We start from the raw sequence: 49,987 nt of genomic DNA, 5'->3' as shown, positions 1-49,987 counted from the left end.
GCCGCCGAGGAACTCGCGAGCTCCGTCGCCGAGATCGGCCGCCAGGTCGAGGAATCCGCCCGCATGGCCCGCGAGGCCGCCGACCATGCCGGCGACACCGCCGCCAAGATGCAGACCCTCTCCGCCGCCGCCGGCGACATCGGCGCCGTCGTCGATCTCATCAGCGCCATCGCCCAGCAGACCAACCTGCTCGCCCTCAACGCCACCATCGAGGCGGCGCGGGCCGGCGATGCCGGCAAGGGGTTCGCCGTGGTCGCCGCCGAGGTCAAGAGCCTCGCCGAGCAGACCGGAAAGGCCACCCAGCAGATCGCCGGCCAGATCGCCCGCATCCAGGCCTCCACCGGCGAATCCGTCGACGCCATGGCCGCCATCAACCGCCGCATCGACGACATCAACGGCGTCACCACGCTGATCGCCGCCGCCGTCGAGCAGCAGATGGCCACCACCGCCGAGATCGCCGGCAACGTCCAGCAGGCCGCCCTCGGCACCCGACAGGTCACCCACAACATCGAGGGCGTCGCCACCGCCGCCGACGAATCCGGTGCCGCCGCCGCCGAAGTCCTCGCCTCCGCGGGCGAACTCTCCAAACAGTCCGAGCGCCTCTCCCACGAGGTCGCGACCTTCCTCTCCACAATCAGAGCCGCATGAGCGGGGGCGACGAGGACCTGAAACGAAAAGGCCCCGCGATGTCGCCATCGCGGGGCCTTTCGATCGTGCCTTGGCACGCAGTGCCGGTGCGCGGTCCCGGAGACCGGCCGCGGCTGTGCAGGCTCAGGCCCGATGCGCCTCGGCGGCGAGCACGCTCTCGATCGCCTCGCCTTTCGGCCGGTCGTCGCGCGGGATCTCGCCGGTGACGCGATAGAGCACGTATTCGGCGATGTTGGTGGTGTGGTCGCCGATGCGTTCCACGCTCTTGGCAACGTGCAGCAGGTGCACGCAGCTCGAGATATTGCGCGGGTCTTCCATCATGTAGGTGAGGATCTGACGGAAGCAGGCGGTGTAGTGGGTGTCGAGCGCGGCGTCGGCGTTGCGGACGGACGTCGCCTTCGCCGCATCGTTCTCGACATAGGCGTCGAGCACCGTCTTCAGCTGATTGCGGGCGAAGTTCGCCATGTCGCTGATGGCCGCCCGGGCCGAACGCACCACGCGGTCGTCGCCGAGCAGCACGGCGCGCTTGGCGATCGTCTTGCCGAGGTCGCCGATGCGCTCCAGTTCGCTCGCGATCTTCACCGCGGAGAACAGGTCGCGGAGGTCGGTCGCGACCGGCTGGCGGCGGGCGATCACCAGGATCGCCTCGTCCTCGATCGCCGCCTCCAGGCGGTCGATATCGGCATCCTCGGCGATCAGCGACGCGGCGCGGTCGGTCGCCCCGGAGAGCAGGGCGTCGACGGAGGCGGAGAACAGCCATTCGACGCGACCGCCCATCTGGATGATCTTGCTGATCACCGTCTGGAGCTCGTCGTCGAACGCCTTTACGACATGAGTGCTGGGCATCGGGGTCAGTCCCTTCAGGTCGCGGGCGTCAGCCGAAGCGGCCGGTGATGTATTCCTCGGTCTTCTTGTGCGTCGGCGCCGTGAAGATCTTGTCGGTCAGATTGAACTCGATCAGTTCACCGAGATACATGAAGGCGGTGTATTTCGAGACGCGCGCGGCCTGCTGCATGTTGTGCGTCACGATCGCGATGGTGTAGTCGACCTTCAGTTCGTCGATCAGTTCCTCGATCTTGCCGGTGGAGATCGGGTCGAGCGCCGAGCACGGCTCGTCGAACAGGATCACCTCGGGCTTCACCGCGACCGAGCGGGCAATGCAGAGGCGCTGCTGCTGGCCGCCGGAAAGGCCCATGCCGCTCTTGTGCAGCTTGTCCTTCACCTCGTCCCACAGCGCCGCCTTGCGCAGCGCATATTCGATGCGGCCTTCGAGCTCCGACTGGGGCAGGCGCTCGTAGAGACGGATGCCGAACGCGATGTTGTCCCAGATCGTCATCGGGAACGGCGTCGGCTTCTGGAACACCATGCCGATCTTGGCGCGCAGGAGGTTCAGGTCCTGGCGTGGGTCGAGCACGTTCTCCCCGTCCAGCAGCACCTCGCCCTCGGCGTGCTGCTTCGGGTAGAGTTCGTAGATGCGGTTCAGGATGCGCAGCAGCGTGGACTTGCCGCAGCCCGACGGGCCGATGAAGGCCGTGACCGTGCGGTCGTAGAGCGGCAGGTTGATGCTCTTCAGGGCCTTGGTCTCGCCGTAGAAGAACGACAGGTTGCGGATCGAGACCTTTTCGCGCTGCCCCGCAGCGGTAGTGGCGTCGATCGCGGCGATGTTGGTCGGTCGATCGTTCATCGGTCGGTCCTGGAATTGGTCAGCGAACGGGCCAGAATGCTGAGCGCGAGCACTGCGAAGGTGATGATGAGGGCACCGGTCCAAGCGAGGCGCTGCCAGTCCTCATAGGGACTGAGAGCGAACTGGAAGATGACTTGCGGCAGGCTGGCCATCGGCGCGTTCAGGTCGGTCGACCAGAACTGGTTGCCGAGGGCGGTGAACAGCAGCGGCGCCGTTTCGCCGGAGATGCGCGCGACGGCGAGCAGGACGCCGGTGACGATGCCGGCCTTCGCCGCCTTGTAGGCCACCTTGGAGATGACGAACCACTGCGGCGCGCCGAGCGCGGAGGCCGCCTCGCGCAGCTGGTTCGGCACCAGGATGAGCATGTTCTCGGTGGTGCGCACCACGACCGGGACCACGATCACCGCGAGCGCCATGGAACCGGCGATCGCGGAGAAGTGGCCCATCGGCGCGACCATGATCTCGTAGATGAACAGGCCGATCACGATGGAGGGCGCCGACAGCAGGATGTCGTTGATGAAGCGCACCACCGTCGCCAGCCGCGAGTGCCGGCCGTATTCGGCGAGATAGGTGCCGGCCAGAATGCCGATCGGCGTCCCGACGATGACGGCGATCACCGACATCACCAGGCTGCCGACGATGGCATTGAGCAGGCCGCCTTCGCTGCCGGGCGGCGGCGTCATCTCGGTGAACACCGAAAGGCCGAGGCCGCTGAAGCCTTCGATCAGGAGACCGGCGAGGATCATCACCAGCCAGACGAGGCCGATGCCGGCCGCGGCAGCCGAGAGACTCATGAAGATCGCGTTGCGGAGCTTTCTGCGGGCATACATGGGGGCGCCCTCCTCAGCCGAGCCGCTTCTCGATCCGCAGCAGCATGTAGCGGGCCGCGGCGAGGACGATCAGCGTGATCACGAACAGGATGAGACCGAGGGCGAGCAGCGAGGCGGTGTAGAGTTCGCCGTCCGCTTCGGTGAATTCGTTGGCGATGGTCGCCGAGATGGTCGTGCCCGGCGCCAGGATCGAGGCCGAGATGCGGTGGGCGTTGCCGATGACGAAGGTCACGGCCATGGTCTCGCCGAGGGCACGGCCGAGCGCCAGCATCACGCCGCCGATCACGCCGACGCGGGTGAAGGGCAGCACCACCTTCATGATCACTTCCCAGGTCGTGCAGCCGAGGCCGTAGGCCGATTCCTTGAGCATCGGCGGCACGGTCTCGAACACGTCGCGGGTGATCGAGGAGATGAAGGGCAGCACCATGATCGCCAGGATCAGCGAGGCGGTGAAGACACCGATGCCGTAGGGCGGGCCGGCGAACAGGTCGCGCAGCAGCGGCACGTCGGCGAACGTCGCGATCAGCGCCGGCTGGACCCAGTGCTGCATGAACGGCGCGAACACGAACAGACCCCAGATGCCGTAGATGATCGAGGGGATGCCGGCGAGAAGCTCGATGGCGATCGCGATCGGCCGGCGCAGCGGCCGCGGGCAGATCTCGGTGAGGAAGATGGCGATGCCGATGCCCACCGGAACCGCGATGAGCATCGCGATGGCGGAGGTGACGAGCGTGCCGTAGATCGGGCCGAGCGCACCGAACTGCTCCGAAACCGGGTTCCAGACCTCCGTCGTGACGAAGGAGGCACCGAAGGCCTTCCACGCCGGCCAGGAGCCGAGCACGAGCGCGACGAGCACGCCGCCCATCACCGCGAGCACGAGAACCGCCGCAGCCAGCGTCAGCGCGCGGAAGGTGGCGTCCGTCGTCGCAAACCGCTTGAGCGTACCTGTGGTCGGGCCGGAACCCGCGTGATTGAGGACAGTCATTTCAGCCATGTCGCGCTCAATTTCATCTCGCTCGACTGTGCACCGGCGGGCCGCCGAACGGGAGCCGGCCGAGGTGGAGAAGTCACGTCGCCTTTGGGCCGGCGCACTGCTCCGGACACCGAAACCGCCGCCGGACGAAAGGTCCGGCGGCGGAAGCGTCAGGGAGCAACCGGGACGAGTGGCGGCGTGTCAGGCACTTCGCGGTGCCCGGCCAACGAGACCGGAAGGTCCATGGCCGGAAGCCGCATCCCGGGCCCTCCCGGTCTTACTTCGTGTAGACCGGCTTGCCGTCGGCCTGGATCTGCGACCAGGAGGCCTCGACCAGCGAGACCAGGCTGTCCGGCAGCGGCACATAGGCGAGGTCGGCAGCCATCGTGTCGCCGTCCTTGTAGGCCCACGAGAAGAACTTCAGGGCTTCGGCGACGGCCGCCGGGTCCTTCGGGTTCTTGTGGACGAGGATGAAGGTGGCGGCGGAGATCGGCCAAGTGGTGTCGCCCGGCTCGTTGGTGAGGATGACGTAGAAGTCCTTCACCGAATTCCAGTCGACGTTGGCAGCCGCATCCTGGAACGCCTTGGCGGTCGGCTCGACGGTCTTGCCGGCGGCGTTGATCAGGCTGGCGTAGGTGATGTTGTTCTGCTTGGCGTAGGCGTACTCGACATAGCCGATCGAACCGGCGGTCTGGGTCACGTTGGCGGCGACGCCTTCGTTACCCTTGGCGCCGATGCCCACCGGCCACTGCAGCGAGGTATTGGCGCCGACGCCGCTCTTCCACGAGTCGCTGACCTGGGAGAGGTAGCTCGAGAACACGAACGTGGTGCCCGATCCGTCCGAACGGTGCACGATCGCGATGGCGGTCGAGGGCAGCGTGACGTTCGGGTTCAGCTTGGCGATCGCCGGGTCGTTCCACGCGGAGATGTTGCCCTGGAAGATGTCGGCCAGGGTCTTGCCGTCGAGCACGAGCTCGCCCGGCTTGATACCCGGCAGGTTGACGATCGGAACCACGCCGCCGATCACGGTCGGGAACTGGACGAGGCCGGCTTCCTGCAGGTCTTCCGGCTTCAGCGGCATGTCGGAGGCACCGAACGTCACGGTGCCGGCCTTGATCTGCTTGATGCCGCCGCCGGAGCCGATCGACTGATAGTTCAGGCCGTTGCCGGTGGCGTTCTTGTAGGCTTCGGCCCACTTGGCATAGATCGGATAGGGGAAGGTCGCGCCGGCGCCAGAAATGTCGGCCGCGTCGGCGACGCCGTAGACCGCAAGGGCAGCGGCCATCACGGTGCCGGCGATCATGCCGCCGAGGCGGGTTCTGGTGAAGAAGGTCATCTCAACCTCATGTCGATTGCGATCCTGACGGATCCGGGGAGGACAGTCCGCGCGGCCGGAGACATGGAACGTTGGCATACGCAGCTTCTCGAACCCGCCTTTAGGCCCGTTCCATGACAGTGCAATGAACCTCGGCCCCGATCGCCACGCCGGTTGCCAAGTCGATTGCCAAGTCGGTCGCCACGCGATGCCCATACCGGACGCGGGCGGATTTCTGCGCTATAGTGCGGCGCTCGATCCCGCGGGGGCGTTGCGCCGGTGCACGCGATTGTGACGGCCCCGGTTCATGACGGTCCATTCATGACACATCCCGGTCTGGCGCTGCGCCGCATGCGGGCGCTGCGCGGCATGAAGCAATCCCACCTCGCCGAGGTCCTCGGCGTGACCCAGGCGACGGTGTCGCGCTGGGAGCGGGGGATCGGCGGACCGGAAGGCGCGCAGGCCGAAGCGCTGGAACGGATGCTCGCCGCACCGACCGCGCCGGGCAGCGACGCCGCCCTCAAGCGCCTCGTGACGCGTTCGCCGGACCCGGTGCATCTCGTCTGCGACCTGACCCATCGCCTGCTCGCCGCCTCCCCCGCCCGCACGGCCGAATGGCTGGCTCCGGCCGAGGATTTCATCGGCGAGCGGCTGTTCCGCTTCGCATCCGACGAGATCCGCGCCTGGGAGGCGCGCCTGCCGGATCTCGGCTGGTACGACCTCGCCGCGCCGCGCGTGGTGTTCCATACCGGCGCCAACCGCGATCCCGAGTTGCGCATCCTGCCGGGCTGGATGGCCTGGGAGCGTATCCGGCTCGAAGACGGCAGCCTCGCCCGCCTCGTCAGCCCGGCCGATCCCCGTCCGGGTGCGGACGCCCACGACGGGGACAGCGCCCGTGAGGCCTGCATATTTTAGTCGTGGGCGCACCCGGCCAGACGCTGTAAGCCTCGCGCCATCAGCGCAGCGCGGGTTGAGGCGATGGACGGCCGGCACGAACGGGACGAAGGCGACGCCGCCGCTCGTCCAGACTTGAACGGGCGGGAAAGCACAGGAAGCCACCGCGCGGGCGCGGCAGGCCAGACGCCTGCGTTCAAGGACGCCCGGACAGGCGGCGTCGCCGCAGTTGCTATGGCCGCGGATGCTGTACCATGGGGCCGTATCGTCTTCGTCTATGCCATCGGCGTGCTGGCAGCGGCGACGCTCGGCCGCTTCGCCGGGCTCATTCCCCTGCTGCAGCGCGATCTCGGACTTTCGCTCACGGTCGCGGCGGGACTGACATCCCTGATCGAAGTCTCCGGCGCGCTGTTCGGCTTCGTCGCCGGGATGGCGGTCGGCCGGGTCGGCGCCCGCATCAGCCTCGTCGTCGGTGCAACGGTGCTGGCGGTCGCGGGCATCGGCGAGGCCGTGGCTCCGAGCGCGGCCGTCCTGGTCGTCTGGCGGGCGGCGGAAAGCCTCGGCTATCTCGCGATCACCGTCGCGGCGCCGACCCTGATCGTCCATCTCGCCGGCCGGCAGGGCCGCGACGCGGCGATGGCGCTCTGGAGCACCTTCGTGCCGGTCGGTCTTGCAATCGGCACCGCGATCGCCGCGCCGGTCGCGGAGCTTTTGAGCTGGCGCGCCGTGCCGGCGATGGGCGGCATCGCCGCCGCGCTGTTGGCGGCCGCGGCCTGGTTACGGCTGCCGCGGGCCGCTGCGGGCGCTGCTCCGGCAGGCGGGCTAGAGCGTAACCCGTTCAGATCGAACCGGCCTGAGCGACAGGGACTTGCTCAAGATTTTGAATCTAAAGCGATTTCTGGTCGCTTGGAGGATTCCGTCCGATCGGGAAGCGCTCTGACCGCTGCGCCGGGCGGGCGTGATCGGCCCGACGCACGCATGTGGCTGGTCGCCCTCGGTTTCGGGCTCTATGCAATGACGAGCGTCGGCATCCTCGCGCTCACGCCGACCTTCCTGGTCGATCGCTTCGGGCTCGCGCCGACTGCCGCCGGCCTGATCGCCGGCCTCGCCTCGCTCGCGAACATCCTCGGCAGCATCGCCGCCGCGCGCGCCGCCGCTCTTGGCGTGCGGCCACGCACCGTCGCCCTCGCGGGTCTCGGAATTCCCGTGCTGATCATGCCGGTTCCCTTCGTGATGGCGGTGGACTGGGTCGTCGCCTCGGCGGCCATCGTCGCGATCAACGCCGTCGGCGGCATGGTGGCGGCGGTGCTGTTCGCGCGCGTCGCCACCTTCGCCCGGACGCCGCGTGCCGTCGCCATGGGCAACGGCCTCGTCGCCCAGTTCGGCGCCTCCGGGTCCATGATCGGCCCCCCACTGATCGCAGCCTGCGTCAGCGCCGCCGGCTGGCCGGTCGCGGCCGTGCTCGGCATCGCGCTCAGCGCCTTCGCCAGCGCCGCCATCGCCATTGCGGAATCGCGGCGGCGCTGACCGCCGGTCACCAGCCTCCCCCGCCGGAGGAGCCACCGCCCCCGCCGGAGAAGCCGCCGCCGAACGAAGCACCGACGCCCGTCGATTTCGCCTTCGCTGCCGCGATCGCCTGCATCCCCTTCTGCACGGAAGACGTGACGGAGTTCGTCAGCCCTCCGCCGAGATTGCTCCAGCCGCCTTCGTTCCAGTGCGAGCCGGAATACCAGTCCGGCTGGGGCAGGGTGGCGGCGATGCCGGCGGCCGCGGAGGCGGCGAGCGCCGCCTTGAACTGGTCGGTCCAGGCGGTCTCGACCCCGAGCGCGATCGCGTAGGGCAGCATCTCCTCGAAATGCGCCGGCGTGCGGTCGGGCGGATTGTGGAACTTCAGCCGGTCCGCTTCAGCGACCGTCAGATAGAGCCGCGTGCCGGCGATCTCGTCGAGCGCTTTGCGGCCGGCGGCGGTGGGCCGCTTCAGAAGGTGGAAGAACAGCACGTTGAGCCCGGTGCCGGCGATCAGCACCAGGGCGGCGGCAAGGCCGAGATCGACCATCAGCGACAGCGCCGTGACCAACCAGCCCACGGTTCCGAAGATGACGAACACCGTCCAGACCAGCACGCCCGGCAGCGCGATCCACCGTCCCCGCAGCATGTCGCGCCATTGCGAAACCGCGCTCGTGCCGATGCCGAGCACGAGAATGGTCGCGAGCGCGGCCCCGACAGCCTCGCCGGCGACCGTTCCCGGATCGCTCACCGTGAACCCGGCCCCGATCCAGCTCGCGAGCGTGATGATGGCGCCGACGGCGAACCAGCCGCGGTTCTGGGCGATGTAGTCGCGCAGGAACCGCCCCTTCAGGAAGGAAGCGAACTTCCGGCTGGTCTCGGCAACACGGACGCTATGCTCGCCGAAATCGGTGAACGCGCCCTCCTCCGGTCCCGGAAAGAGGTGCTTGAGGACCACCTCCTCACCGGCGCTCGGCGGCCGCCGGCCGGTGGCCTGCCGGGTGAGGGAGGCATCCTTGCGGTCGCGCTCGTCGATCCGGATGTAGCCCTTCACGGCGAGGTCGATCACGGCGGCCGCGAGACAGACGGGATCGTAGCCCACGCGCTCGATGAACCGCATGGCGTAGGGCGGCAGTTCCGGCCGGTAGACCGGGATCACCGGCCCCGGAACCGGATCGCGGCCGACCCGGCGCCAGGCCCACAGATAATAGAGCAGGGCGACCACGAATCCGGCACCGGCGACCAGCGCCGGCATCATCGCATCCATCGCCTGTTCAAGGCCGGTCGGCTCAGGCACAAAGCCCTTCGGCCAGGCGACCGCCACCGTCAGTCCCTCGCCGGGCTGCAGCGGCGCGGTCGTGGTGAACACCGGATCGCCCTCGGCATTGCGGGTGGTGCGCACCGCGCCGCCCTTGTCGCCGTAGGCGCCGGTATAGGCATCGACCGACTTCACCGGCGCGCCCGGAGGCGGCGATACCGTGGCGCGTGCCATCTCGATGGGCAGGGTCCAGCCATTTCCGGTGACGTTCAGATAGATCTCGTCATAGTCCGGATAGAAGGCGATCTCGTTTCCGAGCCTGTAGGTCACCTGATAGATGTGGGTGCCGTCAGATACGAAGCTGTCGGCATCGCCGATATAGAGCCGCCGCCCGTCCGTGATCGACCCGGTGTGATAGTCCACCGGCTCGCCGTCGAGCATGACCGAGAGGATATCGAGGCTCGTCCGCGAGCGGCCATAGCCGCTGGCGTGCACGAGGTTGAAATCCTTGTAGATGCCGTGCCGGATCTGATCGCCGCGGGCGACCACCGTCAGCGTCTCCTCGACCTCGATGTCGCCGTTCGACTCGACGGCGATCGCCGAGATGTAGCTGAGGATGCGCTCGGGCCCGCCCGGATCGGCGACCTGTGCCGCGGCGGGTGCTGCGAGCAGGATCGCGAGGACCGCGAGCAGCGCGGCGACGACGCGCGCCGGACGGCCCGCCGACCCCTGCGTGCGCCCTCGCGCCGCCGGCCGGCGATCTCCCTCGCCTCTCACGAAAACGACACCTTGACCGGCTGCGAGGCCGCCTCGCGTTCGCTGTCGTCGAGTTCGAAGAACTGGGCCTCCTGGAAACCGAACGCGCGGGCGATCAGCATGGGCGGGAAGGTGCGGATGCTCACGTTCAGGTCGCGCACCGAACCGTTGTAGAACCGCCGCGCGCCGTTGATATGGGCCTCGATCTCCTCGAGGCTCTGCTGGAGCGCCAGGAAGTTCTGGTTCGCCTTCAGGTCGGGATAGGCCTCGGCGAGCGCGATCACCTTGCCGAGGGCACCGAGGAAAGTGCGCTCCGCCGCCGCCTGCGCCTCCGGGCCGCCGTTCGCGGAGGCTGCGGCATTGCGCGCGGCGACAACGGCCTCAAGCGTGCCGCGCTCGTGACCCGCGTAGCCTTTCACCGTCTCCACGAGGTTCGGAACCAGATCGTAGCGGCGCTTCATCTGCACCTGGATGTCGGACCACGCCTCCTCGACGCGCGCCTTCTGCCCGACCAGCCGGTTGTAGACGCTCACGCCGTAGAGCGCGACGATCACCACCGCCGCCACCAGTACCCAGAGTTCCATCGCCCGCCTCGCGTTCGCGCGGCGTCCCTTCGCGCCGCAACGACGCGACGATACGATGCCGGCCGCCGCCGCGGCAGTCCCTTTTCGCGGCGCCGAGGCACATTCGCCGGACGCTTTGCCGCCCCTTGCGACGGCCGCCGGAATTCCGGGCCTTTTCTCCGAACTCTGGAAGCGCTAAAGACCACGCCGGAAGCCCGCGCTGCTTCTTCAAGCGGCGGGTTGTCTTTCCTATATGGACGGATCGACCGCGACCGGCGGAACAGTCTCGTTCCGCCCGTTGCCAATGTAAGGAGGCGCGCAATGGCCAAGGCCCGTACCCTGTACGACAAGATCTGGGACGATCACGTCGTCGACATTCAGCAGGACGGCACCGCGCTTCTTTATATCGACCGTCACCTCGTGCACGAAGTGACGAGCCCGCAGGCGTTCGAAGGCCTGCGGATGACCGGCCGCAAGGTGCGCGCCCCCGGCCGCACGCTGGCCGTCGTCGACCACAACGTGCCGACCACCGACCGCACCAAGGGCATCGACGATCCCGAGGCGGCCCTGCAGATCGCCACGCTGGGGCGCAACGCGGCCGAGTTCGGCATCGAATATTACGATCCGTTCGACCGCCGCCAGGGTGTGGTGCACATCGTCGGCCCCGAGCAGGGCTTCACCCTGCCCGGCATGACGATCGTCTGCGGCGACAGCCACACCTCCACCCATGGCGCGTTCGGCGCGCTGGCCCATGGCATCGGCACGTCCGAGGTCGAGCACGTTCTGGCGACGCAGACGCTGATCCAGAAGAAGGCCAAGAACATGCGCGTGACCGTCGACGGCAAGCTGCCGGACGGCGTCGGCGCCAAGGACATCGTGCTCGCCATCATCGGCAAGATCGGCACCGCCGGCGGCACCGGCTACGTCATCGAATATGCCGGCGAGGCGATCCGTTCGCTGTCGATGGAAGGCCGCATGACGGTCTGCAACATGTCGATCGAAGGCGGCGCCCGCGCCGGCCTGATCGCGCCGGACGAGACCACCTTCGCCTACATCAAGGGCAAGCCCAAGGCCCCGACCGGCGAGGCGTGGGACCGCGCGGTGGAATACTGGAAGACGCTCGTCACCGACGATGGAGCCGTGTTCGACGCCGAGATCCATCTCGACGCCGCGGCGCTGCCGCCGATCGTGACCTGGGGCACGAGCCCCGAGGACGTGGTTTCGGTCGAGGGGGTGGTGCCGAATCCCGACGAGATCGCCGACGAGAACCGCCGCGCGGCCAAGAAGCGCGCGCTCGAGTATATGGGCCTGCAGCCGGGCACGCGGATGACGGACATCGCCATCAACCGCGCCTTCATCGGCTCCTGCACCAACGGCCGCATCGAGGATCTGCGCGCGGCGGCCGCAATGGTCGCCGGCAAGCACGTCAACCCGGCCGTGAACGCGATCGTCGTGCCCGGCTCCGGCCTCGTCAAGGCGCAGGCGGAAGCCGAGGGTCTCGACAAGATCTTCATCGAGGCCGGCTTCGAGTGGCGCGAGCCCGGATGCTCCATGTGTCTGGCGATGAACGCGGATCGGCTTTCGCCCGGCGACCGCTGCGCCTCCACCTCGAACCGCAATTTCGAGGGGCGGCAGGGCTTCCGCGGCCGTACCCACCTCGTCTCGCCGGCGATGGCGGCAGCGGCGGCGATCGCCGGCCACTTCGTCGACATCCGCGACTGGAAGTAACGCGGGAAACGCCGGCCGGTCTTCGGTCGACGGCCTGGAAATGGGAACGGCCCGGCATCACGCGATGCCGGGCCGTTCTCGTTTGCAGGGATGGCGCAACCTGGCGGTCGCCCTGCGACAGGCTCACCAGGCCGGGCGGCAGAACCGGACCGGCTGATAGCGCACCACCGGCGGGCGATAGGGACGGCGGACCACGACGCGTTCGTAGCGGGTGCGGCAGACCTCGCCGCGGCGGGGACCGCGGCCCCAGCCCTCGTGCCTGCCGTTGTTCCAGCCGTTGTTCCAGCCGGGCCCGCGATTCGGCTGGGCCTGCGGCGGCGGATAGCCCGGGCCCCAGCCGCCGTTCGGCGACCACTGCACCGGCGTCGCGACGGGAACGGACGGGCCGGCTTCGGCCGGGGCGAGGCCGGCAGCAAGCCCGCCGCCGAGAACCAGCGCGGCGAGAAGCACCTTCAGCCGCGCGGCCACGCCACCGGTGTGCGGACGGTTTGCGGAAGCAGATGAAGAAACCTGGACCATGACCTGAACTCCTCGGCTCGTGGCGACCTGGGTCGCCGCTGATGAGGTCAGGATCGCTCCGGCGGCCTGAACGCAGCCTGAGCCGGCCGTTCAGCGGGCGTTCATCGCGGTAAACGCGGATTTCGCGCGGTTCCTGCGCGCTTCAAGCGCGGTCTCTGCGCACCTCGCGCGCGGCGTTGCGCGGCTCAGGGACCGATGACGCGGTCGAGCAGTTCGGTCACCACCACGCTCGACAGCATCTCGAACGCGACCAGACCGGCGGCGAGGCCGATGGGCGCGCCGAGTGCGGCGCGGGCGACCTGGAAGCGGTAATAGACCACGATCAGGAAGGCGACGAGGGTCGCGGCGAGCCAGACGTCGCCGCCGATCACCCCGAACGAGAACAGCACCTCCGGCACGGCATAGATCGCCGCCGCCACCACGTTCGCCCAGTTGCGGACGATCATGTAGGGCACATAGCGCGCGGCGATGCCGAGCGGGCGGGCGAGGATCGCCATGACGACGGGGAAGAACACCCAGTCGACCACGAGTTCCACCGCCCGGGCGGCGAACAGCGCGCCCCAGGGGAACGCATCCTCCGGCCACAGCCCGAGCCCGATGCCGAGGCGGGCCTCCGACAGGGTCGAGATCACGAACGGCGGCACGAGCAGCACGATGGCGGCGAACGACAGCCAGAACCCGGCGATGGTGAACTCGAACCCGGCGAGCGCCTTCGGCCGCGCGAACAGGAGATCGATCGCGCCTTCGAGCGCGCGCTTGGCATGGAGGATGATGGCGACGGCGCCGGGTTCCGCCATCGCTCAGGCCGGAAAGAAGCGGTCGAGGAAGGCGCGGTAGATCGCGGCGAGCGCATCGAGCTCTGCCACCGGCACGCACTCGTCCACCTTGTGCATGGAGGTGCCGACCGGGCCGAACTCGACCACCGGGCAATAATCCTTGATGAAGCGGGCGTCCGAGGTGCCGCCGCCGGTCGACAGCGCCGGGGAGAGCCCCGTGACCGCCTCGATCGCCGCGCCGAGCGCGCTGACGAGCGGCCCGGGCGCGGTCAGGAACACGTCGCCGGAGCCGCGCTCGAACACGATTTCGGGCGCGGGCTCGCCACGCGCGGCGGCGGCCCCGGCAAGGCGCCGCTCGATCTCCGCCTTCAGCGCCGGGCGGGTCCACAGGTCGTTGTAGCGCACGTTGAAGCGCAGCCGCGCCTCCGCCGGGATGACGTTCCACGACGGGTTGCCGACATCGACCGAGACGATCTCGAGGTTCGAAGGGGCGAAATGGGTGTTGCCGGCATCGAGCGGCGGATCGATCAGCGCGGGCGCGAGCGCGAGCAGCGCCGGCACCGGATTGCGGGCACGCTCGGGATAGGCGACGTGGCCCTGGGTGCCGCGCACGATCACCGTGCCGGACATCGAGCCGCGCCGGCCGATCTTGATGGTGTCGCCGAGCGCGGCGGTGCAGGTCGGCTCGCCCACGAGGGCGGCATCGAAATGCTCGCCCCGCGCCGCGCACCACTGCATCAGCTTCACGGTGCCGTTGATCGAGGGGCCTTCCTCGTCGCCGGTGATGAGGAACGAGATCGAACCCCTGAAGCCGTCGCCGCGGGCGGCGAGGAAATCGAGCGCGGCGGCGAGGAAGGCGGCGACCCCGCCTTTCATGTCGACGGCGCCGCGGCCGTAGAGCACGCCGTCGTGCACCACGGCGCCGAACGGATCGTGCCGCCAGGCGGCTTCATCCCCCGGGGGCACCACGTCGACATGGCCGGCGAAGGCGAGGTGCGGCTCGCCGCGCCCGAACCGGGCGTAGAGATTTTCGACCGGCGCGGTGCCGGCCTCCTCGAACACCGGGCGCAGCACGGCGAAGCCGGCCGGCGCCAGCGCCGCCTCGACCGCGTCGAGCGCCGCGCCCGCGTCCGGCGTCACGCTCGGGCACGCGATCAGGCGGCGGGCGAAATCGAGCGGCGCGCGCCCATCCGTCCACCGCGATGCGGCCTTGTCGCCGTCCTCAGCCATCCGGCGCCCCGTTACCGCTCGATGCCCTTGCTTCGGGCGGCGAGCAGACGCAGGCGCAGCGCATTGAGCCTGATGAAGCCGGCGGCGTCCTTCTGGTCGTAGGCGCCGGCATCGTCCTCGAACGTCACCATCTTGGTCGAGTAGAGCGAGTTCGGGCTGGAACGGCCGATCACGATGGTGTTGCCCTTGTAGAGCTTCAGCCGCACCGTGCCCTCGACAGCCTCCTGGCTCTTGTCGATCAGCGCCTGGAGCATCTCGCGCTCCGGCGAGAACCAGAAGCCGTTATAGATCAGCTCCGCGTAGCGCGGCATCAGCTCGTCCTTGAGGTGGCCGGCGCCGCGGTCGAGCGTGATCGATTCGATCGCCCGGTGGGCGACGTGCAGGATGGTGCCGCCCGGCGTCTCGTAAATGCCGCGCGACTTCATGCCCACGAAGCGGTTCTCGACGAGGTCGAGGCGGCCGATGCCGTTTGCCTTGCCGAGATCGTTGAGGCGGGCGAGCAGGGTCGCGGGCGACAGCTCGACGCCATCGATGGAGACCGCGTCGCCGTTGCGGAAGCCGATCTCGATGATGGTCGGGCTATCCGGCGCCTCCTCGGGCGAGAGCGTGCGCTGGAACACGTAGGCCGGCGGCTCTTCCGCCGGATCTTCCAGCACCTTGCCCTCGGAGGAGGAGTGCAGCAGGTTCGCGTCGACGGAGAACGGCGCCTCGCCGCGCTTGTCCTTGGCGACGGGGATCTGGTTCTGCTCGGCGAACTCGATCAGGTCGGTGCGCGACTTGAAATCCCAGATGCGCCAGGGCGCGATCACCTGAAGCTTCGGATCGAGCGCGGCGACCGCCAGCTCGAAGCGGACCTGATCGTTGCCCTTGCCGGTGGCGCCGTGGGCGATGGCGTCGGCGCCCGTCTCATGGGCGATCTCGACGAGGCGCTTGGCGATCAGCGGCCGGGCGATCGAGGTGCCGAGCAGATAGGTGCCCTCGTAGACCGCATTGGCGCGGAACATCGGGAAGACGAAGTCGCGGACGAATTCCTCGCGCAGATCATCGATATAGATCTGCTTCACGCCCATCATCTCGGCCTTCTTGCGGGCCGGCTCGAGCTCCTCGCCCTGACCGAGATCAGCCGTGAAGGTGATGATCTCGGCCTGGTACTGCTGCTGCAGCCACTTGAGGATGATCGACGTATCGAGCCCGCCGGAATAGGAGAGCACGATCTTCTTGATGTCGGACATGGGAGGCCGCTTCCGGTCGAAGATGACGAATGCGCGGCTTATAAACCGCGCCATTCCGCCCGGCAACCGCGGCTCGGCCCATTCCGGGCTTCTCGCCCGGGTTCTCGCCCCGCTTCCCGAGCGGCTTTCCGCCCGGGCTCGCCGGTTTCTTCTCCGCCCCGTCCCTGCCCTCAGGGGCAGGGATTGGCGCGCAGCCGGTGCAGATTGTCGATGCGGGCGAGGAGTTCGGGCGGCAGCGTCACGCCGGCGGCGGCGATGTCGGTTTCGAGCTGGTCGAGGCTGGTCGCGCCGATGATGACGGAGGTTGTGAACGGCTGGCGGAGCACGAAGGCGAGCGCCATCTGCGCCGGATCGAGGCCGAACTCGGCGGCGAGATCGACATAGCCGCCGATCGCCTCCTCCGCGCCCGGTCCCTCGTAGCGCTGCAGCCGGTCGAACAGCGTCTTGCGGGCGCCGGCGGGGCGGGCACCGTTGCGGTACTTGCCGGTGAGATAGCCCTGCGCCAGCGAGGAATAGGCGAGCAGGCCGACATCCTCGCGCAGCGCCACCTCCGCGAGCCCGCCTTCGAAGGTGCGGTTGACGAGCGAATAGGCGTTCTGCACCGACTGCACCCGCGGCAGGCCCAGCGCTTCCGCCGCCGCCACCGCCTTCATGACGCCCCACGGGCTTTCGTTGGACAGCCCGACATGGCGGATCTTGCCGGCCTTGACCGCATCGGCGAGCACGGACAACGTCTCGGCGATCGGGGTCTCGTCGGCGACGGGTTCCGGGCTCTTCCAGACGACGGGGTTGGAGCCGAAGCCGGAGACCGGCCTGTCCGGCCAGTGGAGCTGGTAGAGGTCGATATAATCGGTGCCGAGGCGCTTCAGGCTCTTGTCGAGCGCCTCCTCGATCTGGCGCCGGTCGAGCCGGCCCTCGGAGCCGTCGTCGCGGAACCACGTCATATCGGTGCGGCCGACCACCTTGGTGGCGAGCACGACCTTGTCGCGGGTGCCCCGCGCCTTGAACCACGAGCCGATGTGAAGCTCGGTCCTGCCTTGCGTCTCCGCCTTGGGCGGGATCGGATAAAGCTCCGCCGTATCGAAGAAATTCACGCCGTGTTCCAGCGCGCGATCCATCTGCGCATGGGCCTCGGCCTCGGTGTTCTGCTGACCCCAGGTCATGGTGCCGAGACAGATGGCGCTGACCTTCAGGCCGGACCGGCCGAGCGGGCGGTATTCCATGGGGGGGTGACTCCGGGAGGGGGAAAACCAAGCACGGGTCGCTAACTAGATTCAACACGCACAGCATGCAACTATTAACTGCTGGCTTTCGACCTCGCAGGAACTAGCTAGCCGGCGACGCAGCCGCAATTGTGCTGCATCCGAATTGATTTTATTGCCGGAGGTGTAATCGTGGATATTCACGCATCTGATATAGATAAACTCGATTCTTACGTTTCTAAGCTGTCTTATAAATTCTATCTTAGACGCTTAAAAATGTTAAATGTAAGAAGTTTTGAGAATCAAATAATATCATTTGATTTTCCTGTGACTGCTATCATTGGAACAAATGGCGGAGGAAAATCAACAGTCCTTGGCGCCGCCGCTATTGCCTACAAATCAGTTAGGCCCGGAGATTTCTTTCCTAAATCGAATATCGGCGATAATAGTATGTCTAATTGGAGAATAGAATATGATATTATAGATAGACATGTAAATAACTCTGGAATATTTAATAGAAATGCTAGATTTATATCTGCTAAATGGCGCAGAGACAACATACCGGGACGAGACATTATTATTATACCGATACAGAGAACAGTTCCAGCCAACGAGCAGGCCAGATTCAGGCAATTTATTGGCTTAGCTCAAAAGAAAAATATCGTGACAACACCAATTTCTCCTGAGGTAATTTCCCATGTCGGACGCATTCTTGGGAAAGATGCATCTGGTTATTCAAGAATTTCTCTTAATAATGAAACGGGAAAGTCTATTCTGGTTGGAATAAAAAATAAAAATGATTATTCGCAATTTCATTTCGGCGCCGGAGAAGCATCAATAATAGAGATGGTCACGAGGATCGAAGAAGCAAGTGCAAACGCCCTCATCCTAATCGAAGAAATTGAGAATGGACTACACCCTCTTGCTACAAAGAAAATGGTGGAGTACCTTCTTTATACCGCTGTAGAAAAGAAAGTACAAGTTATATTTACAACCCACTCAGAATACGCACTCCAATTACTTCCACCGAAGGCAATATGGGGTTGCATTGATGGAATCGCCTACCAAGGAAAATTAAACATTGAAAGTTTAAAGGCCCTAAATGGCGTCGTCGCGAAAGATCGAGCCATATTTGTTGAAGATGAATTTGCCGAGGATCTTTGTGGTGAAATCATTCGTCAATACGCGCCAGAACTTTTGGACAGGGTGGAAATACATAAGGCCGGCGGATTTCCGTTTGTTGTGGATGTCCTAAAACATCATAACGCAAATCCTACTATCAAAAATAAGGCAATAGCAATAATAGATGGCGACAATCCGCCTTTAAAGGAGAAAAATGACCACGTATTATGCTTACCGGATGGAGCGCCTGAGAGTATTGTATATAATTATATACAAGAAAATGCGGATTTTGTTTCAAGTCTTGTTCAACAAAGATGTCAGTGCCCGGCCGTATCTCAAGACGACATAGTTAGGGCCATACGACATGTGTCAATAGATACAACAGATCATCACCTATATTTTAGAAAACTAGGGGAAAGACTTGGTTTCATATCGGAGATAGTTGTCAGGCGCGGCCTTTGCTCAATATACGTTCAGAATTCAAAGGAAATTTTGTCAGGATTAATTTCAAATATACGAGAGATATTTAACAGTTGATATGTATTAAAACTATGAAATCCATCATTACCCTCGATCTATATTCTTTGCAAGCTTCTCCACCAGCGGCAAAATCCCCTGCACGATCTTCTCCACGCCGGCTTCGGTCGGGTGGAGGCCGTCGGGGAGGTTGAGGGCGGGGTCGGCGGCGACGCCTTCGAGGAAGAAGGGGTAGTAGAGCGCGCCGTGGGCGTTCGCGACCTCGGCGAAGATGGGGTTGAAGGCGGCGGCGTAGGCCGGGCCGAGATTGGGCGGAGCCAGCATGCCGGCGACGAGCACGGGGAGCTTGCGCTCGCCGAGCCGCGTGAGGATGGCGTCGAGATTGCGGCGGGTGCCGGCGGGATCCTGGGCGCGCAGGGCATCGTTGGCGCCGAGTTCCACGATCACCGCGTCGGCATCGTCCGGCACCGACCAGTCGAGCCGCGCGAGGCCGCCCGCCGTGGTATCGCCGGAGACGCCGGCATCGACCACGGTGACGTCGTGGCCCTTCGCCCTGAGCGCGGCTTCGAGCTGCGCCGGAAAGCCCTTGCCGGGCGGCAGGCCGTAGCCCGCCGTGAGGCTGTCGCCGAGGGCGACGATGGTGAGGGGCGCGGCCGAGGCGACATTGGCGACCAGCGAGCCCGCCAGCACCAGCGCGACGGCCGAGAGAAACGACGAAAGCACCTGCATCTTCTCACATCCCGCAATCGCCTTCCCCGCCCCGCCGGAGAAGGCGCCCTGCCACGCGACACTAGAGCGCTTTCCGATCTGATGGAATCATCAGATCGACAAGAAATCGCTCCAGATTCAAAGGCTTGAACATATCCTTGTCGTTCAGATCGGTTCGATCTGAACGGGATATGTTCTCGCCGGAGCGCCATCCGGACCGACAACGCGCCGGACCGACAACGCACCGGAGCGGCGAACCCGCCGCCGGCGCAACGCCTCCGTGCCCGGACCTTCGGAAGCTGGGCATCACCGCTTCATCCCGCAACCGGCGCCGGCATGTGGAGCCGAGATGTGGGGACCAGCATGTGGGGGGCCAGCGTGCGGGCCGCCGTTGCCGGCGTTCCGATGCGGGCGCCCCGAACCCTGCTTCCAGCCGCAAGTTTCGCCGGGGAGCGTGGCGCAATCAGGGCTTCGAGGCCGTTTCCGGAGCGGAGGGCCTCCGGGGCGGGTCTGGAACGAGGCCTGACGGTGGGCCTGATTCGAGGCATGATTCGAGACACGGTCCAGGCTTGGCGGGAGGTTTCGGAGAGGGCTTGGCGGGAGGTTTGGCACCGGCGGCCCACGCATCACATTGCCGTGCGCGGCCCCGACCGGCCGTTGCTCGACAGGTTGTGATCGCGAGTGGGCCGCATTGCGGGCCGCACGTTCGAGGCGGCCCTTGGCCGATCCCGCGCCCACGCCCATATCAGGCCGACGTTCTTGTTCGCAGACTTGCCTGTTCGCGGACTTGCCTGTTCGCCGGCGGCCTCGTCACCGACGCGCCTGTCCGGGTCGTGCCTTCCCGGTTCGGGGGCGGTGCCGGCCCGGACGCGCACCGGCCGGTGGCCCCGGCCTGCACGTCGCCTTCCCGCACGGCCTTCCCGGCTTTCTCCCGAGCCGCGAGGGGCCGACCCGAGTTCCAAGTCCCCGCTTCCGAGTCCCCGCGCGAAAGAGCCCGCATGCCGGCCTCCCCAAGCCCCGTCGCCACCCCCGCAGCCGCTTCCTCCGCAGCCGCGTCCCCGGCCCCGCTCGCGGTGGAGATCGGCGGCGTCCACCTCGCGCTCGGGCGCGGCGCCGCCGCCGTCGACGTGCTGCGCGGCGTCGACCTCGCGGTCGCCCCCGGCGAGACCGTCGGCATCGTCGGCCCCTCCGGCTCCGGCAAGTCGACGCTGCTGATGGTGATCGGCGGGCTGGAGCGGCCGGACCGGGGCACGGTGCGGGTGGCGGGGCAGGACCTGACCGGGCTCGACGAGGACGCGCTCGCCCGGTTCCGCGGCCGCCATGTCGGCATCGTGTTCCAGTCGTTCCACCTGATCCCGACCATGACGGCGCTGGAAAACGTCGCCGTGCCGCTGGAACTCGCCGGGCGGGCCGACGCCTTCGCCCGCGCGGAGGCGGAGCTTGCCGCCGTCGGGCTTTCCGGGCGGCTGAACCATCTGCCGAAGGAGATGTCCGGCGGCGAGCAGCAGCGCGTGGCCATCGCCCGCGCGCTGGCGCCGGAACCCGCGCTGATCATCGCCGACGAGCCGACCGGAAACCTCGATGCCGCGACGGGGGCCGCCATCGTCGACCTGATGTTCCGCGCCCAGGCCGAACGCGGCACGACGCTGGTGCTCGTCACCCACGATGCCGCGCTCGCCGCGCGCTGCGGCCGCACGGTGCGGGTGCGCTCCGGCGTGATCGAGCCGGAGGCCCCGGCGCGGGTGGCGGCCTCGTGAGCGGGGCCGGCGCCATCGCCCCGGCCGCGACCGGCGCGCGTGCGGGAGCCGGGACCGGCGGGCGGCTGGCGCGGCTTCGCCTCGCGCTCGGCTTCGCCCGGCGCGACCTGCGCGGTAGCCTTTCCGGCGGCACGCTGGCCGGATTCCGCGTGTTCGTCGCCTGCATCGCGCTCGGCGTCGCCACCATCGGCGGGGTCGGCTCGCTCGCCGGCGCCCTCACCGCCTCCGTGGCGGACCAGGGCCGCGCCATCCTCGGCGGCGACCTCGACGCGGCGCTGGTCCACCGCGCGGCGAGCCCCGACGAGCACGCCGCGCTCGCCGCGCTCGGGCCGACCTCGACGGTGGCGACGCTGCGTTCCATGGCGCGCAACCCCGCCACCGGCGACCAGATCCTGGTCGAGCTGAAGGCGGTCGACGACGCCTATCCGCTGGTCGGATCGCTCGACATCGAAGGCGGCGGCGACCTCCACGCGATGATCGGGCGGAAGCCGCAGGCGACCGATGGCGCGCCTGTCTGGGGCGCGGTGGCCGACAAGGCGCTGCTCGACCGGCTCGGCCTCAAAATCGGCGACCGCATCGGCCTCGGCACCACCGAAGTGGTGCTCGAGGGCGTGATCGCCCGCGAGCCGGACAAGCTCGCCGGCGGGTTCGATTTCGGCCCGCGGCTGATGATCTCGGCCCGCGCGCTCGATTCGACGGGGCTCGTGGTGCCGGGCAGCCTGGTCACCTGGCACGAGCGCGTCACCCTGCCGCCGGGCGCGGGCGACGCCGCGGTGAAGGCGGCGAAGGACCGGCTGGAAGCGACCTTCCCCGATGCCGGCTGGCGGCTGCGCGACCGCAACGCCGCCGCGCCGGGCTTCGTCGACAACATCGCCCGGTTCGCGCAATACCTGACCGTGGTCGGGCTTTCCGCGCTCGTGGTCGGCGGCGTCGGGGTCGCCAACGCGGTGTCGGCGTTCGTGGAGCGCAAGCGGGCGAGCATCGCGGCGCTGCGCGCGCTCGGCGCCTCCGGCACGTTCGTGTTCTTCATGGCGCTCGCCGAGGTGATGGCGATCGCCGCGCTCGGCATCGCCATCGGCCTCGTCCTCGCCGCGGCCATCCCGCCGCTCGCCGGGGTCGCGCTCGCCGGCGTGCTGCCGGTCGATGCGGTCGGCGGGCTCTATCCCGGCGCCCTCGGCCTCGCGGCGCTCTACGGCGTGCTCACAGCGCTCGCGTTCTCGCTGTGGCCGCTCGGCCGCGTCCACGACGTGTCGCCCACGGTGCTGTTCCGCGACGCCGACGGCGAGGCGCGCCGGCCGCGGCGGCGGTACGTGATCGCGACGGCCGCGGTGGCGGCGGCGCTCGCCGCGATCGCCATCGGGCTCGCCGACGACCGCCGCATCGCCGTGGTGTTCGTCGCCGGCACCATCGGCGCCTTCGTCGTGCTGCGGGCGGTCGCGGCCGGGCTGAGAGCCCTCGCCGCCCGCGCGCCGCGCGCCCGCTCGGTCACGCTGCGCCTCGCGCTCGGCAACATCCGCCGGCCCGGCGCGCTGACGCCGGTGGTGGTGCTCTCCCTCGGGCTCGGGCTGACGCTGCTCGTCACCCTCGCGCTGATCGACGGCAACATGCGCCGGGAACTCACGGGACGGATGCCGGCGGTGGCGCCGAGCTTCTTCTTCCTCGACGTCGCCAGCACCGAGATCGACCCATTCCGGGCGTTCCTCGCCCGCGAGGCGCCGGGCGCGACCGTGGCGGCGACGCCGATGCTGCGCGGCCGGCTGGTGTCGCTGAAGGGCATCCCCGCCGCGGACTATCCCGCCCCCGCCAGCGCGGCCTGGGTGCTGAAAGGCGACCGCGGCATCACCTTCGCCGCGACGCCGCCGGCGAACGGGCGCGTGAGCGAGGGCGAATGGTGGCCGGCGGACTATGCCGGCAAGCCGCTGGTGTCGTTTTCCGCCGACGTCGCCCGCGATCTCGGGCTGAAGATCGGCGATCCGGTCACGGTCAACGTGCTCGGCCGGCCGGTGACGGCGACCATTGCCAACCTGCGCACGACGGAATGGGATTCGCTGTCCATCAACTTCGTCATGGTGTTCTCGCCGAACACCTTCGCCGGGGCACCCTATGGCGTGCTCGCCACGCTGGCCTATCCGGGCGGCGGCTCCCCGGAGGCGGAGACGGCGCTGATGCGCGCCATCGGCCGCGACTTCCCGACGGTGACGGCGGTGCGGGTGAAGGACGCGCTCGACACCATCAACGACCTCGTGTCGCAGCTCGCGCTGGCGATCCGCGCCGCCGCCTCCATCGCGCTCGCGGCGAGCGTGCTGGTGCTGGCGGGTGCTCTCGCGGCAAGCCACGCGAGCCGCATCCACGATGCCGTCGTGCTCAAGACGCTGGGGGCGACCCGGCGCCGGCTCATCGCCGCCTTCGCGCTCGAATACGCGCTTCTCGGCGGCGCGACGGCGGTGTTCGCCGTCGCCGCCGGCTCGGCGGCGGCCTATGCGGTGATCGCCGGCGTGATGCGGATTCCGTTCGCGTTCGACGCGGCGACCGCCATCGGCGCCGTCGCCGTGGCGCTCGTCGTGACGGTCGGTCTCGGCCTCGTCGGCACGTGGCGGGTGCTCGGCCACAAGGCGGGCCCGGTGCTCCGCGATTTGTGACCGGGTGTGAGCCTTCCGGCCCGCGAAAGCCGCCGATTCCGCGCCTGCGCGCTTGTACGCCGCGGGCGGAAAGACCATATTCGAGAGGGAAATCGCCGTGGGGACTGACGCGGCGGCCGACGTGCGGCGGTATTCGGCCCGCGACAGGGTCCGGTCCCGCCGATGTTCGGTTTCAGGTTTCTGGCGCGTGGTGCGCCGGGGGCAAATGTTCAAGTCTGTAAGACTGTGAGAGGAAATTCTCGATGTCGACGTTCGACCGCAACCCTTCCACGCGCTTCGGAGGCGTCAATGCTTCCGCGCGGGCACAGGCCGGCGTCTTCGATGCGGGCCTGCGCGCGTACATGCTTCAGGTCTACAACTACATGGCGATCGGCCTCGTCATCACCGGCCTCGCCGCCATCGGCGCGTTCTCGCTGTCCGTGACCGATCCGGGCTCCGCCGCCGCTGTGGCGACCGTCGGTAACGGCATGGCGCTGACCCAGATCGGCTACGCGCTGTTCGTCAGCCCGCTGAAGTGGGTGGTCATCCTCGCGCCGCTCGCCATGGTGTTCCTCGTGATGCCGCGCATCGGCTCGATGAGCGTGCCGTCGGCCCAGATCGCGTTCTGGGTGTTCGCCGCGCTGATGGGCCTGTCGCTCAGCTCCATCTTCCTAGTCTATACCCACGCCTCGATCGCCCGGGTGTTCTTCATCACGGCCGCATCGTTCGGCGCGCTCAGCCTCTACGGCTACACCACCTCGCGCTCGCTGTCGGGCATGGGCTCGTTCCTGTTCATGGGCCTGATCGGCATCATCATCGCCTCGCTGGTGAACCTGTTCCTCCAGTCGTCGGCGCTGCAGTTCGCCGTGTCCGTGATCGGCGTGCTGGTGTTCGCGGGCCTGACCGCCTACGACACCCAGCAGATCAAGGAGATGTATTACGCGGGCGACGACAGCGCCACGATCGGCCGCAAGGCGATCCTCGGTGCGCTTCGTCTGTACCTCGACTTCATCAACCTGTTCACGATGCTGCTGCAGCTGTTCGGCAACCGCAACTGATCGGGACGCACAAATTCGGAAGATCGGGCGCGGCCTTCGGGCCGCGCCTTTTTTTATGGCCTGGAGCCTTCCGGGAAACCGGCCGCGCTCAGGAAGACCGGGGCACCTGCGGCTCCCGCCAGCCCGGGGAGAGGCCGAACGCGGCCTCGAAGCCGCGCTCTCCCGCCCGGGTGATGGCGAGCGCCCGGCCGTCCGGCACCCGCGCCACCCAGCCGAGTTCCAGCACCCTGTCGAGCAGCGCGGCGCCGAGCCGCCCGGCGATGTGCGGGCGGCGCTCGCTCCAGTCGAGGCAGGCACGGCACAGCGCCCGGCGGGACGGACCCGCTCCCTCGATCTCAAGCCCGAAATCGCAGAAGAACCGACGGCCTTCGTCGGTGACGAGGGCAGCGCCCTCCGAAAGCGCGACGTGGCCGCGCGCCTGCAGCGCATCCGCCACCGCGACGGCGAGCCGCCCGGCCATGTGGTCGTAGCAGGTGCGCGCGAGCCGCAGCGCCGCGTCGCGCGGGCCCGGCGGGCGATGCCGCGCCGGACCGGCCGCCGCCACCGACATCAGCGCGTGCAGCACATCGGCGATCTCCGGCGAGGCGAGCCGGTAGTAGCGATGGCGCCCCTGCTTCTCGACCGCGACGAGGCGGACGTCGACGAGCTTGGCGAGGTGGCCGCTGGCGGTCTGCGCCGTGATGCCGGCGCGCAACGCCAGTTCGCCCGCCGCCAGCGCCTGCCCGCCCATCAGGGCGAGAAGCATGTTGGCGCGCGCGGCGTCCCCGATCAGGCGGGCGACTTCGGCGACGGTGTTTGCGGAAGCGATGCCGGTCATGGCACGGGATGATACAGGACGGCCGCCGCCGCTCTAAGCGCGGACGCTTCGGCGCGCACCGAAACATCCGGGCGGCCGCAGCCGGTAGAAGAGACCCCGCTTATCCGCCGAATCGGAACCGGAGACCATGGCCGAACACCCTGACCGGACGCGGGAGCTGGCGCTCCTTCTCGTGCTGTCCACCCTGTGGGGCGCTTCCTACACCTTCATCAAGATCGGCGTCGAAACCATTCCGCCGGTGACCCTGATCGCGGCGAGAACGCTGATCGCCGGCCTGGTGCTGGCGGCCGTGATCCGAGGACGCGGCCTGCGCCTGCCGCGCGACCGGGCGACATGGGTCCGCTTCCTGATCCAGGCCTGCCTCAACAGCGCCGTTCCGTTCACGCTGATCGCCTGGGCGGAACAGACCGCCGATGCCGGCCTCGCGGCGATCCTCAACGCGACGACGCCGGTGTTCGCCTTCCTGATGACGGCGGCGATCACGCGGCACGAACCGGTGACGACCCGCAAGATGTTCGGCGTCGCCGCCGGGCTCGCCGGCATCTGCCTGATCGTCGGGTTTCAGGCGCTCGCCGGCCTCGGCAAGGAGGTGGCATCGCAGCTCGCCATCGTCGCCGCCTCGGTCTGCTATGCGGGCGCGGCGATCTTCGGCAAGAGCTTCAAGGGGCTCGATCCGATGATGCCGGCGGCGGGTTCCCTGCTCTGCGGCGCCGCGATCCTCGTTCCGCTCAGCCTCGTCGTCGACCGGCCGTGGACGCTCGCCCCCGCCGCGTCGTCCCTGCTGGCGCTCGCCGCGCTGTCGGTGTTCTCGACCGCTCTCGCCTTCGTGATCTATTTCCGCCTGGTGCAGACGCTCGGCTCGGTCGGCACCACCGCCCAGGCCTATCTGCGCGTGCCCATCGGCGTCGCGATCGGCTGCGCCTTTCTCGGCGAACAGCCGACGCCGACCGCGTGGATCGGCCTCGGCTGCGTCGTGGCCGGCGTCGCCGCCATGACCCTGCCGGGCCGCAAGGCGGCGCGGCCGGCGGCAAACCCAAGCTGAATCAGATCGGAAAGCGCTCTGGCGGGCTTTCCCGGTCAGGCCGGCGGCTGGCAGTTGAACGTGCCGCCGCAGCGCACCTCCAGCGTTTCCAGCACGCCGGCCATGTAGGCGACCCAGCCGACGCCGAGCAGCACGGCGAAGACGAGCCTGAACCGGCGGTAGCGGCGCAGCGCCAGCACCGCGATCACCGCCATGGCGATGGAGACCGCCGGCAGCGCGAGGATGCCGGCGACGAGAAACCCCATGATCGGGTTTTCCATCGAGCCCGGCGCATCGAACAGGAAGGGAATGCCGATCCAGAACACCGGGCTCGCCAGCAGGCCGAGAAAGGCCACGGCGATCGCGAGCCATAGCACGACGGCGGCGGCAAGCGGCGGCTTCGGTCGTGAGGGCCGGCCGGCGGATGGATCCGGGGTTTTCATCGGTCCGTCCCGTTCTTGGGTCTGGGAGGGGTCATCGGTCTGGGAGGGATCATGGGAACGCCCTTTCGAAGGGGCCGCCCGACGGATCACCAGGCACCCTCGCGCCGGGCGACGCGCCCAACCTGCACAGCCGCAATCATGCCCCAAGACCGCGCCCGGACGCCATTCCGGACGCACGTCTCCGCCGGGCCGTGGATGCCCGGCAGGCAAGATCGCGGGACTTTCGCTGCGGTTCGCGAGGCGACGGCCGGGCCGGGCCGGCGTCTCGGGCAAGGCTGCGCGACCGTTCTCAACCGGCCTTTTCGACCCATGCCGTCGCGAGGGGCTTGCCAACGGCGGCCCATGCCCGTTCACAATGGGGCATTCGGATCGAATCACCGGACGGAGCGCTGCCCATGCCACGGCTCTTCACGGGTCTCGAGATCCCCGCCGTCGTCGGCACCCAGGTCGGCCTGCTCCGGGGCGGCCTCAGGAACGCGCGCTGGATCGATCCGGAGAACTACCACATCACCCTGCGCTTCATCGGCGACATCGACGACCGCACCGCCGACGAGATCGCCGACGCGCTGATGCGGGTTCGAAGGGCGTCGGTGCGGGTGCACATCTCCGGTCTCGGCAGCTTCGGCGGCGACAAGCCGCATACCTTGTTCGCCCGCGTCGCGCCCAGCACCGCTCTCGGCGAGCTTCAGGCCGAGCACGAGCGCATTCTCCAGCGCCTCGGCCTGCCGCCGGAAGGGCGCAAGTTCACGCCCCACATCACCCTCGCGCGGCTGCGCGGCACCTCGCCGCGCGAAGTCGCGGACTGGCTGGCGCTGCGCGGCGGCTTCGAGGTGCCGCCGTTCATCGCGCCGCGCTTCGTGCTGTTCTCCGCCCGCGCCAGCGTCGGCGGCGGGCCCTATCTGGTGGAAGAGGCGTTTCCGCTCGCGGTCTGAGCGGGCTGCCGCCCGCGCCCGACTTTTCTTTCGGGCTGCCGCCCGGACCCACTTGGGGCCGGAGGCCCCAAACCCCGTCAATCGGACCGAAACGGCCTTCGTCAGGCCGCGTCCGAGGCCGGGTTGGCCGGAGCGGCGTCCTTGCCGCCGCCGAACCGGCGCTCGATATAGTCCTCGACCAGCGCCTTGAACTCGGCGGCGATGTTGGGCCCGCGCAGCGTCAGCGCCTTGGCGCCGTCGATGAACACCGGCGCCGAGGGGGATTCGCCCGTTCCCGGCAGCGAGATGCCGATATCGGCGTGCTTCGATTCGCCCGGACCGTTGACGATGCAGCCCATCACCGCGACCTTGAGCTTCTCCACGCCCGGATAGGTCTCGCGCCACACCGGCATCCGCTCGCCGATATGCGCCTCGATGGATTTCGCCAGCTCCTGGAACACCGTGGACGTGGTGCGGCCGCAGCCCGGGCAGGCCGCCACCACCGGCAGGAAGGTGCGGAAACCCATGGTCTGCAGGATCTCCTGCGCGACCTTCACCTCCAGCGTGCGGTCGCCGCCCGGTTCCGGCGTGAGCGAGATGCGGATGGTGTCGCCGATGCCTTCCTGCAGCAGCACCGACAGCGCCGCCGACGATGCCACGATGCCCTTGGAACCCATGCCCGCCTCGGTGAGGCCGAGGTGAAGCGCGTAGTCGCAGCGCCGCGCGAGGTCGCGGTAGACCGCGATCAGGTCCTGCACCTGGGAGACCTTGGCCGACAGGATGATGCGGTCGCGCCCGAGGCCGATCTCCTCCGCGCGCTCCGCCGACAGGATCGCCGAGCGGATGATCGCTTCGCGCAGGATCGCCGCCGCCGTGCGCGGCCGCGCGCTCGCCGCGTTCTCGTCCATCAGCGCGGTCAGGAGTTCCTGGTCGAGCGAGCCCCAGTTGACCCCGATGCGCACCGCCTTGCCGTGGCGGGCCGCGAGTTCGACGATGGCGCCGAACTGCTTGTCGCGCTTGTCCTTGAAGCCGACATTGCCGGGATTGATGCGGTATTTCGCCAGCGCCTCGGCACAGGCCGGATGATCGGCGAGGAGCTTGTGGCCGATATAGTGGAAATCGCCCACGAGCGGTACGCGGATGCCGCGCCGCTCCAGCCGCTCGCGGATGTGCGGCACCGCCGCCGCGGCCTCCGGACGGTCGACCGTGATGCGCACGATCTCCGACCCGGCCCGCGCCAGCGCCGCGACCTGCGCGACGGTCGAATCCACGTCGGCGGTGTCGGTGTTGGTCATGGACTGAACGACGATCGGGGCGTCGCCGCCGACCTTCACGCCGTCGACGTCGACCTGCACCGTCCGCTTGCGCGGCAGGGGACCCGCCTCGCCGGAACCGTCGCCGAAGGCCGCTTCGGGCGCCAGTGTCGCTGCATCCATGGTGCTTTCCCCGGAAAGGGCGCGCCCGTGCACGGAAAAATCCGCGGGGCCGGCGCCCGGAAATCTGTCGCCCGGCGGCGGCACGCCGCGCCGGACGGTCGCCCGGTGGTGCCAGAGCCCGCCGGGGCCGTCAATCTCACGCCGCGGCCGCCCCGGCGCAATGGCTGCACAGCCCGCTGATCTCGATCGCCGCCGTATGGGGCACGAAGCCGGTCTTAGCGGACAGCCCGGCGAGGTCGATGCCGATCTCGGCCGCCGCGATCTCCGCCACCTGCCCGCAGGTCTCGCAGATCAGGAAGACAACCGGCCGTGCGGCATCATGATGGCCGTCGCAGGCCACGAACGCGTTGAGCCGCTCGATGCGGTGGGCGAGGCCGTTTTCGGTCAGGAAGCCGAGCGCCCGGTAGACCGAGATCGGCGCCGGCGGCGGGCCGCCCGCCCCGAGGCGCTCGATGATGTCGTAGGCGCCGGCGGGCTTGTGGTTGGCGACCAGCGCCTCCAGCACCGCGCGGCGCTGCGTGGTGAGCTTCACGCCGCGCTCGCGGCACACCTTCTCCGCCCGCTCGATGACGCTGCCGGCACAGGGGCCGTGGTCGTGATCGGGCGTCAGGAAGGCCTCGCTGTCATGATCGTGGTGATGGGTTTCCAAATCCGCGATCTCCCGGCCGCGATCCCCGCGCGCCCCCGCCGTTTCCGGCCGGGCCGTCGTTCCGGGCCTGCGCGACATCGTCCCGTTGATCCGTCATACGAAAAATATAGCATGGAGACCGCCTGCCGCCGAGGGGGTGCGGGTGAATGTCTCCCCCTTTGACGCCGCATCGCTCACGGCGGAACGGCAGGGTATTCTCGCATTTCCAGGCGTTGTTTCCGAAACCGCATTCAGGAAGATATATCCATGTTGAAGGGCAAGACCGCCGTCGTCACCGGTTCCACCTCCGGTATCGGCCTCGAATATGCGAAGATCTTCGCCGCCAACGGAGCCAACGTCGTCATCAACGGCTTCGGCCCGGCGGACGCGATCGAGGCCACCCGGGCCGCGCTCGAAAAGGACTACGGCGTGAAGGCGCTCTACGACGCCGCCGACATGACGAAGCCCGACCAGATCGCCAAGATGATCTCGACCGCCGAGGAGACGTTCGGCGGCATCGACATCCTCGTCAACAATGCCGGCATCCAGTTCGTCTCGCCGATCGAGGATTTCCCGATCGAGAAGTGGGACGCGATCATCGCGATCAACCTGACCTCGGCGTTCCACACCATCCGCGCCGCCGTGCCGGGCATGAAGAAGCGCAAGTGGGGCCGCATCATCAACACCGCCTCGGCCCACGCGCTGGTCGCCTCGCCGTTCAAGTCGGCCTATGTCTCGGCCAAGCACGGCATCGCCGGCCTCACCAAGACCGTGGCGCTGGAGACGGCGACCTTCGGCATCACCTGCAACGCGATCTGCCCGGGCTATGTCTGGACCCCGCTGGTCGAGAAGCAGATCCCAGATACCGCCAAGGCCCGCGGCATCAGCGAGGAGGAAGTGAAGAAGTTCCTTCTCAGCGAGCAGCCGACCCAGGAATTCGTCACCGTCGAGCAGGTCGCTTCGCTCGCGCTGTTCCTGGCCAGCGACGGCGCGGCGTCCATCACCGGCGCCATCATGCCGATCGACGGCGGCTGGACCGCCCAGTAACCGGCCTCTCCTCCCGGCCCTGAACGGCTCCCCCGGGCGAATCCCGGGGGAGCGGTTCTTCCGGAACACCCGATACCCGGCCTTCCTATCCCTGGCTCACGATATCCGGCATCCATGGCGACAACGGCCGATCGGACCCTCCTGAAAAGCCACGCCTGGCAGGCCGCGTCGTTCGCGGGGGATTGTCTCTATTCCCTCAAGACCTTCGCCGCCGCGATGCTGGCGCTCTATCTCTCGTTCGCGTTCGGCCTCAGCAAGCCGGCGTGGGCGATGGGGTCGGTCTATCTGGTGTCGCAGCCGCTCGCCGGCGCCACCGGCTCCAAGGCGATCTTCCGCATGCTCGGCACGCTGCTCGGCGCGACGGCGGCGGTCGTGCTGGTGCCGAACCTCGTCGACGCGCCGCTGATCCTGTCGGCTGCGCTGGCGGCGTGGACCGGCATCTGCCTCTATCTCTCGCTGCTCGACCGCACCCCGCGGTCCTACGTCTTCCTGCTCGCGGGCTACACCGCCGCGATCATCGGCTTTCCGAGCGTCGGCGATCCCGCCTCGATCTTCATGGTGGCCGTCGCCCGCGTGGAGGAGATCGGCCTCGCCATCGTCTGCGCCACGGTGATCGGCCTCATCGTGCTGCCGCGCGATACCGGCCCGCAGGTCGCCGAGCGGCTGCGGACATGGATGATGGCGGCCGACCGGCTGGCGGTGGATTCGCTCGCCGCCGACACGAAGGGCGTCGAGATCGCCCGGATGAGGCGCCGGCTCGCGGCAGACGCCGCGGACCTTCAGGGCGTGATGCTGTTCCTGAACTACGACCCTTCCGCCCACAGCGGCATCGCGCGGCGGCTGAAGGCGGTCCACGACCGCATGATCCTGATGCTGCCGACGCTCTCGGCGATCCGCGACCGGTTCCAGTTCCTGCGCGGCGAAGGCACCCTGCCGGCCGGTTTCGAGGCCCTCGCCGCCAAGCTCGTGGCCTGGATCGGACAGGGCGTGGACGCGCCGCCCGCGCTCGCCCGCGAGATCCGCGACGACATCGCCCGGCTGGAGCCGGCCGATCCGACCGCGGACGGCTGGCAATCGGCGACGCTCACCAATCTCTGCCAGCGCCTGTCCTATTTCATGGACCTCAGGGAAGACTGCATCGATCTCTGGCTGGCGATCCGCGAGGGCCGGCGCACCCTCGCCCGCCCGCCGCGATACGACACCCGGGCGGTGGAATCCGTGCCGCTTCACGCCGACCACGGACTCGCGGCGCGCATCGCCATCGCGGTGACGGTCTCGATCTCCGCCGTCTGCGCGGTCTGGATCGTCGGCGGCTGGACCTGGGGCGCGAACGCCGCCATCCAGGTGGCGGTATACGGCAGCGTCGTCTCCGCGATCGACAATCCCTGGCCGCGGCTGCGCACGTTCATCTTCGCGACGCTGATCGCGCTCGTGATCCTGTTCGTCTACCAGTTCGGCATCCTGCCGAAGATCGACGGTTTCGCGGCGCTCGTCGTCGCGCTCGCGCCGCTGATGCTGCCTCTCGGCGTGATGATGTCGTCGCCGACCTGGGGCACCTACGGCTTCGTCGTCCTCGTGAGCGTGGTGCTTCTGCTCGGACTGCAGAACAATTATCCGGTGACCGACCTGCCCTCGTTCCTCAACGCCAACATCGCATCGCTGTTCGGCATGCTGTTCGTCGCCGCCGTCGTGCGCACGGTGCGCACGCTCGATCCGGCACAGGCCGCCCGGCGGCTCACGCGCGCGGGGCTGCGCGACCTCATGGCCGTCGCAGCCGGCCACACCCGCGAGGGCCGCGATCCGTTCACCCGGCGGATGATCGACCGCGTCGGCCTGATCGTTCCCCGGCTGACCGGCGAGCCGCGGCAGGACGATGCCGCGGAAAAAGTGTTCGCGGACCTGATGGCGGCCGGCGGCCTGGAAGACCTCGCGGCGCTGCGCGCCCGGTTGCCGCCCGAGGCGGGGCCCAAGATCGACCGGCTGTTCTCGATGGCCGAGGCCCATTTCCGCGCGCGCCTCGCCGACAGGCCGCCACCGTCGGGCACCGACTCGCTCAGCGTGCTCGACGACATCCTTGCCTGCCTGACGGCCCACGCCGCGACCACGCCGAAGGCGGTGCTGCGGGAGGCCGTTGCGGCGCTGGTCGGCTTCCGCCGCGCCGCGCTTCGCTCCCGCGCGCCCGCCCCCGCCCTGACGGCCATTCCCGCCTCGACGCCCCTTGCCGCCTCGGAGACCCATTGATGGGCGAGATCGACATCTACGGCGTGATCGTGCCGGTCCTGCTGATCGCCGGGCTTTTCGCGCTGCTGATCACCCTTCTCGCGGGCCGCCTCATGGACCGCTTCGGCCTCTACCGCTTCATCTGGCACCGCGCGCTGTTCGATCTGGCGATCTTCGTGATCGCGCTCGGCGCGCTGCTCCAGATTCCGGTCGGCGTCACCCATCCCTATCTGGGCCTGCCGGCGACGGCGGCCAGCGAAGACACGCCGTCGTGAGTTTCCCCGCGCCGCGCCGCCGCCGACCGGGCCTGACCACCTTCCCGCGGACTGACCTTCCCGAGGGCTTACCTTCCCAAGGACTTACCTTCCCAAGGGCTTACCTTCCCAAGGGCTTACCTTCCCATGAGGATTTGGCGATGATCGCCCGAAACACCGGACGGACCTTTTCATGAGCCACTGGTTCAGCCGCATCTTCCGCGTGGTGGCCACGCTCATCGTCGTCGCCGTCGCCTCCCTGGTCGGCTACCAGCTCTGGGTCTACTACATGGATGCCCCGTGGACGCGCGACGGGCAGGTGACCGCCGATGTTGTCGGGCTGACGCCGGACGTCTCGGGCCTGGTCGTGGAGGTGCTCGCCACCGATAACCAGCAGGTCAAGGCCGGCGACCTGCTGTTCCGGATCGATCCCTCGCGCTACGAGATCGCGCTCCGGCAGGCGGAGGCCGTGCTCGCCAGCAAGAAGGCCGCTCTGGTGCTCGCAGAGCGCAACCAGCAGCGCTACAGCCAGCTCACCGACCTCACGGTCACGGCCGAAGAGAAGCAGACCGTCGACACCGACGCCGCCATGGCCACGGCGGCGGTCGAGCAGGCGACGGCGGACCGCGACCTCGCCGCCCTCAACCTGGAGCGGACCCGCGTCAAGGCGCCGGTGGACGGCATCGTCACCAACTTCACCATGCGCAAGGGCGACTACGTGACGACCGGCCACCCCGTGTTCGCGCTGATCGACAGCGATTCCTTCTATGTCGACGGCTATTTCCCGGAGACGAAGCTGTCGCGCATCGCGGTCGGCGACCGCGCCGTGGTGGTGCTGCTCGGCGACGACCCCGTGGTCACCGGGCGGGTGCAGAGCATCGCCGGCGGCATTTCCAGCAGCAACGTCGCGGCGAGTTCGAGCCTGCTCGCCCGGATCGATCCGACCTTCGACTGGGTGCGCCTCGCCCAGCGCGTGCCGGTGCGCATCGAACTCGACCAGCCGCTGCCCGCGGGGGTGAAGCTCGTCGTCGGCCGCACCGCCAGCGTCGAGATCCTGCCGCAGACCGCCGGCACCGGCGCCAAGCCGGCGCCCTGAGAAGCGCGGGGACCGGTTCGCGGCACGGCGCGAACCGGCGGCGTTCAGACGGAGGCGACCGGCTCCTTGCGGAAGCGGATCAGCGTGTAGACGCCGAACGGCTTCAACGCCGTGCGTTCCACCAGCGTCATTTCCGGCCGGGTTTCCCGCCACGCCGCGATGCGGGCGAAGGGAAATTCGGGCCGGAGGCCGAGGTGCCGGGTGCGCCTGGCGAACCAGCGTTCCACAGCCGCGGCGACGCCCGTTTCCGAATAGAGGTGGTTGACGAGAACGACCTCACCGCCCGGCCGGACCACGCGGGCGCATTCGTCCAGCACCCGTTCCGGCGACTGCACCAGCGTGATGACGAACTGCGCCACCACGCAGTCGAAGCTGGAATCCGGGAAGGCGAGGTCGTGGGCATCCATCTGCGCCAGCGCCTTGACCTGGGGGAACCGGCCGGTGCCAGCCTTCTGGCGCGCCTTTTCCAGCATCGGCTCCGACAGGTCGATGCCGGTGATCTCGGTGGAAGCATCATAATCGGGGAAGGACAGCCCGGTACCGACGCCGATTTCGAGGATGCGGCCGCCGACCCGGCCGGCCGCCTGGGCGGCGGCGCGGCGCCCGGCGAGGAACACCGGGCCGATGATGGCATCGTAGACGGGCGCCCAGCGGGCATAGGCCTTCTCGACCATGTGATGCTCGAGGTCCGCCGTGGAATGAACCGCGATCGACGGGGTGCGATCCCTGTCCGCCGTGCCGGATGTCGCTGCGCTCTTCATCATGCCTCTCGCAAACGGAACGGTCACGAACGCGACGGCCTTCCGGCCGCCCGCGCGCGACACTCACCGGAGCGCGGGCAGCGGGCACGGGCGGCGCCCGGCCACGCGGATGCGCTCCGCATTTCAACAGCTTGAGCATTCCCGTCATCCGGACCGGTACGATCCCGACGAACCATGCCTAGCGCGGCATTGTGACAGTTGCTGAGTGGCACCCGCCGACATTGCCGGTGGACCGGCCGGGCATGGCATCAGATTCCATTTGTACCTGTTTTGTTCTTATGGAATCCATAGCCGGATGGAGCATGGAACCACGAGCGTCCGTCCCGGCCAGCGGGGCGAGCCCCGTTCCGGCGCCGGGCGAATCGGTGACGGGGTCACGCGAGACGCGGCCAGACGGGATTTGGCCAGGCGAGATGCGAGCCAAGCGGGATGCGGGCCAAGTGGGATTTGGCCAAGCGGGATGCGGGCCAAGCGGGATGCAAAACCGAAAGCGAGCGGGCACGGCGATGAACGAACCCATGGATCGGAGCGGATGGACCGAGCGACCGCCGGTGGACGAAGTCGAGGATTTCATCGTGGAATCGGGCGGCGCGTGGCGGGCCGTTCGCCTGCTGCTCGACGAGGTGGCGCTGCTGCAGGCCGAACGCGACTTCATGGCCGCGCAGGTATCCGCCGGCTATGTGCGGCGGCCGCCCTGAGCCCATGCGTTCAGACCGGAAAGCGCTCGCGCGCATGTCCCGTTCAGATCAAACCGATCTGAACGACAAGCAAATGCTCAAGCTTTTGAATCCGGAGCGTTTTCCTGTCGATCCGATGTTTCCATCAGATCGGAAAGCGCTCCGAAGCACGATCAGGCGTGACGACGCCCCGGCGGCCCGAGGGGCCGAAGGCGATCTTCGGTCATCGCGATCGGAAGCGGAAATCTGGAGCGGGTGATGGGAATCGAACCCACGACATACAGCTTGGGAAGCTGTCGTTCTACCACTGAACTACACCCGCGCAGCCGGCATCGGAGGCGCATCGCCCTCTCTGCGGCGGGCCGCCGGCAGGCATCTCGTCCGCCCTGCGACCGTGTTCTTCGATAACCGATCTCCGCGCGGCTGTCATCAGGCAGAACGCGCGGCGAGAGCGGGACGCGGGTTTCAGGGCTGGACGGCAGTGGATTTCCCGGTGATGCCGGGCACGGCCCGCCGGGTGGCCCGGCCGACATCGACGCCCGGCAGGCCGGGTCCGGTCGGAACCGCGACGCCGGCTTCGGGCGGCGCGGCCGCGCCGGACAGGTCCACACCGGAAAGGTCGACACCCGAAAGGTCGACGCTGCCGACCGGGACGGCGCGCACCTGCACGGCGGCCGAAGCGACGCCCCCGGCCCCGGCCGGCGGGGGCGGCGCCGTGCGGGCGAGGTCGCGCCCGGCCGCGGCGATGGCGCCGGAAACGTCGAGCGCGGTGGTGAAGCTGCCCTTGCGCTCGTCATAGGGCGCCCCGGCGAGTTTCGGATTGCGCCACGGACCGGTGGAGATGGTGATGCCGCGCAGCACCAGCGGGCCGCCGCCCTGCCCGCCATCGAGGCGCATCAGGTTCGCACCGCCCGAGGACGAGCCGGTGGCATCGCAATCGGTGCGGAACGGCTGCGCCGGGCCGGAGGCACCGGCCGCGCCGGCGCTTCCCGGCGTGGCAGCGGGATTGGGTGTGGTGGTGGACTTGGGTGTGGGGGTGGGCTTGGGTGTGGTGGGCTTGAGAGCCGGCACCTTCCTGATCACGCAGCCCTGCGCCACCGGCACGCCCTTGTCGACCTCCTTCGCCATGCCCGCCGGGTGGGCGGTGATGACGACGAGACGTTCCCCCACGGCGGGCGGCGCCTCCGCGGCGCCGAACGGAACGGCCCCGGCGACCGGCGCGGCGAGCCGCACGACCGCATAGTCCTCCGCCGAGCCGGGCTTCGGACGGGCGGCCCCGAAGCGAGCATAGCCGTCGACGGTGACGAGATCGACCACCACCGGATCGGCGTCCTGGTTCTTGAAGAAGCATTTCGAGCGCGGCCGGCCCGAGGGCTCGAACAGGATGTGCGCGGCGGTCAGCACCTGCGCGCCGTCGAGAAACAGCACGCCCGTGCCCATCGACGGCGACGGCGACAGGCAGCCGACGAAGCCGGTCGCCTTGCGGATGCGGGCGACCTCGGCGGCGTCGAGCCCGAGCCGGCCCGCGGCGGCAATCAGGGACTCCCGGTCGTCCGCGCCGTCGATGACGTTGGCGGCGGCGCTTGCGGCGAGGCCCCACACGCCCGCCGCCAGACAGAGAAGCGCCGCGCGTCGCGCGGGCCGAGGCCTGCCATCGGATCGGTTCGTCCTCTGCACCGCCCCTGCCCCCGTTATCGCCGGCGGGAACTGGCGCGGGTGCCCGGCTTGCCGCCGGAGGATTGCCCGCCGCGGGCGCCGCGCGGCTTGAAATTGGCGGTGCCGGGATCGGGCCGCTCGGGCAGCGGAGCGTCGAGGCCGAGGGGGATTTCGCGGTCGGTGCCTGGCCCCATATCGTCGAGATCCGGCGCGCGGACCTTGGAGCCCGCGCCGGGCTTCGGCGGCAGGTTGGCGCTGGAGCCGTAACGGCGTTCGCCCTTGAACCGGCCGGCGGAGGCTTCCACCTCCGCCTGACGGCCGAGCGGATCGTCGGCAACCGCGAGTTCGGTCGCCTGCAGCCGCTTGAGCTCGTCGCGCAGGCGGGCGGCTTCCTCGAACTCCAGGTTGGCGGCGGCGTCGCGCATCCGCTTCTCCAGGTCCGCCATGTGGGCCTTGAGATTGTGGCCGACCAGCGCGCCTTCGTCGGCGAAGCCGGCATCGACCGTGACGCGGTCGCGCTCGTAGACCGAATCGAGGATGTCGCCGATCGCCTTCTTCACCGATTCCGGCGTGATGCCGTGCTCGGCATTGTAGGCGAGCTGCTTGTCGCGGCGGCGGCTGGTTTCCGCGATCGCCCGCTCCATCGAGCCGGTCATCCTGTCGGCATAGAGCAGCACCCGGCCGTCGACATTGCGCGCCGCGCGGCCGATGGTCTGGACCAGCGACGTCTCGGAGCGCAGGAAGCCTTCCTTGTCGGCATCGAGGATCGCCACCAGCGCGCATTCCGGTATGTCGAGACCCTCGCGCAGCAGGTTGATGCCGACCAGCACGTCGAAGGCGCCGAGGCGCAGGTCGCGGATGATCTCGATGCGCTCCAGCGTGTCGATGTCGGAGTGCATGTAGCGCACCCGGACGCCGTGCTCGTGGAGATATTCGGTGAGATCCTCGGCCATGCGCTTCGTCAGCACCGTGACGAGGCTGCGATAGCCGCGGGCGGCCACCGCGCGCACCTCGCCGAGGAGATCGTCCACCTGCGCCTTGGCGGGGCGGATTTCCACCGGCGGATCGACCAGACCGGTCGGGCGGATGACCTGCTCGGCAAACACGCCGCCGGCTTCCTCCATCTCCCACGCTGCCGGCGTGGCGCTGACGGCGACCGTCTGCGGCCGCATCGCATCCCATTCCTCGAAGCGCAGCGGCCGGTTGTCCATGCACGACGGCAGGCGGAAGCCGTATTCGGCGAGCGTCGCCTTGCGGCGGAAGTCGCCGCGATACATGCCGCCGATCTGGGGCACGGTGACGTGGCTCTCGTCGATGAACACGAGCGCGTTGTCGGGCAGATATTCGAACAGCGTCGGCGGCGGCTCGCCGGGCAGGCGGCCGGTGAGGTAGCGCGAATAGTTCTCGATGCCGGCGCAGGAGCCGGTCGCCTCCATCATCTCCAGGTCGAACCGGGTGCGCTGCTCCAGCCGCTGGGCCTCCAGCAGCCGGCCGGCCTTTTCCAGCTCCACGAGCCGCGCCTTCAGCTCGTCGCGGATGCTCTTCATCGCCTGGTTGAGGGTCGGCCGCGGCGTCACATAATGCGAGTTGGCGTAGATCTTGACGAATTTCAGCTCGCCGGTGCGGCTGCCGGTCAGGGGATCGAACTCCGTGATGGATTCGATCTCGTCGCCGAACATCGAGACGCGCCAGGCGCGGTCCTCGTAGTGGGCGGGGAAGATCTCCACCGTGTCGCCGCGCACCCGGAAGGTGCCGCGGACGAAATTGATGTCGGCGCGCTTGTATTGCAGGGCGACGAGGTCGGCGAGGAGCTGGCGCTGGTCGATGCGCTCGCCGATCTCGAGGCCGAAGGTCATCGCGGTGTAGGTCTCGACCGAACCGATACCGTAGATGCACGACACCGAGGCGACGATGATGACATCGTCGCGTTCGAGCAGCGAGCGGGTCGCCGAGTGGCGCATCCGGTCGATCTGCTCGTTGATGGAGGATTCCTTCTCGATATAGGTATCCGTGCGCGGAACGTAGGCTTCCGGCTGGTAATAATCGTAGTACGAGACGAAATATTCCACCGCGTTGTCGGGGAAGAACGCCTTGAACTCGCCATAGAGCTGGGCGGCCAGCGTCTTGTTCGGGGCGAGCACCAGCGCCGGGCGCTGGGTGCGCTCGATGACGTTCGCCATGGTGAAGGTCTTGCCGGAGCCGGTGACGCCGAGCAGCACCTGGGTGCGGTCGCCGGAGCCGATGCCCTCGACGAGGTCGGCGATCGCGGTCGGCTGGTCGCCGCGCGGCTCGAACGGCGAGGCCACCTTGAACGGGATGCCGCCTTCCGACTTCTCCGGCCGGGGCGGACGATGCGGCGTCCAAGGCTTGCCGTCGAACTCCTTGCGGCCGTTCTGGATCAGATGTTCGAGGGCGGCGACCGTCGCGGTGACGGCGTTCTGCGGCAGCGCGCCGACATCCTCCAGCGCGATGTCGAGGCCGGCGACGGGGTTGAGGCCGCCGGCGACGCGCGAGCGGGCGTCCGCCGCCTCGCCGCCCTTCGGCCCCGCCTTCGCCTTGCCGCGCGCCTTCGCGGCCGGCGGCGCCTCGGTCTTCGGTCTGGCCGGGCGCGCGGGTTTGGCAGCCGGCTCGGCAGCCGCGGCCGGACCCCAGAGGTGTTCCTCGGCGTCGATGCGCTCGGCGTCGCCCTCGATCTCGGCCGCCCAATCGGACACGGACCCGGTCAGCCGGCCGCGAAGGCTGCGCTGCGGCGCCTCGCCGAACCCGTCCGGCGCGCCCTCGCCGACGCCGGACGAGAAATCCTGAGACGGCAAAGCATCATCGCCGCCGGCATCGGACGGGCGAGCGGACGGGGCGCGGGAACGCGGGGACCGGGTCATGGGCAATCATCCGGGTTCGATCATCCGGGCGTGGCGGACCGGACGCGAGGCAAGCCGGCTCGAATCCGTTCTGGAAAAAATTCCTATAGCACGATCCGCGCTGCCGGTGCAGTCCCGGGATATGGGTTCTCGGCGCCCGCGCTGCAACCGCCACGCCTTCCTTCCGGGCGCGGCGGCAGAGGGTCCCGCCGACCGGCATTTTGCGAATTGTTCACCATGGCCGCCCTAGAAATGCCGGTCCGTGCCGGCGCGTGCCGCATGCCGGCGGACGAGGCGCGAACGGAGCTTGCGATGACGGACGAGCGGACGAAATCGAGGCTGCGCATCGCCGTGCTGTTCGGCGGCCGTTCCGCCGAGCACGAGGTCTCGGTCATGTCGGCGACCAACGTCATGCGGGCGCTCGATCCGGCGCGGTACGACGCCGTCCCGGTGTTCGTCACCCGCGACGGACGATGGCTGAAGAGCCGGTTCGAGGACGGCAGCCTGTCGCAGCCGGAGCGGGGCACCGAGCTCGTGCTCGTGCCGGGCGGACGCGGCCGGATGCTGGCGCTCCGCGCCGACGGCACGGTTCGCGATCTCGACACGATCGATCTGGTCTTTCCCGTGCTCCACGGCCCCCACGGCGAGGACGGCTCGGTGCAGGGCGCCGCCGAGGTCGCGCGCGTGCCGCTTGTCGGCTGCGGCATCCTCGGCTCGGCCGCCGCGCTCGACAAGGACATCGCCAAGCGGCTGCTCCGGGCCGCGGGCGTTCCGACCGCCCGCGCGGTGGTGATCCGGCCGGGCGACGGGCCCGCGTTCGCGGAGATCGAGCGCGCGCTCGGCCTGCCGGTGTTCGTCAAGCCGGCGCGGCAGGGTTCGTCGGTCGGGGTCAGCAAGGTCGCCGGCGCGGCGGATTACGACGCCGCGCTCGCCGAGGGGTTCCGGCACGACGGCAAGCTGCTCGCGGAGGAATTCGTCGAGGGGCGCGAGGTCGAGTGCAGCGTGCTGGAGGCCGCCGACGGTTCGCTCACCGTGTCGCGGCCGGGCGAGATCGTGCCCGCGGCGAGCCACGGCTTCTACAGCTACGACGCCAAATATGTCGATGCGGACGGCGCGGCCCTCAAGGTGCCGGCCGATCTGCCGGAGGAGACCGAAGCCGCCATCCGCGCGACGGCGGCCGAGGCGTTCCGCGCGGTCGGCTGCGACGGCATGGCCCGGGTCGATTTCTTCCTGAAGCCGGACGGACAGTTCCTCGTCAACGAGGTCAACACCATTCCGGGCTTCACCGACATCAGCATGTATCCGAAGGCGATGGCGGCGAGCGGCATCGGCTATGCCGAGCTGATCGACCGGCTGGTGGCGCACGGCCTCGCACGCGGCGCTTGAGGCGCCGGGAAACCGGAGGTCGGTGGCCAGTGGCCGGATCGCGGAGAAGCGTTCCCTCCGGCTCAATCCTCCAGCGGCCGCGCCTCCTCGGCCAGCATGATCGGCACGCCGTCGCGGATCGGGAAGGCGAGCCGGGCGGCACGCGAGACGAGTTCCTGCGCGCCGGCATCATATTCGAGGGTGGTCTTGGTCAGCGGGCACACCAGAAGCTCCAGAAGCTTCGGATCCACCTTCCGCGGCGGCGCCGCGGCGGGTTCGAACGCCCCGCTCCTGTTCGCTTCGTCGGACAACGTCCTGTCTCCGGTGCAGCCTCGCCGTCCGGATCGGCCGACCCGGACGGAAAGGATCAGTTGATGCGCGGGCCGCCCTCACGGTCGGACTTCACCAGCTCCATCTCGGTGATGGCGATGAGCGTCTCGGAGCGCGCCTTCAGGTCCGGCGCCTCCAGCAGGGCCTGCTTCTCCGCCGGCCCGTAGGGGCTCATCATCGACAATGCGTTGACGAGCACCTCGTTGGAGGCCCGTTCCACGCTCGGCCAGTCGGTCTCCAGCTCGTTGGCGTCGAGATAGGCCCGGAACGTCTCCAGCAGCGTGCCGCGGTCGACATCAGATTCGCGGGAATCCGGCACGAAGTCCTCGGCGAACGAGCGGGTGGTGATGCGGCACAGCCGGAACGGCTTGTCGCTTTCGAGTTCCTCGACGATCTGGAAGCGCGCCACGCCGGTGAGATTGATGACGTAGCGGCCGTCGTCGCTTTCCTGGAACGCGGTGATGCGGCCGGCGCAGCCGACGCCGCACAGCGGCGGACGGTCGTCCAGCTCGTCGTCACCGAGCCCGAGATCGAAGCGCGGCTGCACGATGCCGATCAGCCGGTCGCCGCCCAGCACAGCGTCCACCATCTCCAGATAGCGCGGCTCGAACACGTTGAGCGGCATCTGTCCCCGCGGCAGCAGCAGCGCCCCGGAAAGCGGAAAGACCGGAATCACATCCGGCAGGTTCGTCGGCTGGCGAAGGGACGCTATAGTGCCGGCCATGTCGGCGTCTTCCTCATCGAGATCGGTCCAGCCCTGTCCGTCGGCGGCGCAATAGCGCGGCACCCGGCAACGGCTCGCGCCGTTCAGGAGAACAATACCGACGACAACCGCCGCCGGCCCTCCCGCGTCATCGGATCCTTCGGGCCCCATGCCTCGAAGAACTGCAGCAGCTGCTTGCGCGCGCCGTCCTCGTTCCAGGTGCGGTCGCGGCGGATGATCTCGATCAGGTGATCGAGCGCACCCTGCCGGTCGTTCTGGGCCGCGAGCAACAGCGCCAGATCGAACCGGGCCTGATGGTTGTCGGGGTCGACCTCGACCTCCCGCGCCAGCACGGCGCCGTCGCCGAGATCGGCCGCCTGCTCGGCAAGCTCGATGGCCGCGCGCACCGCCGCCAGCGCCGGATCGTTGGCCTTCTCCGGCGGCACGGCGGCCAGCGTCTCGCGCGCGCCGTCGAGGTCGCCCTCGGCGACGGCGATCTGCGCCAGACCGGCGAAGGCACGCACCGCCTCGGGATCGGCCTCGATCACGGCGGCATAGCGGGCGGTCGCGCCCTCGATGTCGCCGGAGGCGCGCAGCGCATCGGCCTCGTCGAGAACGGCGGCGATGTCCGGGCCGCCGCCGGGGCCGGCGATGCGGTCGATGAAGGCCTGGATCTGGCTTTCCGGCACCGCGCCCATGAAGCCGTCGACCGGCTGGCCGTTGGCGAAGGCGATGACGGCGGGAATGGAGCGGATGCCGAGCTGGCCGGCGATTTCCGGATGGTCGTCGATGTTCATCTTGACGAGGCGGACGCGGCCCTTGGCGGCGCGCACCACCTTCTCGATCACCGGGGCGAGCTGCTTGCACGGGCCGCACCACGGCGCCCAGAAATCGACCAGCACCGGCACCTGGCGCGACGGCGCCAGCACGTCCTGAGCGAAGGTGGCCGTCGTGGTGTTCACCACATCGTCCGCGGCCGCGGAGGGCGCCGCGGCCTTCGCGGGGGCGGCATTGCCGAACAGGAGGGACTCGCTCATGGATCGTCGTCCTTCTTCTTCCGATCGGGCCTCGCGCCCGCGTTCGTCTCGCCGCCGGGATATCCGGAACCCGGCACCCGAAATCTCGTTCCGCCGGGCGATCCGGATCCGCCCCGGGTGCCGCCGCGCGGCCGGAACGGACCGCCGCTCCGGCGACCATCGCATATTTCCGTTCCGGGATGCACCCGGTCCGTTGCCGCTGTCGATGCGGCCGGTCAAATCGTCGCCGGAAACCGGCTGCGGCCGGGCCACCGGCACGCCTTCGGCCCGGCAGACAGATGGGGCCGCGGCGGCGGAATTACAAACCGGCCTCGATCGCCTGCCGGCTCACCGCGACGATCGCCGGGGGATGGCCGACCTCGTCCAGGAAGCGCACCAGATCCGCCCGCGCGATGGTGGTGGTCGCGGTGTTCTCCAGAGGATGAAAATTCAGCACCGGCTCGGCCATCATCGCCGCATCGAGCACGACCTTGACGCGGCCGGCGGTGTCGTTGATCGCGGCGAACGGCGTCACCGAGCCCGGCACCACGCCGAGCACCTCCCACAGGAGTTCGGGCTTGCCGAAGCTCACCTTGCCGCTGCCGCCGATGAGGGTGTGCACCGTCTTCAGCTCGATCTCGGCATCTTCGAGCGCCACCACCAGGAACAGCGCGTCCTTGCGGTCCTTCAGAAAGAGGTTCTTGCAGTGCGCGCCCTCGATGGTGCCGCGCAGCGCGCGGGATTCCTCCACCGTGTGCAGCGGGGGATGATCCGACGTCTTGCTGGCGATGCCGAGGGCGTCGAGGCGGGCGAGGAGGTCGGCACGGGAGAGCGGCATGGCAGACAGCGGCATAGCAGACAGCGGCATGGCAGACACCGGCATGGCGGTTTCCGGACGGGCGGGATCGGCGGTGTTCTGCACCGGGCGCGCCGCGGGAGCAAGCGCGATCCGGCAGGACAACAGAAGCAGGACGACAAGCGGGGCGACACCCAGGACGACACCGACGACGACACGCAGATCCGTCACGCAGGTTCGTGACGCAGGTTCGTCACGCGGGGCCGGCGGCCTTTCGACGGGCTGGCGGCGACGGGCGCCCGCGGTGTCAGTCGCGCGTCATGCGGTAACTCTGCTCGCCGCGACGGTCGAGATCGACGGCGATGCGTCTGTCCACGGCCGGCACCGCGCGCTGGTGGCAGTCCGGCCGCTCGCAGATGCGGCAGCTCACGCCGATGCGGGCGACGTTGACGAGCTTCGGATCGATGTCGCGGGCATAGACGAACTCGTGGGCATGATGCAGCTCGCAGCCGAGCCCGATGGCGAAATGCGCCTGCAGCGCGCCATGGTGGGTGCGCGGCCTGGTCACGCAGCGGGCGAGCGACAGATAGCGCGAGCCATCCGGCAACTCGGCGACCTGCGTCAGGATGCGGTCCGGGCTCTCGAACGCCTCGTGGACGTTCCAGAGCGCGCAGGCCCCGCCGAAGCGGGCGAAATGGAAGCGGGTGGCGCTGTGGCGCTTCACGACGTTGCCTGCGCGGTCGACCTTGACGAAATAGACCGGCACGCCCTTCTCGTCCGGCCGCTGCAGGCTGGAAAGCCGGTGGCCAACCTGTTCGAGGCTGGCGCCGAACAGCCGGGCGAGGCGTTCGAGATCGTGGCGCGTCTCGCGCGCCGCCGCCAGGAAGCGGCGATAGGGCAGCATCAGCGCCGCCGCGGCATAGTTGGCGAGCGCCAGGCGGCAGATGTCCTCGGCGGCGGGGGAGGACAGCCGCGCCTCGGCGATCACCGCGTCGATCGCTTCCGCCTGCTCCAGCATGCCGATCTGCCACGCCATCATGAAGCTCGCCGTCGGCGGATCGAGATCGCCGCGCAGCGTCAGGACCCGCGCGGCGCGATCGAACGCGCGCACCGGGGCGCCGTCTTCCTCGGCATGGGCGATGCGGACATCGTGGCGCACCCGCAGATGATCGACCATGAGCCCCGGCGCCAGCCCGGCCGGACGGCCGAGGCGCTCGGCGAGCGCTTCCGCCGCGCGGTCGATGCGGTCGACATAGTTGTCGGTGAACTGGAAGAAGTCGCGCACCTCCTCGAACGGCGTCGCGCGCACGTCGATGCCGGCCCCGAGGCTGTCGTCGAGGGCGTTCAGGCGGTCATGCAGCCGGCGATAGGCGCCGTGGAGATCGAGCAGCGCGCGGGCGAGCCACGGCGCGGTCGAGGTCGCCGCCTGGATCTCGGTGGGGCTCGCCGGGGTCGCCGCGAACACCGGATCGGCGAGCGCCTCCCGCAGGGCGGCGTTGAGGCGGCCCGGATCCTCCGCCGTGAACACCCCGACATCGATGCCGAAGCTCTCGCGCAGCGCCAGCAGCACCTGCGCCGTCAGCGGGCGCTGGTTGGTCTCGATCTGGCTGAGATAGGCGGTGGAGATGCCGAGCCGCTCGGCGAACTCGGTCTGGGTCCACCGGTCGCGCTCGCGCAGGCGGCGGAGCGCCTGTCCGGCAAAGAGCTTCTTGCGCATGGCCTCGGCCAAATCGAGGGGGAGATCGGGGACGCAGGTGCCGGGCAACGGCCGGACCGGCCCGAAACCGTACCGCCGGGCCCTCACGATGGTTTACCGGTCCGGACACGCGCTGCAAATGCCGAAAGCCGCGGCACGCCGCCGCTTTTGGGGCTGGACGCCTCAACAATAAGTCCAAGGCCAACAAGTCCGGGGTCGTGGGAAGGCACGCCGGCTGCGGCGGGACGATGTCAGCGCGCCTGCTCGATCTCGATCAGGGTGCCGTTGAAGTCCTTCGGGTGCAGGAACAGCACCGGCAGGCCGTGGGCGCCGGTCTTCGGCTCGCCCGAACCCAGCACCCGCGCGCCCTCCGCCACCAGCCGGTCGCGGGCGGCAAGGATGTCGTCGACCTCGAAGCAGAGATGATGGATGCCGCCCGCGGGGTTCTTCGCCAGGAAGCCGGCGATGGGAGAGTCCGCGCCGAGCGGCGCGAGCAGCTCGATCTTGGTGTTCGGCAGCCGCACGAACACCACCGTCACCCCGTGCTCGGGCAGCGCCTCCGGCGCCGAGACGTCGGCGCCGAGCGGCCCGGCATAGAGCGCGGCGGCGGCGGCCAGATCGGGCACCGCGATGGCGACGTGGTTGAGGCGGCCGATCATGACATCTCCATCAAATAAGCCGGCAAATATCTGCCGTCAGACGTAGTCCGCCGGCTGCTTCTGGGCATATCCGAGCCGCGGGTTGAGCTCGTCGATCAGCGAGGCGGCGGCCTCGGGGATCACGGTTCCCGGCGGATAGATCGCGCTGGCGCCCGCCTCGCGCAGCGCTTCGAAATCCTGCGGCGGAATGACGCCGCCGACCACGATCATGATGTCGCCGCGCCCGCGCGCCTCCAGCGCGGCCTTCAGGGCCGGCACCAGGGTGAGGTGGCCGGCGGCGAGCGACGACACGCCGACGATGTGGACCTTCTCCGCCACGGCGAGGTCGGCGGTCTCCTCCGGCGTGGCGAACAGCGGGCCGATCACCACGTCGAAGCCGAGATCGGAGAACGCAGAGGCGACCACCTTTTGGCCGCGGTCGTGGCCGTCCTGCCCCATCTTGGCGACCAGGATGCGCGGCTTGCGGCCTTCGTCGCGCTCGAACTCCGCCACGAGCTGCCGGGTGCGCTCGACCGCGGCGTTGTCGCCGCCGATGGCGCTCGAATAGATGCCGGAGATGCTGCGAATGGTGGCGGTGTGGCGGTTCCACACCCGTTCCAGCGCGGCCGAAATCTCGCCGACCGTCGCCTTGGCGCGGGCGGCATCCACCGCGAGCGCGAGCAGATTGCCGCTTCCGCCGGCCGCCGAGGCCGACAAGGCGGCGAGCGCGGCCTCAACCGCCGAGGGATCGCGCTCAGCCTTGAGCCGGCGAAGCTTCTCGATCTGCGCGGCGCGGACCGCCGAATTGTCGACCTTCAGCACGTCCAGCGGGGCTTCGTGTTCCAGCCGGTAGCGGTTGACGCCGATCACCGACTGCGCGCCGGAATCGATGCGCGCCTGGGTGCGGGCCGCCGCCTCCTCGATGCGAAGCTTGGGGATGCCCCGCTCGATCGCCTTCGCCATGCCGCCGAGCGCCTCGACCTCGGCGATGTGGGCGCGGGCGCGCTCGGCCAGATCCGCCGTCAGCCGCTCGACATAATAGGAGCCGCCCCATGGATCGATGATGCGGGTGGTGCCGGATTCCTGCTGCAGCACGATCTGGGTGTTGCGGGCGATGCGGGCGGAGAAATCCGTCGGCAGCGCCAGCGCCTCGTCGAGCGCGTTGGTGTGGAGCGACTGGGTGTGGCCCTGGGTCGCCGCCATCGCCTCGATGCAGGTGCGGGTGACGTTGTTGAACACGTCCTGCGCCGTCAGCGACCAGCCGGAGGTCTGGGAATGGGTCCGCAGCGCCAGCGATTTCTCCAGCTTCGGCCCGAACGGGCGCACCAGATCGGTCCACAGCAGCCGGGCGGCGCGCAGCTTCGCCACCTCCATGAAGAAGTTCATGCCGATCGCCCAGAAGAACGACAGGCGCGGCGCGAAGGCATCGATGTCGAGCCCGGCGGCGAGGCCGGCGCGGATATATTCGACGCCGTCCGCCAGCGTGTAGGCGAGTTCCAGATCCTGCGTCGCCCCGGCTTCCTGCATGTGGTAGCCGGAGATCGAGATGGAGTTGAACTTCGGCATGTTCGCGCTGGTGAACGCGAAGATGTCGGAGATGATGCGCATCGATGCAGCCGGCGGGTAGATATAGGTGTTGCGCACCATGAATTCTTTGAGGATGTCGTTCTGGATGGTGCCGGCGAGCTTGTCCGCCGAGACGCCCTGCTCCTCCGCGGCGACGATATAGAGCGCCAGCACCGGCAGCACCGCGCCGTTCATCGTCATCGACACGCTCATCCGGTCGAGCGGAATGCCGGAGAACAGCGTGCGCATGTCGTAGATGGAATCGATCGCCACGCCGGCCATGCCGACATCGCCCGCCACCCGCGGATGGTCGGAATCGTAGCCGCGATGGGTGGCGAGATCGAACGCGACCGAAAGGCCCTTCTGCCCGGCGGCGAGGTTGCGCCGGTAGAAGGCGTTGGAATCCTCGGCCGTGGAGAAACCGGCATATTGCCGGATGGTCCAGGGCTGGTTGACGTACATCGTCGGATAGGGGCCGCGAACGAACGGCGGCAGGCCGGGAAAGCTGTCGACGAAGCCGAGCCCGGCGCGGTCGGCGGCGCGGTAGATCGGGGCGACGGCGATGCCTTCCGGCGTCTCCCAGCGCGCGGTGCCCGGCTCGGGCGCCGGCGGCAGGGCGGCCGGATCGAGCGCGAGTGTGGAGAAATCGGGGATGCGGCTCATCGGGCGGCCTCCTCACGCGCTCTCGGCGGCGGCAGCATTATGGGCGATGCCGGCCGCGCTCTGGACTGCGGACAGGAAGGCGACGAGATCGTCTCCCGCGAACAGGAATGCGCCGATGCCGGCGGCGCGAAGGGCGGCCTCGCGCTCGCCCGGCCGGCCGGCGAGCACGACGAGCGTGGCGCCGGCTTCGGCGAAGGCGCGGGCGGCGGCCTCGGCGGCCGTCTCGGCGACGGTCTCGGCGACGGTCTCGTCCTGCCCCTCCGCGACCGGGGCCGCGTAGGTCTCGTCGCTGCCGCAGAGGCAGGCGATCCCGGCTCCAGAGGCGCGGAACTCCGCGACGAGCGCCGCGAGGTCCGCCCGCGCCTCGTTGCCGAGGGCGGCGATGCCGCCGGCCTCGAACGCGGCCCGGGCGAAGCCGGCGCGGGCATTGAAGCTCGCCGGCGAACCGAGGCCGGCGAGAAACACCGTCGCCGCCCGGCCGGTTGCCGCCGCGCCCGCCTCGGCGGCATCGCGAAGCCGCTCGAACGGCTCGGCG

The 49,987-nt window shown here is 68.8% G+C and carries 44 protein-coding genes and 1 tRNA gene (1 of these 45 running past the window's edge); 16 read left to right on the top strand and 29 right to left on the bottom strand.

The window, feature by feature from the left end:
- Positions 1–648 (top strand): methyl-accepting chemotaxis protein (locus BUF17_RS10330; protein WP_244530833.1); only part of this gene is annotated, 648 nt, incomplete at its 5' end.
- 123 nt (positions 649–771) lie between these two features.
- On the opposite strand, the gene phoU is transcribed toward BUF17_RS10330, so the two are convergent.
- The 5 genes from phoU to pstS all read right to left on the bottom strand — a co-directional run bounded on the left by phoU (position 772) and on the right by pstS (position 5,471).
- Entirely contained in the window at positions 772–1,494 is a 723-nt protein-coding gene (gene phoU / locus BUF17_RS10325) for a phosphate signaling complex protein PhoU (protein WP_073628164.1), read from the bottom strand.
- 28 nt (positions 1,495–1,522) lie between these two features.
- A complete protein-coding gene (pstB, locus tag BUF17_RS10320; RefSeq protein WP_084564394.1) occupies positions 1,523–2,332 on the bottom strand; it encodes a phosphate ABC transporter ATP-binding protein PstB in 810 nt (269 codons plus the stop codon).
- Complete coding sequence (pstA, locus tag BUF17_RS10315; protein WP_073628162.1) at positions 2,329–3,162, bottom strand: phosphate ABC transporter permease PstA; 834 nt, start codon at positions 3,160–3,162, stop codon at positions 2,329–2,331. The genes pstB and pstA overlap by 4 nt, the downstream gene beginning before the upstream one ends.
- A gap of 13 nt (positions 3,163–3,175) precedes the next feature.
- Positions 3,176–4,156 (bottom strand): phosphate ABC transporter permease subunit PstC, encoded by a 981-nt coding sequence (gene pstC / locus BUF17_RS10310; RefSeq protein WP_073628160.1) that lies wholly within the window; start codon positions 4,154–4,156, stop codon positions 3,176–3,178.
- Between the two features lie 256 nt (positions 4,157–4,412).
- Positions 4,413–5,471 (bottom strand): phosphate ABC transporter substrate-binding protein PstS, encoded by a 1,059-nt coding sequence (pstS, locus tag BUF17_RS10305; RefSeq protein WP_084564390.1) that lies wholly within the window; start codon positions 5,469–5,471, stop codon positions 4,413–4,415.
- A gap of 300 nt (positions 5,472–5,771) precedes the next feature.
- Here pstS and BUF17_RS10300 point away from each other — a divergent pair, with 300 nt between their 5' ends.
- The gene (locus tag BUF17_RS10300) at positions 5,772–6,365 is read left to right on the top strand and encodes a helix-turn-helix domain-containing protein (protein ID WP_073628158.1); all 594 of its coding nucleotides are present in this window, start codon (positions 5,772–5,774) and stop codon (positions 6,363–6,365) included.
- 213 nt (positions 6,366–6,578) lie between these two features.
- Positions 6,579–7,871 carry an MFS transporter gene (locus BUF17_RS10295; protein WP_073628156.1) on the top strand — a complete coding sequence of 431 codons (1,293 nt, stop codon included), beginning with the start codon at positions 6,579–6,581 and terminating at the stop codon, positions 7,869–7,871.
- A 7-nt stretch (positions 7,872–7,878) separates the two neighbouring features.
- Here the strand turns inward: BUF17_RS10295 and BUF17_RS10290 are convergent, their stop codons facing one another.
- Complete coding sequence (locus tag BUF17_RS10290) at positions 7,879–9,885, bottom strand: DUF2207 domain-containing protein (RefSeq protein WP_073628154.1); 2,007 nt, start codon at positions 9,883–9,885, stop codon at positions 7,879–7,881.
- Positions 9,882–10,448, bottom strand: coding sequence for a LemA family protein (locus BUF17_RS10285; RefSeq protein ID WP_073628152.1), 567 nt, complete (start codon positions 10,446–10,448; stop codon positions 9,882–9,884). Before BUF17_RS10285 ends, BUF17_RS10290 begins: the two co-directional genes overlap by 4 nt.
- Before the next feature lie 300 nt (positions 10,449–10,748).
- Between BUF17_RS10285 and leuC the strand changes: the two genes are divergently transcribed.
- The gene (leuC, locus tag BUF17_RS10280) at positions 10,749–12,155 is read left to right on the top strand and encodes a 3-isopropylmalate dehydratase large subunit (protein WP_073628150.1); all 1,407 of its coding nucleotides are present in this window, start codon (positions 10,749–10,751) and stop codon (positions 12,153–12,155) included.
- 123 nt (positions 12,156–12,278) lie between these two features.
- Here leuC and BUF17_RS10275 read toward each other — a convergent pair whose 3' ends face one another.
- The 5 genes from BUF17_RS10275 to BUF17_RS10255 all read right to left on the bottom strand — a co-directional run bounded on the left by BUF17_RS10275 (position 12,279) and on the right by BUF17_RS10255 (position 17,135).
- Positions 12,279–12,674, bottom strand: coding sequence for a hypothetical protein (locus BUF17_RS10275; RefSeq protein ID WP_073628148.1), 396 nt, complete (start codon positions 12,672–12,674; stop codon positions 12,279–12,281).
- A 185-nt stretch (positions 12,675–12,859) separates the two neighbouring features.
- Complete coding sequence (locus BUF17_RS10270; protein WP_073628146.1) at positions 12,860–13,471, bottom strand: hypothetical protein; 612 nt, start codon at positions 13,469–13,471, stop codon at positions 12,860–12,862.
- Positions 13,472–13,474: 3 nt separating this feature from the next.
- Positions 13,475–14,680 carry a succinyl-diaminopimelate desuccinylase gene (gene dapE, locus BUF17_RS10265; protein ID WP_073628144.1) on the bottom strand — a complete coding sequence of 402 codons (1,206 nt, stop codon included), beginning with the start codon at positions 14,678–14,680 and terminating at the stop codon, positions 13,475–13,477.
- An 11-nt stretch (positions 14,681–14,691) separates the two neighbouring features.
- Entirely contained in the window at positions 14,692–15,912 is a 1,221-nt protein-coding gene (locus tag BUF17_RS10260; protein WP_073628142.1) for an argininosuccinate synthase, read from the bottom strand.
- Between the two features lie 170 nt (positions 15,913–16,082).
- On the bottom strand, positions 16,083–17,135 hold the full coding sequence (locus BUF17_RS10255) for an NADP(H)-dependent aldo-keto reductase (protein ID WP_073628140.1): 1,053 nt from the start codon (positions 17,133–17,135) through the stop codon (positions 16,083–16,085).
- A 171-nt stretch (positions 17,136–17,306) separates the two neighbouring features.
- On the opposite strand from BUF17_RS10255, the gene BUF17_RS22165 reads away from it, so the two are divergent.
- Positions 17,307–18,773, top strand: coding sequence for an ATP-dependent nuclease (locus tag BUF17_RS22165; RefSeq protein ID WP_139282486.1), 1,467 nt, complete (start codon positions 17,307–17,309; stop codon positions 18,771–18,773).
- A gap of 27 nt (positions 18,774–18,800) precedes the next feature.
- Here the strand turns inward: BUF17_RS22165 and BUF17_RS10245 are convergent, their stop codons facing one another.
- On the bottom strand, positions 18,801–19,442 hold the full coding sequence (locus BUF17_RS10245; protein ID WP_139282485.1) for an arylesterase: 642 nt from the start codon (positions 19,440–19,442) through the stop codon (positions 18,801–18,803).
- A 977-nt stretch (positions 19,443–20,419) separates the two neighbouring features.
- Here BUF17_RS10245 and BUF17_RS10240 point away from each other — a divergent pair.
- The 3 genes from BUF17_RS10240 (at position 20,420) to BUF17_RS10230 (ending at position 24,854) form a co-directional block, all read left to right on the top strand.
- Positions 20,420–21,178: an ABC transporter ATP-binding protein gene (locus tag BUF17_RS10240; RefSeq protein WP_084564386.1), complete on the top strand. Its 759-nt coding sequence runs from the start codon at positions 20,420–20,422 to the stop codon at positions 21,176–21,178.
- Positions 21,175–23,817, top strand: a complete 2,643-nt coding sequence (locus BUF17_RS10235; protein WP_084564384.1) for an ABC transporter permease — start codon at positions 21,175–21,177, stop codon at positions 23,815–23,817. The genes BUF17_RS10240 and BUF17_RS10235 overlap by 4 nt, the downstream gene beginning before the upstream one ends.
- Positions 23,818–24,059: 242 nt before the next feature.
- The gene (locus BUF17_RS10230; RefSeq protein WP_073628136.1) at positions 24,060–24,854 is read left to right on the top strand and encodes a Bax inhibitor-1/YccA family protein; all 795 of its coding nucleotides are present in this window, start codon (positions 24,060–24,062) and stop codon (positions 24,852–24,854) included.
- An 88-nt stretch (positions 24,855–24,942) separates the two neighbouring features.
- Here the strand turns inward: BUF17_RS10230 and BUF17_RS10225 are convergent, their stop codons facing one another.
- Positions 24,943–25,671 (bottom strand): ArsR/SmtB family transcription factor, encoded by a 729-nt coding sequence (locus BUF17_RS10225; RefSeq protein WP_073628134.1) that lies wholly within the window; start codon positions 25,669–25,671, stop codon positions 24,943–24,945.
- Between the two features lie 127 nt (positions 25,672–25,798).
- On the opposite strand from BUF17_RS10225, the gene BUF17_RS10220 reads away from it, so the two are divergent.
- A complete protein-coding gene (locus BUF17_RS10220; RefSeq protein ID WP_073628132.1) occupies positions 25,799–26,713 on the top strand; it encodes a DMT family transporter in 915 nt (304 codons plus the stop codon).
- A gap of 35 nt (positions 26,714–26,748) precedes the next feature.
- Here BUF17_RS10220 and BUF17_RS10215 read toward each other — a convergent pair whose 3' ends face one another.
- Complete coding sequence (locus BUF17_RS10215) at positions 26,749–27,135, bottom strand: hypothetical protein (RefSeq protein WP_073628130.1); 387 nt, start codon at positions 27,133–27,135, stop codon at positions 26,749–26,751.
- Positions 27,136–27,530: 395 nt separating this feature from the next.
- On the opposite strand from BUF17_RS10215, the gene thpR reads away from it, so the two are divergent.
- Positions 27,531–28,067: an RNA 2',3'-cyclic phosphodiesterase gene (thpR, locus tag BUF17_RS10210; RefSeq protein ID WP_073628128.1), complete on the top strand. Its 537-nt coding sequence runs from the start codon at positions 27,531–27,533 to the stop codon at positions 28,065–28,067.
- A gap of 101 nt (positions 28,068–28,168) precedes the next feature.
- Here the strand turns inward: thpR and ispG are convergent, their stop codons facing one another.
- On the bottom strand, positions 28,169–29,482 hold the full coding sequence (gene ispG, locus BUF17_RS10205; RefSeq protein ID WP_073628126.1) for a flavodoxin-dependent (E)-4-hydroxy-3-methylbut-2-enyl-diphosphate synthase: 1,314 nt from the start codon (positions 29,480–29,482) through the stop codon (positions 28,169–28,171).
- A gap of 136 nt (positions 29,483–29,618) precedes the next feature.
- Positions 29,619–30,131 carry a Fur family transcriptional regulator gene (locus BUF17_RS10200; RefSeq protein WP_244530832.1) on the bottom strand — a complete coding sequence of 171 codons (513 nt, stop codon included), beginning with the start codon at positions 30,129–30,131 and terminating at the stop codon, positions 29,619–29,621.
- A gap of 246 nt (positions 30,132–30,377) precedes the next feature.
- Between BUF17_RS10200 and BUF17_RS10195 the strand changes: the two genes are divergently transcribed.
- The 4 genes from BUF17_RS10195 to BUF17_RS10180 all read left to right on the top strand — a co-directional run bounded on the left by BUF17_RS10195 (position 30,378) and on the right by BUF17_RS10180 (position 34,727).
- Complete coding sequence (locus BUF17_RS10195; protein ID WP_073628124.1) at positions 30,378–31,157, top strand: 3-hydroxybutyrate dehydrogenase; 780 nt, start codon at positions 30,378–30,380, stop codon at positions 31,155–31,157.
- A 114-nt stretch (positions 31,158–31,271) separates the two neighbouring features.
- Complete coding sequence (locus BUF17_RS10190) at positions 31,272–33,398, top strand: FUSC family protein (RefSeq protein WP_084564380.1); 2,127 nt, start codon at positions 31,272–31,274, stop codon at positions 33,396–33,398.
- Positions 33,398–33,652 (top strand): DUF1656 domain-containing protein, encoded by a 255-nt coding sequence (locus tag BUF17_RS10185; RefSeq protein ID WP_073628122.1) that lies wholly within the window; start codon positions 33,398–33,400, stop codon positions 33,650–33,652. Before BUF17_RS10190 ends, BUF17_RS10185 begins: the two co-directional genes overlap by 1 nt.
- Positions 33,653–33,824: 172 nt before the next feature.
- The gene (locus BUF17_RS10180) at positions 33,825–34,727 is read left to right on the top strand and encodes an efflux RND transporter periplasmic adaptor subunit (protein WP_073628120.1); all 903 of its coding nucleotides are present in this window, start codon (positions 33,825–33,827) and stop codon (positions 34,725–34,727) included.
- A gap of 44 nt (positions 34,728–34,771) precedes the next feature.
- On the opposite strand, the gene BUF17_RS10175 is transcribed toward BUF17_RS10180, so the two are convergent.
- Positions 34,772–35,401, bottom strand: coding sequence for a class I SAM-dependent methyltransferase (locus tag BUF17_RS10175; protein WP_073628369.1), 630 nt, complete (start codon positions 35,399–35,401; stop codon positions 34,772–34,774).
- A 638-nt stretch (positions 35,402–36,039) separates the two neighbouring features.
- Between BUF17_RS10175 and BUF17_RS22905 the strand changes: the two genes are divergently transcribed.
- The gene (locus tag BUF17_RS22905; RefSeq protein WP_175563670.1) at positions 36,040–36,186 is read left to right on the top strand and encodes a hypothetical protein; all 147 of its coding nucleotides are present in this window, start codon (positions 36,040–36,042) and stop codon (positions 36,184–36,186) included.
- A 226-nt stretch (positions 36,187–36,412) separates the two neighbouring features.
- Here the strand turns inward: BUF17_RS22905 and BUF17_RS10165 are convergent.
- The 3 genes from BUF17_RS10165 to uvrB form a co-directional block, all read right to left on the bottom strand.
- Positions 36,413–36,487, bottom strand: a tRNA-Gly gene (locus BUF17_RS10165).
- A 143-nt stretch (positions 36,488–36,630) separates the two neighbouring features.
- A complete protein-coding gene (locus BUF17_RS10160; RefSeq protein ID WP_073628116.1) occupies positions 36,631–37,767 on the bottom strand; it encodes a S1 family serine peptidase in 1,137 nt (378 codons plus the stop codon).
- 89 nt (positions 37,768–37,856) lie between these two features.
- Positions 37,857–40,700, bottom strand: coding sequence for an excinuclease ABC subunit UvrB (gene uvrB, locus BUF17_RS10155; protein WP_084564376.1), 2,844 nt, complete (start codon positions 40,698–40,700; stop codon positions 37,857–37,859).
- A 291-nt stretch (positions 40,701–40,991) separates the two neighbouring features.
- On the opposite strand from uvrB, the gene BUF17_RS10150 reads away from it, so the two are divergent.
- Positions 40,992–42,065, top strand: coding sequence for a D-alanine--D-alanine ligase family protein (locus BUF17_RS10150; RefSeq protein WP_073628367.1), 1,074 nt, complete (start codon positions 40,992–40,994; stop codon positions 42,063–42,065).
- Positions 42,066–42,127: 62 nt separating this feature from the next.
- Here the strand turns inward: BUF17_RS10150 and BUF17_RS10145 are convergent, their stop codons facing one another.
- The 8 genes from BUF17_RS10145 to BUF17_RS10110 form a co-directional block, all read right to left on the bottom strand.
- The gene (locus tag BUF17_RS10145) at positions 42,128–42,355 is read right to left on the bottom strand and encodes a Trm112 family protein (RefSeq protein ID WP_073628112.1); all 228 of its coding nucleotides are present in this window, start codon (positions 42,353–42,355) and stop codon (positions 42,128–42,130) included.
- 56 nt (positions 42,356–42,411) lie between these two features.
- The gene (locus BUF17_RS10140; RefSeq protein WP_073628365.1) at positions 42,412–43,098 is read right to left on the bottom strand and encodes an LON peptidase substrate-binding domain-containing protein; all 687 of its coding nucleotides are present in this window, start codon (positions 43,096–43,098) and stop codon (positions 42,412–42,414) included.
- Positions 43,099–43,181: 83 nt separating this feature from the next.
- Positions 43,182–44,114 (bottom strand): thioredoxin, encoded by a 933-nt coding sequence (gene trxA / locus BUF17_RS10135; RefSeq protein WP_073628110.1) that lies wholly within the window; start codon positions 44,112–44,114, stop codon positions 43,182–43,184.
- 298 nt (positions 44,115–44,412) lie between these two features.
- The gene (locus BUF17_RS10130; protein ID WP_342185913.1) at positions 44,413–45,120 is read right to left on the bottom strand and encodes a prolyl-tRNA synthetase associated domain-containing protein; all 708 of its coding nucleotides are present in this window, start codon (positions 45,118–45,120) and stop codon (positions 44,413–44,415) included.
- A 76-nt stretch (positions 45,121–45,196) separates the two neighbouring features.
- Positions 45,197–46,606: a helix-turn-helix domain-containing protein gene (locus BUF17_RS10125; protein ID WP_073628361.1), complete on the bottom strand. Its 1,410-nt coding sequence runs from the start codon at positions 46,604–46,606 to the stop codon at positions 45,197–45,199.
- Between the two features lie 230 nt (positions 46,607–46,836).
- The gene (mce, locus tag BUF17_RS10120) at positions 46,837–47,244 is read right to left on the bottom strand and encodes a methylmalonyl-CoA epimerase (RefSeq protein ID WP_073628108.1); all 408 of its coding nucleotides are present in this window, start codon (positions 47,242–47,244) and stop codon (positions 46,837–46,839) included.
- 36 nt (positions 47,245–47,280) lie between these two features.
- Complete coding sequence (gene scpA / locus BUF17_RS10115) at positions 47,281–49,452, bottom strand: methylmalonyl-CoA mutase (protein ID WP_073628106.1); 2,172 nt, start codon at positions 49,450–49,452, stop codon at positions 47,281–47,283.
- Between the two features lie 12 nt (positions 49,453–49,464).
- A protein-coding gene (locus BUF17_RS10110; protein WP_073628104.1) for a methylmalonyl-CoA mutase family protein crosses the window boundary here: on the bottom strand, positions 49,465–49,987 show its final stretch. Its footprint extends 1,448 nt past the window's final position; only the last 523 of its 1,971 coding nucleotides appear in the window; its start codon lies beyond the right edge, outside the window; its stop codon occupies positions 49,465–49,467.

The sequence above is a fragment of the Pseudoxanthobacter soli DSM 19599 genome, assembly GCF_900148505.1.
In the GTDB taxonomy this organism is placed as follows: domain Bacteria; phylum Pseudomonadota; class Alphaproteobacteria; order Rhizobiales; family Segnochrobactraceae; genus Pseudoxanthobacter; species Pseudoxanthobacter soli.
The sequence above is the reverse complement of the archived record's forward strand: the minus strand, read 5'-3'. Positions and strand labels throughout refer to the sequence as shown.

Bases quoted from the DNA above. Each gene is read 5' to 3' on its own strand.
- phoU (WP_073628164.1), bottom strand. From the start codon at position 1,494: ATGCCCAGCACTCATGTCGTAAAGGCGTTCGACGACGAGCTCCAGACG.
- pstB (WP_084564394.1), bottom strand. From the start codon at position 2,332: ATGAACGATCGACCGACCAACATCGCCGCGATCGACGCCACTACCGCT.
- pstA (WP_073628162.1), bottom strand. From the start codon at position 3,162: ATGTATGCCCGCAGAAAGCTCCGCAACGCGATCTTCATGAGTCTCTCG.
- pstC (WP_073628160.1), bottom strand. From the start codon at position 4,156: ATGGCTGAAATGACTGTCCTCAATCACGCGGGTTCCGGCCCGACCACA.
- pstS (WP_084564390.1), bottom strand. From the start codon at position 5,471: ATGACCTTCTTCACCAGAACCCGCCTCGGCGGCATGATCGCCGGCACC.
- BUF17_RS10300 (WP_073628158.1), top strand. From the start codon at position 5,772: ATGACACATCCCGGTCTGGCGCTGCGCCGCATGCGGGCGCTGCGCGGC.
- BUF17_RS10295 (WP_073628156.1), top strand. From the start codon at position 6,579: ATGGCCGCGGATGCTGTACCATGGGGCCGTATCGTCTTCGTCTATGCC.
- BUF17_RS10285 (WP_073628152.1), bottom strand. From the start codon at position 10,448: ATGGAACTCTGGGTACTGGTGGCGGCGGTGGTGATCGTCGCGCTCTAC.
- leuC (WP_073628150.1), top strand. From the start codon at position 10,749: ATGGCCAAGGCCCGTACCCTGTACGACAAGATCTGGGACGATCACGTC.
- BUF17_RS10275 (WP_073628148.1), bottom strand. From the start codon at position 12,674: ATGGTCCAGGTTTCTTCATCTGCTTCCGCAAACCGTCCGCACACCGGT.
- BUF17_RS10270 (WP_073628146.1), bottom strand. From the start codon at position 13,471: ATGGCGGAACCCGGCGCCGTCGCCATCATCCTCCATGCCAAGCGCGCG.
- dapE (WP_073628144.1), bottom strand. From the start codon at position 14,680: ATGGCTGAGGACGGCGACAAGGCCGCATCGCGGTGGACGGATGGGCGC.
- BUF17_RS10260 (WP_073628142.1), bottom strand. From the start codon at position 15,912: ATGTCCGACATCAAGAAGATCGTGCTCTCCTATTCCGGCGGGCTCGAT.
- BUF17_RS10255 (WP_073628140.1), bottom strand. From the start codon at position 17,135: ATGGAATACCGCCCGCTCGGCCGGTCCGGCCTGAAGGTCAGCGCCATC.
- BUF17_RS10245 (WP_139282485.1), bottom strand. From the start codon at position 19,442: ATGCAGGTGCTTTCGTCGTTTCTCTCGGCCGTCGCGCTGGTGCTGGCG.
- BUF17_RS10240 (WP_084564386.1), top strand. From the start codon at position 20,420: ATGCCGGCCTCCCCAAGCCCCGTCGCCACCCCCGCAGCCGCTTCCTCC.
- BUF17_RS10230 (WP_073628136.1), top strand. From the start codon at position 24,060: ATGTCGACGTTCGACCGCAACCCTTCCACGCGCTTCGGAGGCGTCAAT.
- BUF17_RS10225 (WP_073628134.1), bottom strand. From the start codon at position 25,671: ATGACCGGCATCGCTTCCGCAAACACCGTCGCCGAAGTCGCCCGCCTG.
- BUF17_RS10220 (WP_073628132.1), top strand. From the start codon at position 25,799: ATGGCCGAACACCCTGACCGGACGCGGGAGCTGGCGCTCCTTCTCGTG.
- BUF17_RS10215 (WP_073628130.1), bottom strand. From the start codon at position 27,135: ATGAAAACCCCGGATCCATCCGCCGGCCGGCCCTCACGACCGAAGCCG.
- thpR (WP_073628128.1), top strand. From the start codon at position 27,531: ATGCCACGGCTCTTCACGGGTCTCGAGATCCCCGCCGTCGTCGGCACC.
- ispG (WP_073628126.1), bottom strand. From the start codon at position 29,482: ATGGATGCAGCGACACTGGCGCCCGAAGCGGCCTTCGGCGACGGTTCC.
- BUF17_RS10195 (WP_073628124.1), top strand. From the start codon at position 30,378: ATGTTGAAGGGCAAGACCGCCGTCGTCACCGGTTCCACCTCCGGTATC.
- BUF17_RS10190 (WP_084564380.1), top strand. From the start codon at position 31,272: ATGGCGACAACGGCCGATCGGACCCTCCTGAAAAGCCACGCCTGGCAG.
- BUF17_RS10185 (WP_073628122.1), top strand. From the start codon at position 33,398: ATGGGCGAGATCGACATCTACGGCGTGATCGTGCCGGTCCTGCTGATC.
- BUF17_RS10180 (WP_073628120.1), top strand. From the start codon at position 33,825: ATGAGCCACTGGTTCAGCCGCATCTTCCGCGTGGTGGCCACGCTCATC.
- BUF17_RS10175 (WP_073628369.1), bottom strand. From the start codon at position 35,401: ATGGTCGAGAAGGCCTATGCCCGCTGGGCGCCCGTCTACGATGCCATC.
- uvrB (WP_084564376.1), bottom strand. From the start codon at position 40,700: ATGACCCGGTCCCCGCGTTCCCGCGCCCCGTCCGCTCGCCCGTCCGAT.
- BUF17_RS10150 (WP_073628367.1), top strand. From the start codon at position 40,992: ATGACGGACGAGCGGACGAAATCGAGGCTGCGCATCGCCGTGCTGTTC.
- BUF17_RS10140 (WP_073628365.1), bottom strand. From the start codon at position 43,098: ATGGCCGGCACTATAGCGTCCCTTCGCCAGCCGACGAACCTGCCGGAT.
- trxA (WP_073628110.1), bottom strand. From the start codon at position 44,114: ATGAGCGAGTCCCTCCTGTTCGGCAATGCCGCCCCCGCGAAGGCCGCG.
- BUF17_RS10125 (WP_073628361.1), bottom strand. From the start codon at position 46,606: ATGCGCAAGAAGCTCTTTGCCGGACAGGCGCTCCGCCGCCTGCGCGAG.
- mce (WP_073628108.1), bottom strand. From the start codon at position 47,244: ATGATCGGCCGCCTCAACCACGTCGCCATCGCGGTGCCCGATCTGGCC.
- scpA (WP_073628106.1), bottom strand. From the start codon at position 49,452: ATGAGCCGCATCCCCGATTTCTCCACACTCGCGCTCGATCCGGCCGCC.